The sequence below is a fragment of the uncultured Aquimarina sp. genome (assembly GCF_947492965.1).
Taxonomy (GTDB): Bacteria; Bacteroidota; Bacteroidia; order Flavobacteriales; family Flavobacteriaceae; genus Aquimarina.
Map to the genome: position 1 here is coordinate 230,686 of NZ_CANLOZ010000006.1, position 57,671 is coordinate 288,356.

Annotated in this window: 55 protein-coding genes (2 of these 55 only partly in view); 45 read left to right on the forward strand and 10 right to left on the reverse strand. The window is 32.0% G+C overall.

What is annotated here, in order from left to right; all coding sequences use genetic code 11:
- From Q1B37_RS16830 to purD, 13 genes are all read left to right on the forward strand, one after another.
- Nucleotides 1-979, forward strand: the 3' portion of a protein-coding gene (locus Q1B37_RS16830) for an oligosaccharide flippase family protein (protein WP_299900448.1). It extends 278 nt beyond the left edge of the window; only the last 979 of its 1,257 coding nucleotides appear in the window; its start codon lies off the left edge, out of view; the stop codon is at nucleotides 977-979.
- The gene (locus Q1B37_RS16835) at nucleotides 945-1,601 is read left to right on the forward strand and encodes a class I SAM-dependent methyltransferase (protein WP_299900451.1); all 657 of its coding nucleotides are present in this window, start codon (nucleotides 945-947) and stop codon (nucleotides 1,599-1,601) included. Before Q1B37_RS16830 ends, Q1B37_RS16835 begins: the two co-directional genes overlap by 35 nt.
- Nucleotides 1,602-1,619: 18 nt before the next feature.
- Nucleotides 1,620-2,633 (forward strand): glycosyltransferase family 2 protein, encoded by a 1,014-nt coding sequence (locus tag Q1B37_RS16840; protein WP_299900454.1) that lies wholly within the window; start codon nucleotides 1,620-1,622, stop codon nucleotides 2,631-2,633.
- Nucleotides 2,634-3,092: 459 nt separating this feature from the next.
- A complete protein-coding gene (locus Q1B37_RS16845; RefSeq protein ID WP_299900457.1) occupies nucleotides 3,093-3,896 on the forward strand; it encodes an O-antigen ligase family protein in 804 nt (267 codons plus the stop codon).
- Complete coding sequence (locus Q1B37_RS16850; RefSeq protein ID WP_299900460.1) at nucleotides 3,862-4,944, forward strand: glycosyltransferase family 1 protein; 1,083 nt, start codon at nucleotides 3,862-3,864, stop codon at nucleotides 4,942-4,944. The genes Q1B37_RS16845 and Q1B37_RS16850 overlap by 35 nt, the downstream gene beginning before the upstream one ends.
- Entirely contained in the window at nucleotides 4,944-6,182 is a 1,239-nt protein-coding gene (locus tag Q1B37_RS16855; RefSeq protein WP_299900463.1) for an O-antigen ligase, read from the forward strand. Before Q1B37_RS16850 ends, Q1B37_RS16855 begins: the two co-directional genes overlap by 1 nt.
- A gap of 148 nt (nucleotides 6,183-6,330) precedes the next feature.
- Entirely contained in the window at nucleotides 6,331-7,479 is a 1,149-nt protein-coding gene (locus tag Q1B37_RS16860) for a glycosyltransferase (RefSeq protein WP_299900466.1), read from the forward strand.
- A gap of 44 nt (nucleotides 7,480-7,523) precedes the next feature.
- A complete protein-coding gene (locus tag Q1B37_RS16865; RefSeq protein ID WP_299900469.1) occupies nucleotides 7,524-8,867 on the forward strand; it encodes an undecaprenyl-phosphate glucose phosphotransferase in 1,344 nt (447 codons plus the stop codon).
- A 79-nt stretch (nucleotides 8,868-8,946) separates the two neighbouring features.
- Nucleotides 8,947-10,266: a UDP-glucose/GDP-mannose dehydrogenase family protein gene (locus Q1B37_RS16870; RefSeq protein ID WP_299900472.1), complete on the forward strand. Its 1,320-nt coding sequence runs from the start codon at nucleotides 8,947-8,949 to the stop codon at nucleotides 10,264-10,266.
- A complete protein-coding gene (locus tag Q1B37_RS16875) occupies nucleotides 10,263-11,243 on the forward strand; it encodes a UDP-glucuronic acid decarboxylase family protein (protein WP_299900474.1) in 981 nt (326 codons plus the stop codon). Before Q1B37_RS16870 ends, Q1B37_RS16875 begins: the two co-directional genes overlap by 4 nt.
- A gap of 6 nt (nucleotides 11,244-11,249) precedes the next feature.
- Nucleotides 11,250-12,602 carry an exopolysaccharide biosynthesis polyprenyl glycosylphosphotransferase gene (locus tag Q1B37_RS16880; protein WP_299900477.1) on the forward strand — a complete coding sequence of 451 codons (1,353 nt, stop codon included), beginning with the start codon at nucleotides 11,250-11,252 and terminating at the stop codon, nucleotides 12,600-12,602.
- A 44-nt stretch (nucleotides 12,603-12,646) separates the two neighbouring features.
- Nucleotides 12,647-13,954: an O-antigen ligase gene (locus Q1B37_RS16885; protein WP_299900480.1), complete on the forward strand. Its 1,308-nt coding sequence runs from the start codon at nucleotides 12,647-12,649 to the stop codon at nucleotides 13,952-13,954.
- A 95-nt stretch (nucleotides 13,955-14,049) separates the two neighbouring features.
- The gene (purD, locus tag Q1B37_RS16890) at nucleotides 14,050-15,321 is read left to right on the forward strand and encodes a phosphoribosylamine--glycine ligase (RefSeq protein ID WP_299900482.1); all 1,272 of its coding nucleotides are present in this window, start codon (nucleotides 14,050-14,052) and stop codon (nucleotides 15,319-15,321) included.
- A gap of 77 nt (nucleotides 15,322-15,398) precedes the next feature.
- On the opposite strand, the gene Q1B37_RS16895 is transcribed toward purD, so the two are convergent.
- On the reverse strand, nucleotides 15,399-15,629 hold the full coding sequence (locus Q1B37_RS16895; protein ID WP_299609030.1) for a uracil phosphoribosyltransferase: 231 nt from the start codon (nucleotides 15,627-15,629) through the stop codon (nucleotides 15,399-15,401).
- A gap of 113 nt (nucleotides 15,630-15,742) precedes the next feature.
- Between Q1B37_RS16895 and Q1B37_RS16900 the strand changes: the two genes are divergently transcribed.
- The 3 genes from Q1B37_RS16900 to Q1B37_RS16910 all read left to right on the forward strand — a co-directional run bounded on the left by Q1B37_RS16900 (nucleotide 15,743) and on the right by Q1B37_RS16910 (nucleotide 18,876).
- A complete protein-coding gene (locus Q1B37_RS16900; RefSeq protein WP_299900485.1) occupies nucleotides 15,743-16,663 on the forward strand; it encodes a DUF6427 family protein in 921 nt (306 codons plus the stop codon).
- A 514-nt stretch (nucleotides 16,664-17,177) separates the two neighbouring features.
- Nucleotides 17,178-17,786, forward strand: a complete 609-nt coding sequence (locus Q1B37_RS16905; RefSeq protein WP_299900488.1) for a DUF4254 domain-containing protein — start codon at nucleotides 17,178-17,180, stop codon at nucleotides 17,784-17,786.
- 10 nt (nucleotides 17,787-17,796) lie between these two features.
- Nucleotides 17,797-18,876, forward strand: coding sequence for a glycosyltransferase family 9 protein (locus Q1B37_RS16910; protein ID WP_366944330.1), 1,080 nt, complete (start codon nucleotides 17,797-17,799; stop codon nucleotides 18,874-18,876).
- On the opposite strand, the gene Q1B37_RS16915 is transcribed toward Q1B37_RS16910, so the two are convergent.
- Genes Q1B37_RS16915 through Q1B37_RS16930 form a run of 4 tightly spaced genes read right to left on the reverse strand, consistent with a single transcriptional unit; the run spans nucleotide 18,863 to nucleotide 22,626 of the window.
- Nucleotides 18,863-19,462: a biliverdin-producing heme oxygenase gene (locus Q1B37_RS16915; protein WP_299900491.1), complete on the reverse strand. Its 600-nt coding sequence runs from the start codon at nucleotides 19,460-19,462 to the stop codon at nucleotides 18,863-18,865. The two genes, Q1B37_RS16910 and Q1B37_RS16915, sit on opposite strands and share 14 nt — an antisense overlap.
- Entirely contained in the window at nucleotides 19,462-20,001 is a 540-nt protein-coding gene (locus Q1B37_RS16920; protein WP_299609022.1) for a response regulator, read from the reverse strand. Before Q1B37_RS16920 ends, Q1B37_RS16915 begins: the two co-directional genes overlap by 1 nt.
- Nucleotides 20,002-20,012: 11 nt before the next feature.
- Nucleotides 20,013-20,417: a response regulator gene (locus Q1B37_RS16925; RefSeq protein ID WP_299609019.1), complete on the reverse strand. Its 405-nt coding sequence runs from the start codon at nucleotides 20,415-20,417 to the stop codon at nucleotides 20,013-20,015.
- Nucleotides 20,407-22,626 (reverse strand): ATP-binding protein, encoded by a 2,220-nt coding sequence (locus Q1B37_RS16930; RefSeq protein ID WP_299609016.1) that lies wholly within the window; start codon nucleotides 22,624-22,626, stop codon nucleotides 20,407-20,409. Before Q1B37_RS16930 ends, Q1B37_RS16925 begins: the two co-directional genes overlap by 11 nt.
- Nucleotides 22,627-22,906: 280 nt before the next feature.
- Here Q1B37_RS16930 and Q1B37_RS16935 point away from each other — a divergent pair, with 280 nt between their 5' ends.
- Both Q1B37_RS16935 and Q1B37_RS16940 read left to right on the forward strand, forming a co-directional pair.
- Nucleotides 22,907-26,962, forward strand: coding sequence for a CheR family methyltransferase (locus Q1B37_RS16935; protein ID WP_299609013.1), 4,056 nt, complete (start codon nucleotides 22,907-22,909; stop codon nucleotides 26,960-26,962).
- Nucleotides 26,934-27,374: a response regulator gene (locus Q1B37_RS16940; RefSeq protein ID WP_299609011.1), complete on the forward strand. Its 441-nt coding sequence runs from the start codon at nucleotides 26,934-26,936 to the stop codon at nucleotides 27,372-27,374. The genes Q1B37_RS16935 and Q1B37_RS16940 overlap by 29 nt, the downstream gene beginning before the upstream one ends.
- 4 nt (nucleotides 27,375-27,378) lie before the next feature.
- On the opposite strand, the gene Q1B37_RS16945 is transcribed toward Q1B37_RS16940, so the two are convergent.
- The 3 genes from Q1B37_RS16945 to Q1B37_RS16955 form a co-directional block, all read right to left on the reverse strand.
- Complete coding sequence (locus Q1B37_RS16945; protein ID WP_299609009.1) at nucleotides 27,379-27,786, reverse strand: hypothetical protein; 408 nt, start codon at nucleotides 27,784-27,786, stop codon at nucleotides 27,379-27,381.
- A 120-nt stretch (nucleotides 27,787-27,906) separates the two neighbouring features.
- Nucleotides 27,907-28,356 (reverse strand): BLUF domain-containing protein, encoded by a 450-nt coding sequence (locus Q1B37_RS16950; RefSeq protein WP_299609007.1) that lies wholly within the window; start codon nucleotides 28,354-28,356, stop codon nucleotides 27,907-27,909.
- Nucleotides 28,357-28,426: 70 nt separating this feature from the next.
- Nucleotides 28,427-29,479 carry a ferredoxin--NADP reductase gene (locus Q1B37_RS16955; protein ID WP_299609005.1) on the reverse strand — a complete coding sequence of 351 codons (1,053 nt, stop codon included), beginning with the start codon at nucleotides 29,477-29,479 and terminating at the stop codon, nucleotides 28,427-28,429.
- Between the two features lie 201 nt (nucleotides 29,480-29,680).
- Here Q1B37_RS16955 and Q1B37_RS16960 point away from each other — a divergent pair, with 201 nt between their 5' ends.
- The 6 genes from Q1B37_RS16960 (at nucleotide 29,681) to Q1B37_RS16985 (ending at nucleotide 34,374) form a co-directional block, all read left to right on the forward strand.
- Entirely contained in the window at nucleotides 29,681-30,019 is a 339-nt protein-coding gene (locus tag Q1B37_RS16960) for a PadR family transcriptional regulator (protein WP_299609002.1), read from the forward strand.
- 2 nt (nucleotides 30,020-30,021) lie between these two features.
- Nucleotides 30,022-30,753: a hypothetical protein gene (locus Q1B37_RS16965; RefSeq protein ID WP_299900493.1), complete on the forward strand. Its 732-nt coding sequence runs from the start codon at nucleotides 30,022-30,024 to the stop codon at nucleotides 30,751-30,753.
- Between the two features lie 38 nt (nucleotides 30,754-30,791).
- Complete coding sequence (locus Q1B37_RS16970) at nucleotides 30,792-31,412, forward strand: hypothetical protein (protein ID WP_299608996.1); 621 nt, start codon at nucleotides 30,792-30,794, stop codon at nucleotides 31,410-31,412.
- A gap of 27 nt (nucleotides 31,413-31,439) precedes the next feature.
- Nucleotides 31,440-32,105 carry a hypothetical protein gene (locus Q1B37_RS16975; RefSeq protein WP_299900496.1) on the forward strand — a complete coding sequence of 222 codons (666 nt, stop codon included), beginning with the start codon at nucleotides 31,440-31,442 and terminating at the stop codon, nucleotides 32,103-32,105.
- A gap of 92 nt (nucleotides 32,106-32,197) precedes the next feature.
- Nucleotides 32,198-33,673 carry a DUF5687 family protein gene (locus tag Q1B37_RS16980; RefSeq protein ID WP_299900499.1) on the forward strand — a complete coding sequence of 492 codons (1,476 nt, stop codon included), beginning with the start codon at nucleotides 32,198-32,200 and terminating at the stop codon, nucleotides 33,671-33,673.
- 5 nt (nucleotides 33,674-33,678) lie between these two features.
- Nucleotides 33,679-34,374, forward strand: coding sequence for an ABC transporter ATP-binding protein (locus tag Q1B37_RS16985; protein ID WP_299900502.1), 696 nt, complete (start codon nucleotides 33,679-33,681; stop codon nucleotides 34,372-34,374).
- A 69-nt stretch (nucleotides 34,375-34,443) separates the two neighbouring features.
- On the opposite strand, the gene Q1B37_RS16990 is transcribed toward Q1B37_RS16985, so the two are convergent.
- Nucleotides 34,444-37,083, reverse strand: coding sequence for a carbohydrate-binding protein (locus Q1B37_RS16990; protein ID WP_299900505.1), 2,640 nt, complete (start codon nucleotides 37,081-37,083; stop codon nucleotides 34,444-34,446).
- A gap of 164 nt (nucleotides 37,084-37,247) precedes the next feature.
- The gene (locus Q1B37_RS16995; protein WP_299900508.1) at nucleotides 37,248-38,738 is read right to left on the reverse strand and encodes a T9SS type A sorting domain-containing protein; all 1,491 of its coding nucleotides are present in this window, start codon (nucleotides 38,736-38,738) and stop codon (nucleotides 37,248-37,250) included.
- Between the two features lie 261 nt (nucleotides 38,739-38,999).
- Between Q1B37_RS16995 and Q1B37_RS17000 the strand changes: the two genes are divergently transcribed.
- From Q1B37_RS17000 to Q1B37_RS17095, 21 genes are all read left to right on the forward strand, one after another.
- Nucleotides 39,000-41,639 (forward strand): hypothetical protein, encoded by a 2,640-nt coding sequence (locus Q1B37_RS17000; protein ID WP_299900511.1) that lies wholly within the window; start codon nucleotides 39,000-39,002, stop codon nucleotides 41,637-41,639.
- A 25-nt stretch (nucleotides 41,640-41,664) separates the two neighbouring features.
- Nucleotides 41,665-42,081 (forward strand): polymer-forming cytoskeletal protein, encoded by a 417-nt coding sequence (locus Q1B37_RS17005; RefSeq protein ID WP_299608981.1) that lies wholly within the window; start codon nucleotides 41,665-41,667, stop codon nucleotides 42,079-42,081.
- Complete coding sequence (locus tag Q1B37_RS17010; RefSeq protein WP_299900514.1) at nucleotides 42,053-42,280, forward strand: AtpZ/AtpI family protein; 228 nt, start codon at nucleotides 42,053-42,055, stop codon at nucleotides 42,278-42,280. Before Q1B37_RS17005 ends, Q1B37_RS17010 begins: the two co-directional genes overlap by 29 nt.
- 25 nt (nucleotides 42,281-42,305) lie before the next feature.
- Nucleotides 42,306-42,683, forward strand: coding sequence for a DUF6168 family protein (locus Q1B37_RS24250; RefSeq protein WP_366141476.1), 378 nt, complete (start codon nucleotides 42,306-42,308; stop codon nucleotides 42,681-42,683).
- A gap of 122 nt (nucleotides 42,684-42,805) precedes the next feature.
- Nucleotides 42,806-43,879, forward strand: a complete 1,074-nt coding sequence (gene atpB, locus Q1B37_RS17015; RefSeq protein WP_299608976.1) for a F0F1 ATP synthase subunit A — start codon at nucleotides 42,806-42,808, stop codon at nucleotides 43,877-43,879.
- A gap of 36 nt (nucleotides 43,880-43,915) precedes the next feature.
- On the forward strand, nucleotides 43,916-44,104 hold the full coding sequence (gene atpE, locus Q1B37_RS17020; protein ID WP_299608973.1) for an ATP synthase F0 subunit C: 189 nt from the start codon (nucleotides 43,916-43,918) through the stop codon (nucleotides 44,102-44,104).
- A 91-nt stretch (nucleotides 44,105-44,195) separates the two neighbouring features.
- Nucleotides 44,196-44,696: a F0F1 ATP synthase subunit B gene (locus tag Q1B37_RS17025; RefSeq protein ID WP_299608969.1), complete on the forward strand. Its 501-nt coding sequence runs from the start codon at nucleotides 44,196-44,198 to the stop codon at nucleotides 44,694-44,696.
- Between the two features lie 8 nt (nucleotides 44,697-44,704).
- The gene (gene atpH, locus Q1B37_RS17030) at nucleotides 44,705-45,232 is read left to right on the forward strand and encodes an ATP synthase F1 subunit delta (RefSeq protein WP_299900517.1); all 528 of its coding nucleotides are present in this window, start codon (nucleotides 44,705-44,707) and stop codon (nucleotides 45,230-45,232) included.
- A 77-nt stretch (nucleotides 45,233-45,309) separates the two neighbouring features.
- Nucleotides 45,310-46,887 (forward strand): F0F1 ATP synthase subunit alpha, encoded by a 1,578-nt coding sequence (gene atpA / locus Q1B37_RS17035; protein ID WP_299608963.1) that lies wholly within the window; start codon nucleotides 45,310-45,312, stop codon nucleotides 46,885-46,887.
- Nucleotides 46,888-46,924: 37 nt separating this feature from the next.
- Nucleotides 46,925-47,785, forward strand: a complete 861-nt coding sequence (gene atpG / locus Q1B37_RS17040) for an ATP synthase F1 subunit gamma (RefSeq protein ID WP_299900520.1) — start codon at nucleotides 46,925-46,927, stop codon at nucleotides 47,783-47,785.
- 189 nt (nucleotides 47,786-47,974) lie between these two features.
- Nucleotides 47,975-49,387 (forward strand): hypothetical protein, encoded by a 1,413-nt coding sequence (locus Q1B37_RS17045; RefSeq protein ID WP_299900523.1) that lies wholly within the window; start codon nucleotides 47,975-47,977, stop codon nucleotides 49,385-49,387.
- Between the two features lie 60 nt (nucleotides 49,388-49,447).
- Nucleotides 49,448-49,912 carry a hypothetical protein gene (locus Q1B37_RS17050; RefSeq protein ID WP_299900526.1) on the forward strand — a complete coding sequence of 155 codons (465 nt, stop codon included), beginning with the start codon at nucleotides 49,448-49,450 and terminating at the stop codon, nucleotides 49,910-49,912.
- A 105-nt stretch (nucleotides 49,913-50,017) separates the two neighbouring features.
- Nucleotides 50,018-50,671, forward strand: coding sequence for a hypothetical protein (locus Q1B37_RS17055; protein WP_299900530.1), 654 nt, complete (start codon nucleotides 50,018-50,020; stop codon nucleotides 50,669-50,671).
- A complete protein-coding gene (locus tag Q1B37_RS17060) occupies nucleotides 50,656-51,174 on the forward strand; it encodes a hypothetical protein (RefSeq protein WP_299900533.1) in 519 nt (172 codons plus the stop codon). Before Q1B37_RS17055 ends, Q1B37_RS17060 begins: the two co-directional genes overlap by 16 nt.
- 31 nt (nucleotides 51,175-51,205) lie before the next feature.
- Nucleotides 51,206-52,657: an oligosaccharide flippase family protein gene (locus Q1B37_RS17065; protein ID WP_299900536.1), complete on the forward strand. Its 1,452-nt coding sequence runs from the start codon at nucleotides 51,206-51,208 to the stop codon at nucleotides 52,655-52,657.
- Nucleotides 52,658-52,688: 31 nt separating this feature from the next.
- Nucleotides 52,689-53,123 (forward strand): dUTP diphosphatase, encoded by a 435-nt coding sequence (gene dut / locus Q1B37_RS17070; protein WP_299608948.1) that lies wholly within the window; start codon nucleotides 52,689-52,691, stop codon nucleotides 53,121-53,123.
- A gap of 26 nt (nucleotides 53,124-53,149) precedes the next feature.
- Nucleotides 53,150-54,166 carry a sugar phosphate nucleotidyltransferase gene (locus Q1B37_RS17075; RefSeq protein ID WP_299608946.1) on the forward strand — a complete coding sequence of 339 codons (1,017 nt, stop codon included), beginning with the start codon at nucleotides 53,150-53,152 and terminating at the stop codon, nucleotides 54,164-54,166.
- Between the two features lie 5 nt (nucleotides 54,167-54,171).
- Nucleotides 54,172-55,548, forward strand: a complete 1,377-nt coding sequence (locus tag Q1B37_RS17080; RefSeq protein WP_299900539.1) for a tetratricopeptide repeat protein — start codon at nucleotides 54,172-54,174, stop codon at nucleotides 55,546-55,548.
- A 6-nt stretch (nucleotides 55,549-55,554) separates the two neighbouring features.
- Entirely contained in the window at nucleotides 55,555-56,328 is a 774-nt protein-coding gene (locus Q1B37_RS17085) for a DUF4292 domain-containing protein (protein ID WP_299900542.1), read from the forward strand.
- A complete protein-coding gene (locus tag Q1B37_RS17090) occupies nucleotides 56,325-57,554 on the forward strand; it encodes a peptidoglycan DD-metalloendopeptidase family protein (protein ID WP_299900544.1) in 1,230 nt (409 codons plus the stop codon). Before Q1B37_RS17085 ends, Q1B37_RS17090 begins: the two co-directional genes overlap by 4 nt.
- Nucleotides 57,555-57,561: 7 nt before the next feature.
- On the forward strand, nucleotides 57,562-57,671 hold the beginning of the coding sequence (locus Q1B37_RS17095; protein ID WP_299900547.1) for a sulfite exporter TauE/SafE family protein. 664 nt of this gene lie beyond the right edge of the window; 110 of the gene's 774 nt are visible here — the first part of the coding sequence; the start codon lies at nucleotides 57,562-57,564; its stop codon lies off the right edge, out of view.

Below are 57,671 nucleotides of genomic sequence, written 5' to 3' on the forward strand. Positions count from 1 at the left end.
AGCCATATTATTTATAATAACTATTGCTCTATTCTCTTTATCTGTGTTTGTTGCTCCCTATCTAAGGGACAATATTAAGTTGTTCCTATTTTCTTTATTCATTCCTTTATCCTCAGTTTTTAATTTGAATTGGGCTCTACAGGGGCTTCAAATGATTAAAGAATTAAGTTTGATAACAGTACTAAATAAAACGGTATACTTAATAGGAGTTTTTTGGGTTATAAAACAACCCGAAGATTATATCTATATTAATTTTATTTTTGGTTTAGGTGTATTAATAACAGGGGTTTTATCTTTTTTTCTAATTAAAAAAAAGATAAAAATTCTATGGGTTAGTTTTAGATATTTTGAATTTTTAAAGGAACTTAGTGGCAGTACACATTATTTCGTTTCTAATATAAGCCTTTATATTTCAACAAATTTATACCCTATTTTACTCAATCTATTTGTTAGTAATGAGATTGTTGGGGTTTTTGCGGCTATAGAAAAAATTTATAACGTATTAAGAGCGCCGTTCTCTATTTACATTAATTTAATGTTACCGAGAGTATCTAGATTAATGGAAGAATCAATTCGCAAAGGAATTCAACTTGTAAAAAAAACGTACATTTTTGTTGGCTGTTTTATAGTTATACTTATTGCTTTAGTTTGGAGTTTTCAAGAACCATTAATAGAATATTTCGTTAAAGACTACGTTTTACTGTCAAGAAAATTATTACATATAGCGCTGTTCGGTTTATTTCTGGTAATTTTTAACTGTCCGGTTTATTTGTTGCTTTTAGCACTGGACGAAAAAAAACTGATAATGAAAGCATTTTTATTAATACCTTTGATAGGTATTCTTAGTTGCTTACCACTTGCAAAGTTTTACGGAGCCGAAGGAGTTTTTTACAGTATTGTTTTAGTTGAATTATTATATGTCGTCTTTTTAAACAAGATATTTTATGATAGAAGAAATGTACCAAGAGAAAGAACATAGTTATTTTTCTAATGTTCGAAGCGACATAATTCACTTTGTTAAGGACGAGAAAGATCTTAAAGTTTTAGAGGTAGGAGGAGGAAAAGGTAACACTCTCTTATATCTTAAAAAGAAAGAAATCGCCTCTGAAATTCATATGATTGATATTATAGATTTAGTAGAGGATAAAGAAAAGTTTAATTCTGTTCATATTTTGGATATCGAGGAGTCTAATTTGACAAATATTGGAAAATTTGATGTTATTATTTTAGCTGATGTTTTGGAACATTTAAAAGACCCCGATAATGTAGTGTCAAAGTTGAAAAAACTATTAAGTAAAAATGGTTTTTTTTTAGTTAGTATTCCTAATATAAGACATTATTCTGCTTTAATTAAAATTTATCTGAAAGGAAGTTTTAGATATGAAGAAGAAGGCATTTTTGATAAAACACATATTCGTTTTTTTTGTAAAAGTGATATGATAAGATTATTTAGTGGTAATGAAGATTTAAAAATTGAAAAAATTCTACCTAATAATAAGATTCTTAGATCCAAAGCAACATTAATTAATAAGTTAACCTTTGGGATGTTTACGCAATTTTTCACTGTACAATATTTGTTTAAAATTAATAGAGTGTCGTAAAACTCAAAAATTGTTGATTTGAAGAGTAGGTTTTATATAATTCTTGTAAACTTTAACGGTCTTAATGATACAATTGAGTGTTTAGAATCTTTGAATGCTCAAAAAAATCAAGATTTTCAAATTATTGTCATTGATAATAGTGATGTACAAGATGACTTTGATACTTTTCAAGCTTGGGTTTCTGGTAAAGTACCTATCCAAATTGAAACTAGTTTTCCTGAATTTTCAAAACCATTTAAAGGTGAACAAATAGATTATGCTTTCGTGATGGAGGAAGCATTGGAGGAACAAATTTTTGATGAGAAACTCTTGGTTGTTAAAGCACGAAAAAATCAAGGATTCGCAGCTGCTAATAATGTTGCATTACGTTATTTAAAAAGACTAGAGATAGAAAGCAGTTGGATTTGGTTACTTAATAACGATACAGTAGTTGCCAAGAATGTGATTAATGAAATAAAAAACTTATTATATGGATTTTCAACTAATGATATTAAGAACACCTTGTTTGGCACACCTTTGTTGGAATATGATAGATCTAACAAAATTCAGGCAATAGGAGGAAAGTACAATAAGATATCAGGAATTACATCACATATTGGAGAGGGAATAAAGTATACCCATAACCTCGAATTAAGTAATTTTAAAATAGATTACCCAATAGGTGCGTCATTAATACTATCGAGTAGTTTTTTGGAACATATTGGTTTAATGAGTGAAGAGTACTTCCTTTTTTTTGAGGAATTAGATTGGGTGCAAAGAGCAAAAAAATCTGGTGGTAAAACTGCAGTGTTACCTGTTTTTGGTGTTTATCACAAACAGGGAAAATCTACATTATTTGGTGTAAAGAATAAAAAGTCCGAGTTTATTGATTTATTATCTTTACGGAATAGAATATTGATTTCTAGAAAGTTTTATAAGAAATATCTCTTCACGGTAAAACTTTTTATTATAACAGCAACCATTTTTAAAAGAATAATTTCTGGTAGCTTTGATCGAATCCCAAAAATTATAAAATTGGTAATTACCACATAAGAATTGAAACAGAAAAATGCCATATTTAATACAATAATCCTTTTGCTGTTAATTTTTTGCGTGCAGTTTACAGATCTTAAAATTGGTCCTGTTAAAATTAGTGAAATACTCCTATTAGCGATTAGCCCCTTTGTTTTACTTGGAAAATTAAATAAACACGTTGTACGTTTTTTATTATTTTTTAGCGTATTTGCTTTCGTTTCATTATGGATTACAAGAAGTAAAACTTTCGTATACTTAGAACCATCTTTTTTTAAAAGACCTTACTGGATAACGATCGGTAGATATATAGAAATTGTAAGCTGCTTAGTGCTCTGTAATATTTCTTGGTTGTATTTTAAAAGATTACAGAAAACAGGAGAGTTTCAAATATACCTATCAAGATTTATAAACCTAAATCTTCTAATTACATTATTTCTAACTTTTGTTTATTTACTGGTTATTTTTGAAATTATTTCCATGGATCAAACACGTTTTGTGTATGGTTGGGATACTCGATTAAGAGGTTTTTTTGTAGAAGGTGGTCCTTACGGATTAATGCTTAGTTTTATTTTTATAATAGTAGGAGCTCAGTTGCATAAACGAAAAATATTTATCCAAAGATTATTTTTGTTTATAGTCATCTTCTTTATGGCCAAATCAAAAGCTGGTATACTTTGCTGTGTAATTTGGTTAATGGTAGAAAATTTTTCATTTATAAAAAATAAATTAAAACGATTACTTATTCCTATTGCGATAATTTGCAGTATCGGGTTTTTATTTTTATTCTTTAATATTAGCAGAATGTATATTAATGAAATAGAGAGGGTGAAAATTGCTGTAAAAGAAAGACCTAATGATCCCAATCTGGTTATGGGAAGAATTTCAGGTTTTTTTATTGCTCCTAACATGATAAAAAACAATAGTCTTTTCGGTATTGGAATAGGTAATTATCCATTATTAAGAAATAATAAAGAATATAGAGGTTTTTTTCCTTTACCACCTAAGAAGATTAGGAATTTAGATGCACATGGATATGGGGGAATAATGGATATAGTTGTGGATACAGGAATACTTGGTTTTTCCGTATTTATTTTCATTTTGGGAAGAATATTTTTTGAAATAAAGCAGGATAGTAAAAAAATAGCATTATTGTGTGGTTTTGTTTTGCTTTTTATTTTTGGAGTCCAAATTCACTTTATGTATCCTTGGGTTTTGTTGAGTTTAGTATTAACTAAAAACGCTAATTATGAAACTAGTGGTAGATTTAAGATTAATACATAACTCTGGGATAGGAACTTATATTAAGAATGTTTTGCCTTCTTTAATTGATCATTTTGATAAAGTATACGCAATTGGGGTTCCAGAAGTTATTGATTCTTTCGATTGGAGTAAGAAGCTTCATATTATACGCTTTGATGCTAAGGTATATTCTTTAAAAGAACAGATATTGTACCCATTTAAAATACCTAAGTGTGATGTACTTTGGATACCACATTTTAATGCTCCAATATACAATGTTAAGTCAAAGAAAATGGTAGTTACAATTCATGATGTCAACCATCTTTCTAACCCCACTAATTTTTCCTTTTTAAAACGTCTATGGGCCAAAATACTTTACAGGAATTCTGCTAAGAATAGTGAAATGATATTTACGGTTTCAGAGTTTTCAAAATCTGAAATCCTTACTTTTTTTAATATCAATAAAGAAAAAATAAAGGTTGTTTACGGAGGAATAAATTTGAACTTTGTCAAGAACAGTGCTTGTTCGGTAAAATTAAATTTACCAGACAATTATTTTTTATTTGTGGGCAATGTAAAAAAACATAAAAATTTAATTACACTTTTAAAAGCATATAATCAATTAAACTCTGAAATTAAATCAAAGTATAAAATTGTTATTCTTGGGAGAAAAGAGGGGTTTATTACTCAGGATAATGAAATATTTAAATATATTAAGAAAACAAAATTAGAGGAGTCTATCCATTTTACTGGGTATTTGGAAGATGATTTAATACCGAAGGTTTATGTGAACGCTAGTATTTTTATTTTTCCTTCATTATATGAGGGATTCGGTTTACCATTGCTAGAAGCTATGGTATGTAAAATTCCTGTTTTGAGTTCTGATAGAGCAAGTCTAAAAGAGGTTGGAGGAGATGCTGTTATGTATTTTGATCCTACAAATGCAATTGATTTAAAAAATAAACTGGAACAATTGCTTTTGGATTCTGATGTAATTATGAACCTAGTAAGTAAGGGATTAGAACAAATTAAATTGTTTGATTGGAAATACTCTATTGAGAGACATGTCAATTATTTTAAAGAATTATAATGGGCGAAATAGTAAAAAAATATTATGAGCGTATACACTTTATTTTAATTGGCCTATTAGTTCTATTCCCTATTACACCAAGAGGAATACAAAGTAGCTTAATTATTACACTATTTGTAGTTAGTTTAGTTCATTTTTTTTTAGAAGGAATTACACACTGGACGAGAAACAAAACAATTCTATTGATTTCTTTAGGATCAATAAGTATAATATATATTATTAGCTTATTTCATAGTACCAGTGTCAATGAGGGCGTAAAATTTGTTATACGTTTATCTCCTACTTTGCTAATTGCTTTTACGTTTTTAACCCAGAAATCATTTCGTTGGGAATATCATAAACTACAAGTTGTATTGTATTTATACACTGCTTCTTTATTACTTTTTCTTATTTATCTACATATATCCACTTTCGAAATCATTGCTAATAAAAATTTAAGCTCTTGGCACCTTAGAGATCGAATAGATCAGTTAACTGAGGTACATGGAACTTATCTTTCAATATGGATTGGCTTTGCCATAGTATGTGGATTTTGGTTCGTTATTAAAAACATTAATAAAAAAATATTCTTAATAGCAAATGTTGTTATAATATGCTATTTTTTCTATTGGATTTACTTAATAGGTGCTCGAATGCCAATATTGGCAACAATAGTTTCTTTAGGCTGGTTACTTTTGGACCTTTGGAAAGTATCTAATAAAACAAAAATTTTTGCGGTTGGATCATTAATATGTATTTGTGTAACCGTTTTTTGGAATCCTATTCTCAATAAGGTTAATGAAATGAGAAATTATGAAAACGCTATTCCAGAAGGAAAATATGAGAATACGAACCCGTTAATATCAAATGAAAATATAAGAAGCGTTATATATCATTGTGCATTAAAAAAGATAGAAGAAAGGCCTATTTTAGGATATGGGATTGGAAGGGTAAATTCTGAACTTCAAGAATGTTATGATGAAGAATTTAACCATACAGATTTATTTACTAGATTCAAATTCAATGCTCATAGTCAATATCTTCAATTAGTTTTGACTTTAGGTATTTTTGGAATAACATTATTTGTTACTTCCATAATTTGTTGGTTTAGATCCTCCTCTTTGAAATTATATCATTACTTTTTAGCTCTTATATTACTCTCATTTGCCTTTGAAAATGTACTAAACCGACATGATGGTATTATATTCTTTAGTGTATTTAACGCAATACTATTGATGTCTAAAAAAAATCAAGTGTAAGAGCTACAAAATATTTTGAATAAATTCTTAAAAACGCTGTATTTTTGACATTACCATTAGTTTTGTTTCTATTTATGTTGAAAATAAAAAAGAACATGAAGACGAAGGAAAAAAGAAATTTAAATAAATACACAAGAATCATAGAAGTTTGAAAAAAGCCTTAATACATGATTGGTATACTCATTATAGAGGAGGAGAGAGATGTGTTGCTAGTATGTCAAACATATGGAAGGACTTTGACTTCTTTACCTTGGTAAACACTTTATCTCCGGAAGAAGAACAAGTAGTATTTAAAAACGCGAAACCTAAAACCTCATTTATTGAAAAACTCCCTTTTGGAAAGAAGAAATACCGATCTTATTTACCATTATTTCCTTTGGCAATAGAACAGTTCGACCTTAGTGACTATGAGTTGATTATTTCTTCATCATCTTGTGTATCAAAAGGAGTATTAACTACGCATGAACAACTGCATATTACATATATGCATTCACCTGTTCGTTATGCTTGGGATTTGTATCATCAATATTTGCGAGAAAGTGGCTTACATAGGGGACTCAAAGGATTTATTGCAAAGTTTTTTTTGCATAAATTACGAATATGGGATGTTACCACGGCTAATAGACCTGATTTTTATATTGCTAATTCGAAATATGTAGCTCGAAGAATAAAAAAAACATACAATAAAGAAGCAAAAGTAATTTATCCCCCAGTTGATGTAAATAGTTTTGAAATTTCTCACGAGACAAAAGAGTATTATGTTACTTGTTCTTCGTTGGTTCCTTATAAAAAAATTGACTTGATTGTCAATGCTTTTTCCAAAACAGATAAAGAGTTAATCATTATTGGTGATGGACCAGATTATAATAAAATAAAAAAGATTAGTGGGCCTAATATCAGGTTACTTGGGTTTCTAGATTCTGATAGAAAAAAAGAAATTCTACAAAAGGCCAAGGCATTTGTTTTTGCAGCTGTTGAAGACTTTGGTATTGCTCCTTTAGAGGCTCAGGCATGTGGAGTTCCTGTAATTGCTTTTGCAGAAGGAGGAGCGTTGGAAACTATTAAAGGAGTATCTTTAACTAGTGAAATAAGCCAAAACTTTCATACGGGAGTTTATTTTGAAGAACAGTCTACAAGTTCTTTATTAGAAGCAGTAGATTTTTTTGAAAAAAACCAAAGTTGTTTTGATAAAACTACAATACGTAAGCATGCTGTTTTTTTTAGTAAAGAAAGATTTGAAAAAGAATTCAAAGAAACAATAGAAATGCTCTATGAGCGTTGGAAAAACAAAGAATAAGTATATTCGTATAAAGTCCCTATTTGCCAAAGAAAGAATTATTTATGAATAAAGGCGGTTATTCTAAATTTATTAAACCATTTGTATATGGAATAGACTTGTTGATAGTCTCTTCAACTTCTTATTTTTTACTTTCTCAATCTATTGTAGATATTGTAGTCATTATTTTGTTTTGGATTGTTTTATCATTCCTTATTTCTATTTATGCTATTTATAGATTTACCAAGCTCATAAAAATAATCTCTCTTTTTTTTCGACAAACAATACTTTTGACTTTATTGATTTGCACTTATTATTATTTCAAGGAAACTATAATTCCAAAAGAAAGTATAATCAACTTTTTTTTAATATTGCTTGTTTCAATTATTGGATGGAGAGTTTTTTTATTTATTTTTTTTAAGAAATATAGAATAATTACAGGTAGCAATAATATTTATACAGTTATTATAGGTGATAACGTATCAACTAAAAAATTAGCTTATTTTTTTGATAATTCGCCAGAGTATGGATATCGATTTAAAGGTTTTTTTAGTAACTCTAATAGCTCTGATAAAAAGGGTACCATAGAAGAAAGTTTCGATTATATTTTAGATAAAAACATAAACGAAGTGTATTGTTCCATTAAGGAATTAAGTGATGATCAAATTAAAGATTATATTAGATTTTGTGAAGCAAACATGAAGGTTTTAAAATTTATCCCAGATGATAAAGAACTTTTCTCTAAAGACCTTCAATTAGACTATTATGATGTTTCCCCTATTATTTCTTTAAGAAAAATTCCGTTAGAAGATCCTATTAAGTATTTGTTCAAAAGAACTTTTGATATCATTTTTTCAAGTTTGGTAATAGTGTTTTTATTGTCTTGGTTAATACCAATAATAGCTTTATTGATAAAACTAGAAAGCAAAGGAGCTGTCTTTTTTAAACAATATAGGTATGGAGCAGATTTTGATTTGTTCTTATGTTATAAATTTAGATCCATGACACCTAATAAAGAATCAGATAGCACTCAAGCTTCTAAAAATGATGCAAGAGTAACTAGAATTGGAAAATTTATCAGGAGAACTAGTTTGGATGAATTACCTCAGTTTTTTAATGTACTATTTGGTGAGATGTCGGTTGTAGGCCCCAGACCACTATTAATGAGTCATACAGAAGATTATAAAGACAAGATTAGCAAGTTTATGGTTAGACATAATGTAAAGCCAGGAATAACAGGATTAGCACAAGTAAGTGGTTACAGAGGGAATATAGCTTCTGACTCTGATATGCAAAATAGAGTAAGGTATGATATTTTTTATATTGAGAATTGGTCACTTTTATTGGACATAAATATAATTATTCAAACAATTATGAATGTTTTTAAAGGAGAGGAAAAAGCATATTAGAATTATCAAATAATATTTTATTTAAAAGGCTTGAAAAATCATTGGAAAACACGATTTTTGATCCTAATTTTATTCATACATGAAAATATCAGTAATAGGCACGGGTTATGTTGGTTTAGTAACGGGCACGTGTTTAGCAGAGACGGGTAACGAGGTAGTTTGTGTAGACATAGACGAAAGCAAAGTAGAAAGGATGCGTAATGGCGAGGTTCCAATTTATGAGCCTCACCTAGATGTACTTTTTGAGCGCAATATAAAGGCGAATAGATTGCAGTTTAGCACCTCACTTAAAGAAGGTATTGATCACGGAGATATTATCTTTTTAGCGTTACCTACACCAGAGGATGAAGATGGTTCTGCAGATTTATCTTATGTACTTGGGGTATCTAATGAGATAGGTAAGCTCATTTCAGAGTATAAGGTCATAGTTGATAAGAGTACAGTTCCAGTAGGTACAGCAGAGAAAGTTAGAGCAGCTATATTAGAAAACTCCAAGTGTGATTTTGATGTAGTATCCAATCCTGAGTTTTTAAGAGAGGGATTTGCAGTTGATGATTTTCTAAAGCCAGAGCGCATAGTAGTAGGATCCTCTTCGGAGAGAGCTACGGATCTTATGAAGAAATTATATAAACCGTATGTTCGGTCAGGGAATCCTATCATAGTTATGGATGAGAAGTCTGCAGAGCTTACAAAGTATGCGGCGAATTCATTTTTGGCAACTAAGATTACCTTCATGAACGAGATTGCTAATTATTGTGAAAAGGTAGGAGCAGATGTAGATAAAGTTCGTATAGGTATGGGTACTGATTCTAGGATCGGAAAGCGATTTTTATTTCCTGGTATTGGTTATGGAGGTTCTTGTTTTCCAAAAGATGTAAAGGCCTTGCATAAATCGGGGAAAGAGGATGGATATGATTTTAAGATTTTGGAATCGGTGATTGATGTTAATCAACATCAAAAGTTGGCTTTAATTCCTAAGATCGAATCGTATTTTGATAATAACTTAGAGGGAAAAACCTTTGCTATTTGGGGTCTTGCTTTTAAGCCAGAAACGGATGATATTCGAGAAGCACCTTCATTAGATATTATATCAAGTTTATTGGATAGTGGTGCAAATGTAAGAGCCTTCGATCCAGAAGCTATGGATAATGTCGCTCGTAAATATGGGGATAGGATTACTTTTTCAACATCTATGTATGATGCATTGGAAGGAGCGGATGTTTTAGTGATATGTACAGAGTGGAGTATATTTAGAACTCCAGATTTTGATAAGATAAAGAAGAGCTTACAATATCCTGTTATTTTTGATGGAAGAAATCTATATGATCTTATGGATATGGAAAAAGAAGAAATCACATACTTCTCGATTGGAAGAAGGGATGTAAAAGTTATATCATGAAAAAAATTTTAATAACAGGAGCAGCGGGTTTTTTAGGATCGCACCTTTGTGATCGATTTATAAAAGAAGGTTATCATGTGATTGCTATGGATAACCTAATAACTGGAGATCTAAAAAACATCGAGCATTTATTCAAACTTAAAAATTTCGAGTTTTATAACCATGACGTTTCAAAATTTGTTCATGTTCCTGGTGATTTAGATTATATCTTGCATTTTGCATCTCCTGCGAGTCCTATAGATTATCTTAAAATCCCTATACAAACACTAAAGGTTGGTTCATTAGGAACACATAACCTTTTAGGATTAGCTAAAGAAAAAAATGCTAGAATATTGATTGCTTCTACAAGCGAAGTGTATGGAGATCCACTGGTTCACCCTCAAACCGAAGATTATTATGGTAATGTAAATACTATAGGACCTCGTGGTGTGTATGATGAGGCTAAACGATTTCAGGAATCAATAACAATGGCATATCATACCTATCATAAAGTAGAAACAAGAATCGTACGAATTTTTAATACGTATGGTCCTAGAATGAGATTGAATGACGGAAGAGTTGTTCCGGCTTTTATTGGGCAAGCATTACGCGGAGAAGACTTAACAGTTTTCGGAGATGGCTCCCAAACTCGTTCTTTTTGTTATGTAGATGATTTAATAGAAGGGATTTATAGATTATTATTTAGCGATTATGTATTTCCTGTCAACATTGGTAATCCTAATGAAATTACCATAAAGGATTTTGCCGAAGAGATAATCAGACTAACGGGAACAGACCAAAAAGTAATATACAAACCGCTTCCAGTTAATGACCCTTTGCAAAGACAACCAGATATTTCAAGGGCAAAAGAGATTTTAGGTTGGGAACCTAAAATCGATAGATCAGAAGGAATGAAACGCACACTGGAATATTTCAAAAGCCTTTCAGAAGAAGAGCTATATCGAAGTGAGCATAAGGATTTTTCATCTTATTCCTGATAATACATGCACCACAAAAGAGGAGGATACTCATATTTAATAAGACCAATACTTCTTGTAATTGATCTAATCATCGTATTAACTTCTTCCTTCTTCTTTCTAAATGAGATTGCGAACAATCAATTATACCTATTTTTATCGTTTACATGGTATATATCTGCATATTTATTGAATTTTTATGAAGTATATAGGTTTACCAAAGTACTAACTATTATTTCCCTTTTAATAAGGCAAGGTTTACTCGTTCTTGTGCTTCTTTTCGCCTATTTTGGGATACTTAAAATAAACGTGTTTTCTATAAAAGATACCTTTTACTTCGTATCAATTGCTATCTTTTCTATTGGTATTATTAAGGTTATTACGTATTATGCTTTAAAAAGATATCGCTCATATCTTGGGGGTAACAATAGAAGAGTTGTAATTATTGGAAATAACAAAAGTGCGCAACAACTAAGTGTATTTTTTGAAAAAAGAAAAGATTTAGGGTATCAGGTCTTACAAGTGTTTTCAGATGAATTAACAAATAAGATAGAAGATAGTTTCGAGTTCTTAAAGAATGAAGATGTTGATGAAATCTATTGTTCTATAGATGAGATCTCTGATGAAGATGTCAATGAATATGTGAAATATGCAGATCAGAATTATTGTGTGCTTAAGTTCATACCAAATTCGCAAAGAATTTTTTCTAAGAGATTAAAAACAGATTATTATGAGTATTTGCCTGTTCTCTCCATCCCAGAAGTATCATTAAATAACGCTACAAACAGAGCAATAAAAAGAGGATTTGATATAGTTTTTTCTTTATTCATTATTGTTTTTATACTCTCATGGTTGATTCCTTTGTTGTATGTTTTAATTAAGTTAGAATCGAAAGGTCCATTAATTTATAGACATAGACGAAATGGAATAAATTATAAAGAGTTTGTATGCTATAAATTTAGGTCTATGAGAGATGAGAATTTCTCTGATTTAATTCAAGTAAAAAAAGACGATCCAAGAGTTACTAAAATAGGACGATTTATTAGAAGAACGAGTATAGATGAACTCCCACAATTTTTCAATGTGTTTTTTGGGGATATGTCAGTTGTAGGCCCTAGACCTCATATGATTTCTTATACCAAAGATTACGGTAAAAGAATTGATAAATACAATTTTGTTTTTAGACATTCTGTAAAACCCGGAATCACAGGAATGGCTCAGGTAAAAGGATATAGAGGTGAGGTCGAGAATGATGAAGATATTGTGAATCGTATTAAGTACGACATATTTTATATAGAAAATTGGTCCTTATTACTGGATTCTAAAATAATTTTAGACACGATCGCTAATCTAATTAAAGGTCAGGAAAAGGCTTATTAAATAAGTATTAAAAATAGTTGTTGTCATTTGATGAGATTAGAATAATGAGGTTTAGCAAAAAGATAATAGAGCTTTCAGAAATGTTTTATAAACATGATGATGATATTGTACTTACAATTTTCTGGAACAGTCTTTATATAGCATTTTTGTTACTACCTTTAGGAATTAACCTTCCAACTCCTTTTTTTATAGTTTCAATCATACTTGGTGTTGTAAATATATTTAGGTCGAGAAGAAAGTTTGACTTAGATAATAAAATTGTATTATTATTTCCATTGTACTTTATAGTCATGGTGCTAAGTTTGATTTATACAGATAATCTTTCATATGGATTAGACGTATTGCAAAGATCTGTATCATTACTCTTATTTCCCTTGATTTTTCTTTTTGTAAAAGAGGATGCTTCCTCAGTCAGAAAATTATTTGATTTTTTACTTTTAGGGTTGATTATTTCATTTTTCCTCAATTTATCGATTGCTTTAAACAACTCTGCATCCATTATCAAAGAAGGCTTAATTGCTAAGGTATCTATAAAGGATCTTACGTCGTTTTTAGATGCAATATTGAACGGATGGAACTATTTGATAAAGAACGAGTTTTCTAAATTAATAAACCCCAGTTATCTCTCGCTATATATATTACTGGTATTGAGTTTTTATTTAAAAAAGAGTTTAGAAACGAGACTTAGAACGACCATCGTAGTAATATTATTTTTATATCTTTTTCTACTAGCTTCCATAGCAGCTTATTTGATATTATTTATGATGTGTTTACTACTTATTTTTAATATTCCTGATAGAAGTAGAAAACATACTATGATCATAATGTTTTTCCTGGGAATAATGGTTTTTCTTAATAACCCAAGAGTATTTGATTTTTATGCAAAGGTTAAAAGTTTTGGTATTTCTATCGTGCATTCCAATTCTACTTCAGAGAAAGCAAGGTTATTATCATGGGATGCAAGTTTTAAACTGATAAAAGAAGCACCTTTATTGGGGTATGGCATAGGAGATGCTAATGATGTTTTGATCAAAAAGTATAATGAGCTTAATTATACTTATAATTTAGAAAATAAGTACAACGCCCACAACCAATTTCTTCAAACATTTTTACAAACTGGAATCATTGGAGTCATGGTACTCTGTGGTATTTTTGTTGTCCTTGCAATTCGTATGAGAAGAAGTCGAAATGAGTTTTCCGTTTTTCTAATTCTTCTTATTTCACTAGTCTTTGAATCTATGCTGGTTCGGTTTAATGGAGTTGTGTTTTTTTCGATTGTTATGCCATTATTACTTAAGAAGAGAAGTATTCTTAGTAGTAGGATCATCCGTAATAATTTGGTAGCGTCATAAATATTAAAATAGCTTTTAAAATAATTAGTAAGACAGTAGTTAATAAACTATTTTTGAGGCCTGTAAAAATTAGCCAAAACAATAACCCATAAACAATGAATATTTTAGTATTAGGATCTGGAGGTAGAGAACACACTTTTGCATATAAAATTGCTCAGAGTAATTTATGTGAGAAGTTATTTGTAGCACCAGGTAATGCAGGAACTGCAGTTATCGCAACAAATGTATCAATTGCTGTAACCGATTTTAAAGCAATTAAAGACCTTGTATTGAAAGAGAATATAGAAATGGTTGTTGTAGGTCCGGAAGATCCATTAGTACAAGGGATAGCAGATTTTTTTGCAGAAGATGATGATCTTAAAAACATTGCTCTTATTGGTCCTTCTAAAGAAGGAGCAAGATTAGAAGGGAGTAAGGAATATGCCAAGGAATTTTTATTTAGACATAATATTCCAACGGCCGCGTATCAAAGCTTTACAGCAGATACCGTTAATGAAGGAAAGCAATTCTTGGAAACACTACAACCTCCTTATGTTTTAAAAGCTGATGGGCTTGCGGCTGGAAAAGGAGTACTTATTCTTCAGGATATCGAGACGGCTAAAGCAGAGCTGGAAAACATGCTCACAAACAAGAAGTTTGGAGCAGCAAGCGAAAAAGTAGTCATAGAAGAGTTTCTTGATGGAATTGAGTTAAGCGTCTTTGTATTAACGGATGGAAAAAATTATATCACACTACCAACTGCAAAGGATTATAAGCGTATTGGAGAAGGAGATACTGGATTAAATACTGGTGGTATGGGAGCTATTTCTCCAGTTCCATTTGCAAATAGTTCTTTTATGAAAAAAATAGAGGAACAAATAGTTAAACCTACTGTAGATGGTCTTGCTAAAGAAGAAATAGATTATAAGGGATTCATATTTATAGGATTGATAAAAGTTGGAGATGATCCAAAGGTAATCGAGTACAATGTAAGAATGGGAGATCCAGAGACAGAAGTGGTTTTACCAAGAGTAAAAACTGATTTAGTTTCTCTTTTTAATCATGTGTCCAACCAGACATTAGACAAAATAGATGTTGAGATTGATCCAAGAAGCGCTACTACGGTGATGACAGTTTCCGGAGGATATCCAGAAGCATATGAAAAAGGAAAAGAAATTACAGGTATTGAGCAAATAAAAGATTCTATTGTTTTTCATGCAGGTACTACCATAGCGGATGATAAAGTAGTAACAAATGGAGGACGAGTAATAGCAATAACTTCTTTTGATGATGATTTTAGAAAAGCTTTGGAAAAATCATATCAAAGTGTTGAAAAACTTAATTTCGAAAAAATGTACTATAGAAAAGATCTAGGATTCGATCTATAAAACAGGTATAGAAAAAATGAATAAAAAAAGCTCAATGTAGATAAACATTGAGCTTTTTTAGTTCGTATGTAAATAATTTAATCCAAAAATGAATGAGCTTTTGGGTCTCTATCTTCTTCATTGTTGTCATTAAATTTTTTCAATTCCTTCATCCAGTAAAGAAAAGCTACAAAACCGATTAGCATAAATAACCAGTTTATAATATTAGCTGCAGTCCAACTTTCTAATTCTAAAGCTCTAAGGGCGTCAAGAGGTGCAAAAAGTACATCTACAAATAAAGATTGTATAGCTTCAAAAAAATCTTTCATAATATGATCTTCATTTTCATTATAAAAAGCTAACAAAAAACTTTTTATAAATTAGTAATATTATAGTTAAAAACAATAATGTATTGTCTGACGCAAAAATATAAAAAATAGTAGTGTTATCAAGCTTTTTTAGTAAATCAAAACCGATAAATTTTATAATAGTAGGCTTATATATGTTTTTGCTATACGTAGCAGCGTATTATAAAACAGATTTTAGTCTAGATTATATCAGTATTCTAATGTTCTTGGGCGGTTGTGTTGTCTATATTTTGGCAATGCTTGTATTAAACTTAGTTACTCAGAAAAACGATTTAACCCAAAAAAGTACAAATACCATATTACTTTTTGCTTTTCTAACAGCTTTATTACCTAATTCGCTGATCGATCCTTATATCTTATTAGCTAATTTATTGGTAATTCTGGGTATTAGAAGTACGCTTAATCTTAGAAATGGGAAACACATAAAATCTAAAATTTTAGATGCTTCTCTCTTTATAAGTTTAGCATCTGTGGCTTATTTTTGGAGTATTGGTTTTATGATTTTTGTGTTTTTAGGTATTCTGTTTTTTGAACCCAAAAATTACCGGAATTGGCTTATTCCTGGAATTTCTTTAATAGCTACTTATGTACTTTCTAATTGCTTTACTTTATTAGTTTATGACAATGTTTTTACGATTTTTGACTATGTAGATCCAATATCATTTTCCTTTAACAATTATGTAAATCAACAAAGCATTTTTTCTGTAGGAGTTATTACTATATGCGCCTTGTTTTTCTTTACCATATACTTTTTAAGGTTTAACCGAAAGTCGACAAAACTGAAACCCATTTTAAGATTAATTATATCACAATGGATAATCGCTTTGGCAATCATAGCAATCGCTCCAAATAAAAACACTTCAGAAATAGTATTCGTGACAGCTCCATTGGCAATTATTGGTACTACTTATCTGGAGATGGATCAAGGTAAACTTGTAAAAGAAATTAATATTTGGATATTTCTTCTGTTGCCATTTGTTATCCTATTGTTTTGAGTGATGCTTATTAAATGTTCGCTCAATATATTCTGCACCTATCATAAAGTTTACAAAAGTATAATGTTTTAAATCTTTACTATTCAAGAGTTTATCTTGGAGAATGTTGCTAAATTTCAAGACAGTAATGTGCTGATTTAAAAGATCGGAGTAGATATTTTAAATCGATATCCAACATTTAATTTAGGCAATATGGATCAAATTATCATATTTTAAATACTATTGCAAAATATGATACCTTTGTGCCCGTTGGAAAAACGGGTTTACTATCATATCAAAGATCCAACTATTGCAAAAAGGGAAAGTATTAGCAGTTTATGAATAGCTAATTAAAAATGCTAAATTCGACTATATTTTCCTTAGTTATAATAATCAAGGGTTATTGATGATGGCACCGAAAAATAAGACAAATAATGAAGCGTTATGGGGAATGTGATTTAATAATAACGAAAACAAAAATCATAAGGCCTTAGCGACTAAAGAATATTTACACATCTTAGAAAAATAGAACAGCATGTTTACAGATAAAGCAAATAAGATTTTTAAAGAAGTTATAGAAAAGTATCATGTGGAGGATCGTGTGGATCAAGAATTCTCTAATCCTTACGATAGCAAATCTGAGCAAATAGAACATTTGTTATATCGCAAATGTTGGATCGATACTGTGCAATGGCATTACGAAGATATTATCAGAGATCCAGAAATTGATCCAGTAGCAGCTTTAAAGCTAAAAAGACAGATTGATGCTTCTAATCAGGATAGAACTGATATGGTGGAGTATATCGATAGTTATTTTTTAGAAAAGTATAAAGAAGTGGTTGCTAAAGAAGATGCTACTATTAATACAGAAAGTCCAGCTTGGGGAATAGATCGTTTATCAATTCTGGCGCTAAAGGTATATCATATGCATGAGGAAACAGTAAGAGAAGGAGCATCTGATTCGCATAAAGAAGCGTGTCAGAAAAAGTATGATGTATTATTAGAACAGCAAGTAGATCTTTCTACAGCAATCGATACTTTACTAAGTGATATTGAAAATGGTGATAAGTATATGAAAGTATACAAGCAGATGAAAATGTATAACGACGATGAGCTAAATCCTGTATTACGAGGAGAAAAATAACATCCTTTTTTTGAGCAAAAAAAAGAACATACAAGAAAATAACAAAGCCCTTTCTAAGAAGGGCTTTGATGCACATATCCTTGTGATTCGATTATCTGCTATGGGAGATGTAGCCATGACAGTTCCTGTATTACGAGCTTTCCGTGTGGCATATCCTAATGTTAAAATTACGGTACTTACAAGAAAATTTTTCGAACCTATTTTTTCAGATATAGAAAATGTATACGTATATCATGCAGATGTTACTGGAAAACACAAAGGAATTTTTGGGTTATCAAAGCTTTCTAAAGAACTTAGAAGGACAGGAATTACAGCAGTAGCGGATTTACATAATGTATTACGATCTAATGTGTTGAAAAATTTCTTTGCGTTAAGAGGAATCAAAGTAGTACAGATAGATAAAGGAAGAGCTGAGAAAAAAGCGTTGACCAGATCTGAAAACAAAGAGTTCAAGCAACTAAAAACAACCCATCAACGATATGCAGACGTTTTTGAAAAGTTGGGATATCCTATTGATTTAGATCATCATTCCTTTCCAGAAAAAGCTGCGTTAACCTCAGAAATAGTTGAGCTCACAAAGAATTCTGCTAAAAAATGGCTTGGGATAGCACCGTTTGCCCAATACCAAAGTAAGGTATATCCATTAGAACTACTAATTGAAGTAATAGAAAAACTGGATAGTGAAAATACCTATGAGATTCTAATGTTTGGAGGTGGTAAAAAGGAAATCGCGATTTTAAATAATATCGAAAGTAAGTACCAAAATGTGATCAATGTGGCGGGTAAGTTGTCTTTTGAAGATGAATTAAAACTTATCGGTAATCTGGATGGAATGCTATCTATGGATAGTGGTAATGCACATCTAGCAGCTATGTTTGGAATTCCTACCATCACACTTTGGGGAGTAACACATCCTTTTGCTGGTTTTATGCCTTTTGGGCAACCTTTGGAAAATGCAATACTGCCTAATCTTGCCAAATACGATAAAATTCCTACTTCTATCTATGGCAATAAGTTCCCTCCAGGATACGAAAAGGTAATGTATTCTATTAAACCAGAAACGGTGGTTGAAGCGATCAAAAACTTGTAATTGTTGTTGACGGTGCATAATCCACATTCTGATATTTTTTAAAACACATAAATGCATTTTTAGCAGCTAATGCACCTTGTTGTTGCTGTTCTTCAGAGAATGATAATTCTTCTACTACTTTTGTAAAGGTTTTCCAACGGGTTAACGATTGTTCTGGGTTTTTTCCAAAAAAATGAAACTCTTTTACCTCTTCTAAATGCTTACAATTTTTCAAGCGTTTAGAAATTAATAAACCTCCTAGCATAGAACCTTCAATCACATATAGCGCTCCAATAAGCGCCGCAGTCGAGGACACAGAAAATGAAAATTCTTCATCATTCAATAGATCATGATCCGATAAATAGGCTATATCTTTGTGCAAAGCATCGCTTTTTTCATTAGAAATAAAAGATAACAATGTATCAGGAGCTAATTGTTTATTTGCTATTAGCTGTTGTTCTACTTCCAGATAACTGTAATAATTCTGTAGTAAAAAATGAGTATACTTTTCTACAGTAATGGATTGATCTAATATAAATCGGGCCAAACTATTTTTTTCTACTTCTTTATGAAGCTGATCGGTTTCTTTTTTTAAAAATGACAGCATTAATTTTTTAGATATTTATATTTCTCTAATGTTTTTTTCATTTCTAGATATCCTTGCATAATGGCTTCGTTATCTCGTTTAGCACTTTCGATAAACATTTGCATGGCTTCTAGTGTTTTTTCATGACCAGGAGGTAAGGTTTCTGTTTTTTTACTATTGGCAATCTTTTGAAAATAAGGTAAAAGCTTTGTAGAGAGGGATTTTATATGTTTTTTTAGGATATAACCCGTAGCACCGCTAAGAATTGTTTCTGCGGCTAACTCCTCGTCATAAATAGTTCCAGTTACAAATATAAAGTGACGTATAGTTGTTTCTTTATTTACATAATCCAATACTTCCATACCTGTAAAACCATTTAGTTTGTAGTCACAAATAATGACATCTGGATCAAAAAAATGTACCGCTTGTGTAAATTTTTCGAATGTATCAACTTTGCGAATATCAGGTTTTTCTAAAATCTTATTTAAATGATACTCTATGAGAGAAGCATCATTGATATTATCTTCTACAACTAATATTTTAAACTTTTCTTGGATCATCGTTTATAGTTTTAACTCCATTTATCTACTATTTTTGGCAACTCTTCTTTTAGTTTTAGGTATGTTCGTGGTTTTTCTACATAATCATCGCATCCATATGCTTTTGCCTTTTGCTTATCATCTTCTCTATCCGAAGAACTTAACATTACGACAGGTATGTGCTGGTATCTACTATCTTTTTTTAAATCGTGTAATAAATCCAATCCATTCCCTCTAATAAGTTTTATATCCAATAAGATTAAGTTTGGAAGATTTTCCTCTTGGTATTTAGACGCTAGATAGTCTAAGGCTTCATCAGAACTAGGAGTAAAATGTACTTTATGGTCAGGAGTATTTTTTTCAAAAACTCTCTTCATAAGCATGACATCGTTTGGATTATCTTCTACCGAAAGTATGTGATGTTGTTTATTCATCATGAGATTCTAAATTAAAGTAAAACGTAGTTCCTTCATTGAGTTTGCTTTCTACCCAAATTCTACCTTTATGTTTATCCACTACTCGTTTAACGATGGCTAAGCCAATACCCGAACCACTATATTCATCATTTACTAATCTATTAAATACACCAAAAATGGTTTTTTGATGTTTCATGTCGAAACCTATTCCATTATCTTTTATGTAATAAATTGTATCTTTTAAGTGGCCAATATTTACCAAAGGCTTTTCCTTCTTAGAGGAATATTTCATGGCATTTTCTAATAAATTTTTGATTAAGAGGGTAGTAATTGTTTTATCACCTTTTAAATCGGGCATCGTATCCTGTATTTCCACCTGAACATTTGGATATATATTTTTGAGATCTACTAACAGTTCTTTGGTAAGTTTTATAAGTGAAAAATATCTATATTCTACAGGCTTTTTCCCAAGACCAGAGTACTCTAGAATATCATCGATTAAAGTATTCATCTTTTCTACAGAATCGATAATCGTTTTTACAGAGTTTTTTCCAAAATCATCCAAACTATCAAAATATTCTTCTTTGATGATGTGTGCAAAACCATCTATACCTCTTAGTGGAGCACGCAAATCATGAGATACACTATAACTAAAGGATTCTAATTCATCATACGCCATTTTTAGGCGAGCATTCAACTCCTTAACCTCATTATATTTTTCAATAATAATATCAGAGATACTTTTGTTAAGACTTTTCACTGCCGCTATTTCGTTATCGGTCCAAGGTTCTGAGATTCCTTCTTGTTCTATAGACCATTTTTCAAAAGATTTTCTAGGCGACAAGCGAACGTCTTCATCAATAGAAACAGCTTTATCTGGATTACCAGCCCAATCTACATTCTGAATAACTTCTGGCTTAAACCAAATGAGCGCATCTTTTTTAGCTTTAGATATAAATTGACATAGTACTCCAGAGGCTATATTTTTATACGCTTTAGCTGTTTCGAACGCTCTACTAATTGAATTAGTTTGATAAAAATTTTCAGTTGTTTGTTCACTAATAAAGTTGATAAGATCTCTTATTTGCTCAATTTCAGGACAAGTACCAATTAACGTAATATCATTATCGATACAAATAGCAGCTCCAGTAGAGTGCGTAAGATCATTAAGAGTAATATCAAATCTGGATAATCCTAATACGATGTCTTTTTCTCTGGTAATTTGATCTATTAAGACACTTCGCGTAATAGAACTCTTTTGTATTTGGTCTAAAACGTTGTTTTTAGCGTCTAATTGAAGACTCGTGGAGAAAATTTGTGCTAAGAATTTACAACTAAGACGCTGGTAAAAATTGATAAACTTCGGGCTGTAATGATGACAAGCAATAAGTCCCCAAAGAGTGTCATTAAATACAATGGCAGCTGTTAGAGTAGCACCAACTTTCATGTTTTGGAGATACTCAATATGTATGGGAGATACTGCTCTTAGTTCTGATTTGGATAAATCTAAAGGAGGCAGCTCAGTATTTTTCTCATTTGTGATAATTGGAGTAGGAACTGAATTTACGTCATCAACAATCCGTACCCCTTGCTTTAGAAATAATTTACGTGCCTGTTGCGGTATATCTGTTGATGGATAATGCAATCCTAACCAACTTTCCAAATGTTCTTCTTTGCTTTCGGCAATAATGCTTCCATTCCAATCCGCATCAAACTGATAGATCATAATACGATCATATCCAAGGTATTGTTTGATCAATCTAGCAGCTGAGTTACATTTTTCGGAGACATTATTTTCTGTGTTAATTTTTGTCGCTATTTCCGATAACTGAAGTTGATATTCAAAAGGATTTAATTCAATTGAATTTGGCTCTAATTCGATAATGTACTCAGTAGTATTTTTATGAGTAATTAGAGTTATCGGTGCATTATTAATATGGACTTCTTGGTGTACAACATCTTTTGTTTCTAATTTGTTTAGTATAACATGGATATCGATATTGTGAGTTTCGAATAAAGATTCAATGGGTTCATTAAAAAGAACGTCTACACCAATGGAAAATAAATCGACTATATTCTTACTATAACGTAACAATTTCCTTTCTTCGAAACTACAAGTCAGGAGAAACCCTCTTTTTTGTATGTTTCCTATAATATGAATAGGTTCCTTATCACAATTGGTAAGGTCAATTTTTTTAGGATAAAGTTGTGAAGGAGAAAAAGTTGACATTTTTGATAAATTATTTTTAAAAGTATGAATAATCTTGAAATAAAAAAACAAATTATGTTGACGGAAAATTCCCTTATGATTCTGTTTTCCTGCTTTAGAAAATAAATGATTTAATTCTCTATAAACGCTTATCCATCAATAATAGTAAGGTTTATCCGTAAATCTTAAAATGTTAATAAAATTTTAGGATAAAAGTTAGTATCTTAGGGTAAGATCTCTGATCTAAATTACTATACTTACCCCGATTTTTTGAACATTAATTTTTGTCGATTTATTTTCTATGGTAAAATCTGAGAATGAAGGAAATGAGATGAGTACTAATCAATCATTTCCTATTATAGGTATTGGAAGTTCTGCAGGTGGTTTAAAAGCATTGGAAGAATTTTTTGATCATTGTCCGTCCGACACTGGTTTTGCCTTTGTGATTGTACAACATCTATCTCCAGATTACAAGAGTTTGATGCCCGAACTCCTTTCGCGACATACTAAAATGAAGGTGGCGGAAGCTCAGAGAAATGAGAAAGTGAAACCAGATCACGTATATCTTATTCCAGGAAATAAAAATATTATCATTAGAGATGGTTATTTGGTGCTTACAAAAAGACCACCAAACAATCAGATGAATTTTTCGGTAGATATTTTCTTTAAATCATTAGCTGTAGAAAAAAGGGATAAGGCAATTTGTTTTATTTTATCGGGTACAGGCTCGGATGGCACCAAAGGTGCAAAGTCTATTAAAGAGGTAGGAGGAACCTTGTTTGTACAAAGTCCGGAAAGTGCCAGGTTTGATGGAATGCCAAGAAGTGCCATTTCTCAAGGGTTAGCAGATTTTGTGTTATCTCCTGGAGAAATGCCAGCAGAATTGGTGGATTTTGTAGCTCATGATAATTTTAATTTAAATTCAGTCGATGATCATATAGAAGGTGCTCAATCTTTAGAACGAATTCTGAAAATGATCAAAAGTTATGTAGGGTACGACTTTCTCTCGTATAAAAAGCCAACCTTGTTTAGAAGGACAGCAAAACGAATGAGTATTACTAAAAATAAGACAGTTGCAGACTATATTAATTACCTCTACGAATATCCTGAAGAGAAATTTATATTAGCAAAAGAATTTTTAATTGGAGTGACGAAGTTTTTTAGGGATCAAGAGGCATTTGATGAGCTGAAACAAAAGGTGATCCCTAATATTGTTAGAGCAAAACAAAGTAGTGATGAACCAATTAAGGTTTGGGTGGTTGCCTGTTCTACTGGAGAAGAAGCCTATTCTATAGCCATACTATTGGAAGAGTATTTTTATCTAACAAAACAAAAAGGCTCGTATAAAATTTTTGCAACTGATATTAATGAAAAAGCTGTAGATATTGCTTCTAAAGGAGTGTATAAAGAAAGTATCGCTTCGGAGATTCCTCAAGCATTATTAAATAAATATTTCACGGTAACAGAGAACTCCTATCAAATCAACCCTGCAATACGAAGCAATATCATATTCTCTAAGCATGATATATTACAAAATCCTCCTTTTAATAAAATGGATTTGGTGTCTTGTCGTAATATGTTGATTTACATGAATAGCGAAATTCAGCTAAAAGTGTTAACCAGTATTCATTTTGCTTTAAATGAAAAGGGATATCTGTTCATAGGAAATTCTGAAAATATTGGATTACTAGATAAAAACTTTGATGAGGTTAGTTCGAAATGGAAAATATATAGAAACCTAAAACCAGGCAGACTCGTAAGTCAGTACAATAATGATATTTGGAAAATAGGTGTCAATGCTATCGACTCACGTAATGCTGGTAAAAAGGAAAAGGTGTTTGATAAAATGATCAAGTCCATTAATTCTATGTTAATGGAAGATTTAGGTGTGGTTTGTGCCTGCGTTGATGAAGGTTTTGAAATTATACAAGCTTCTGGGAAATTGAAAAAATATATCGAATTTCCAGAGGAAGGATTTACCAATAATTTGATGAAAATGTTGCCGGACGAATTGGCAATCCCTCTAACCACTATGATCAGAAAAATAGGGAAGAGTGATAATAATTCCAACTCTATAGAACGAATCGTAAAAATTTTGCAAGAGGATATCCTAAAAGAAATTAAACTTGTTGTTAAGGAGTTAAGCTTAGGTTCGGTATATAAAAAAAGCTATCTGATCTTATTTTTTGAACAGAAAGGAATAGAATTAAACGATTTAGGAGAAAATGTAGTACCATCGGTTTTTGCTAAAACAGCAGAGGTAGAAGAGTTAAAAGAGGCATTGACAGAAACCAGAGAGAATCTTCAGTCCACCATAGAAGAACTCGAAACTACGAATGAAGAGATGCAGGCAACCAATGAGGAGTTGATGGCGTCGAATGAAGAGTTACAAAGCACCAATGAAGAATTACAATCTTTAAATGAAGAATTACATACTGTAAATGCTGAACTACAAGAAAAGAATACGCAGTTATTGGAATCTAATTCTGATATCGAAAACCTGATTAAAAATGTAAATATCGGAACAGTGTTTCTGGATCGTAATTTTAATATCAGGAAGTTTACGCCAGCGATTCATCAACATTTTCAACTAAGGGTAGAAGATATTGGTAGACCTATCCATCATTTTTCTGGTACATTAGGAGGACAAGATTTAATGGAATTGTCTAAGACAGTTATAAACACGCTGCAATCTTATAAAAGAGAAGTACAAAGTGCCGATGGCACCTGGTTTTCTATGCAGATTTTCCCGTATAGAAATCAAGAACATGTGATTAGAGGAGTGGTGATTAATTTTATAAATATCCATGAAACCAAAACTGCATTAAAGGAAACAGCAAGAGCCAATGAGTTTTTAACACACCTGATAGATACCAATCCAGGGATTATCTATATCTATGACCTAGTAAAAAAGCAAAATATATTCTCAAGCGATAGTATTGCTAAGATTGCCGGATATACTGAAGATGAAATTAGAAAATTGGGTGCGAATCTAGCGGAAAAATTATTTCATCCAGATGATTTAAAAGCGATTGAAAAGCACCATAAAAGGCTAAAGTCACTAAATGATGGTGAGATTTTGGAAGTTGAGTATAGGATAAAACATAAGATTTCTAAGGAACCTATATGGATTTATGCTACTGATAAGGTCAACGAACGTGATGAAAATGGCGATGTAATATCTGTATTAGGATTAGCTCAGAATATTAATAAGGTAAAAAGTTTGCAATCGAAGCTGATGGTCAGTGAATCTAGATTACAGTTAGCGATAAAAGGGAATCGCGCAGCCTTATGGGAATGGAGCGATTTTATAAAAAATAAGGCTTGGTGGTCCAAAGAATTCTACCAGCTATTAGGATATGATGCTAAATCATTAAAACCATCTTTTTCTTCTTTTATTAATATCATTCACCCAGAAGATATTACTAAGTTTAGAAAGAGTCTGGAGGAACAGGTAGAGGAGCAAGAAGGATTAGACGAGGATGTTCGAATTAAAACGAAAAATGATGGATATCGATGGTATAGAGTAAATGCGCGAGCGCAAAAAGAAATTAACGGAGATATACAAAAGATTGTAGGAACTCTTATCGATATACATAGCAAGAAACAGTCCGAAAACAAAATGAAACAGCTTAATGTAGAGCTGGAACGTTTTGCGTATTTAGCAAGTCATGATCTTAAAGAACCGCTTAGAACGGTGACTAGTTTTACAAAATTATTTAAGCAAGAGTATAGTGAGGTTCTGGATGAAAATGGTCACACCTATTTAGATTTTATAGAAAATGCTTCTGGTAGGATGATCACACTTACCAATGATCTGTTACAGTACTCCCAGTTAGATGACAAATCCCTAAGTTTTGAAACAGTAGATTTGAATCAAATCGTAAAAGAAATTGTGCAGGATTTACAAAAAACAATTGATGATAATAAAGCAAAAATTTTGGTAGAAAAACTCCCCGAAATTACGTGTGATGCTATTCAGATTCGGCAATTGTTTCAGAACTTAATTTCGAACAGTCTAAAATATAGAAAACCTGATGTAGCCCCGATCATTCAGATAGGTTCTGAGCTCAAAAGAAGAGATTATCAGTTTTTTGTAAAGGATAACGGAATTGGAATTAAAAAAGAATATCACGAAAAGATATTCGAAGTTTTTAAACGTTTACACAGCCAGGAAGAGTATGAAGGTACTGGCATCGGATTAGCAAATTGCAAAAGGATAGTAGATAATCATAATGGACGAATATGGGTGAAGTCATCTACAGATAAAGGTTCTTCCTTTTATTTTTCCATTGCTAAGTTAACTTTAGATAATAAATATGAAAAAGATGAATTGCATACTGCTGGTAGACGATAGTAAATCCACTAATTTTTATAATAAAAAACTGATAGAAATTAGTGGAGTTGCTAATCAGGTTTTTGAAGCTTATAATGGTTTGGAAGCTCTGGATTATTTAAATAGAACTGGAAAATTCAAGGGTAGTGAAGATGAGTTTCCTCGACCCAACGTTATTTTTTTGGATATCAATATGCCTAAGATGGATGGCTTTGAGTTTTTAGAAGAATATGCTAAATTACCTAAAGAAAATAGAGGAGATATACTATTGGCATTTCTTACAACTTCTAATTGGGAAAAAGATCGAGTAAAAGCTTTCGAGAAAGAAGAATTGGTGCATGATTTTATTGAGAAACCGTTGGAGGAAAGTACATTAAAAAGAGTTTATGATTTTTATATTAATAACCCAGATTTCCATACTGTAGATGCGTAGAAAATTACACTGTTTTTAATAAAAATGATTTATGCATTTTGCTAACAAAATCATCTATAAATAGATTGTCGATTTCAGAAATGTTCCTTGCTATAACGTTAGGATAGTTATTTATTTTTATCTCTTCTTCAATGTCAAGTTCATTCTTTGTCATTAAAACAATATGAATATTGTAGTTGTTATTTTCTACGAAAGCATATCTTTCTAGAAACTCCCAACCATTAATATGGGGCATATCCTTATTAATGAATATATAGATAGGCTTTGAAATAATAGTGTGTAGAGGAGTTAGATAATCACAAGCATCCTCGGTGTTTTCAAAAAACAACCCTTTTGATATATTTTGGGATTTTTCTATATGTTGAGCTAGAAAAAAGTTGGATATTTTATTGTTGTTAATTACGATAAACATCTGTACTACTTTTATTATCAGAAAGATAGTTTTTGTATCCTTTTTTCAAGAAAGGGAAAATATAAGAAACACAAAATACCGATAAAAAACAAATATTACCGATAAAATGCAATTATACCATTATTGCAGATCCGAATTTTGAAAGAAAGCTAAATTATCAATCAGCTTCCAAAGATTATGGTTTTCAATCGCAATTGGAGAATTGTTACGGACCTTTCTGTACAGTAAGTTTTCGATGATTAGATCTTCAAACTTGATTTGCATTAACTGATTGGTTTTTAGATCGCCCATATTCCAATTCGGAAACCTTCTTGCATGAAGTTGATCATCATAAATACACTCTAAAATTTTATGTCGTGTATCTTTTTTTAGACTGTTTAATAAATTATTAACATCCAATTGATTCCCTTCTACATACTGAAAAAAGTGATTTTGTTTGTAGTAGAGAAATCCCGTGACACCGTGATTTTTATTCTCTTCTTGCGCTTTGTAAACTAATTGATGTAAAGAGGTCTCATTAAAAGATTCGTTTTCAATACTTAAATACAGGACACAAGCCAATGGAGCCATAAAAAGATGATGTAATTTGTGGTTTAATGTTATAAAAAGACCGAGTAAAGATCTTTATATAAAGATACTCTTAAACATCATCAAAATCAACTTTTATCGTAGATGATGTTGGATATGCCTGGCATGCCAATACTAATCCTTCTTCTAGTTCAGCATCGGTAAGTATACTGTTTTTACCCATTACCGCTTTACCTTCGGTTATTTTGCATATGCAAGAACTACAAACTCCTCCCTGACACGAATACGGAGCATCGATATCTTCTTCTAAGGCAGCATCTAATATGGTTTTTTTCTGATCCATCACGAAAGAAGATTCTTCATCATCAACCAATATTGTAATTTTAGTTTGACCATCTAAATCAGCTTCGATTTCTGTTGTTTCTGTGCTGCTGGTAAATAATTCGAAATGTATATCTTCTTTGGCAATATTATTCTCAGTTAAAACCTCAGTAACTGTGTTGATCATAGCTTCTGGACCGCAGAGGTAAAAACTTTTAAACGTAGTGTCCTTAAACTTATTTTTAGTGATAAAATTGATCGTAGACTTTTCTATTCTTCCAAAACGAGCACCATCTTCCTGGCTTCTGCTATAAAAGAACTCTACAAACAACCGATCAGGATAGTTGACTTGTAAGGCTAAAAGTTCTTTATGAAAAATAGTTTCCGTTGGATTTTGGTTACCATATACTAATACAAAGCTGCTATTCGGTTCTTCTTCTAGAACACATTTGATCATACTCATGATTGGAGTGATTCCACTTCCTGCTGCAAAAGCTGCATAATGATTTTGAGCAGTTGGATTAGATTCCAATAGAAAAGAACCTTCTGGAGTATGTACATCTAAAGTATCACCAATTTTTAGTTTGTTATTAGCGATCGAAGAAAAAGTACCTCCTTCAATTTCTTTTACTGCTACACGAAGAGATCCACTTTTGGGTGCCGAACATATAGAATAAGCTCTTCTTATCTCATTCCCATCTACAACAGTCTTAATAGTAATATACTGTCCTGCGATAAAATTATAGGCATCGGACAGTGTGCTGGGAATATCAAATTCAATAGAAACAGCTTTAGGAGTTTCGCGAGTAATATCTTTAATAGTTAGTGTGTGAAAATCTGACATAGCAATAAAGTAAATAGTAAGTCGAAAACTTTTTAAGGTTTTTCAGATGAGCATATTAGAATTCTAATTTCTCAATATTAATTTTTGCGCAAAAATACTAAATGCAAAACACCATAGAGTGGTTTTGGGATAAATTTATATACCTAAAAAACTTATGCATAAGAAAATTATGTATATATTTGATGCCTAATAAATAGTGTTATGGGCAATTCTAAATTATATAAAGGTAGTTTAAACACCATTATTTTAAAGCTTTTAGAAGAAAGTGATAAGATGTATGGCTATGAGATTACACAAAAAGTAAAAGAAATTACTAAGGGAGAATTAAACATCACCGAAGGTGCATTATATCCAGCATTACATAAGTTAGAAGCAGAAGGTTTACTAGATGTAGAAATGCAGAAAGTAGATAATCGATTGCGCAAATATTACAAATTAACCGAAAAAGGAACCAAAGAAACGGCGAATCGGTTAACAGAATTAGAAGAGTACATTCGTACGATGCAAACAATTATTAACCCAAAGTGGAGTATAAGCTAAGTATGGGAGGATTAACAAAAAATCAAATTCAGTTTATAGAGAATTATCTTGTACATCATAAAATTAAATATTGGGATGTACAGATAGAGTTATTGGATCATATTGTTTGCGAAGTAGAAAAGAAAATGAAAGAAGGTATTTCTTTTGAATCTGCAATGGAACAAGTACATAAGAGTTTTGGGAATAAAGTGTCTTTTTATGCTTGGGATATAGGAGCGAACAAATCAGGGAAATCTATCTATGAAGATAGTCGAGGTTATAAAAAGTTGCTAATTGAAAAAAGAAAGCATATCACAAAAAAAATAAGAAGAACAACTTTAGAAACGGTAAAAGATGTGCTAAGAAACTATAAGATTGTATTGCCATTCTTACTTTGTACGGGAATACTTTTTTCTTTCTCAGAATACTTTGAAATAAAGTGGATCATGTTGGGTGGAGTGATATTAACTTTAATCCCTTGTATTTATGTTTGGATACAACAATATAAAAGAAGAAAGAATACATCACTTGCCTTGGTTGTTTATTCTTCTTGGGTAGGATTGATGTTATATTTTCCTAATATTTTAACCATAGTAGAACAACTTGATGAAGATTTTGTCAAAACATTACTATATCAACGTATATATCTTGGTTTAACACTTATGGCTGTGTTTTACACTTGGATCAGTCTTGTAGGGTATCGAAAATTCATAAAACAATATGACAAACAATATCAAATGTTAACAGCAGCGTAAGAAAACTGATCGTATTTAGAGAATAAAAACTGACAAACATGGGAAAACTAACATTAGAAGACATACAATTTATAGATACATATTTGTGGAATTCGGATATACATTATGAAGATGTAAGAATTGAAATGGTTGATCACGTCGCTTCAGAAATTGAGCATAGAATGAATGAGGGAGATACCAGAGATTTCTATCACATTTTTAAAGAATATATGGTAGCACATAAGGCATCGTTGGTGAAAGAAGGAAGCAAACCATTTAATTGGAAGATATTTAAAAGTGTCTCTATAAAACTCCTGAAGAATTTAGTGACATGGCAGGTACTTTTAGGTAGTATAGGTTGTTTTTGGATTTTTAATGAGATTTACTCGTATTTTTATATAGATAGTGTTTGGGGTTCTTTATTTCCGACATTTTTATTAGTATTAGTAGCATTTATACCGCTGATAGTATTTGGGAAAAAGAAGTTTTCATTTATTGGAAATTTTGGAGTTTTAATAACGGTATTCTTCTCTTTTAATTATCAATTTATTCCTCATTTAAAAGAACCTTCAACATTCTACTACATTTATCTTGGAGTGCTAACACTATTTTTTGTTGGAAGTTTAAAAACAATGATTTCACTAGTAATTTTTTATAAAAAACGTATGCAATTGGCATAGATAGTAGAAAGGACTAAAAGTAAGTATATGAAATTGGAAGAGTATCATATAAAAGAATTGTATCGTATTATAAAAAAGAATGGAGTCAAATATTACGATGTTCAGACAGAGTTAGTGGATCATTTTGCCATAGCTATGGAAGGAGAAAACACTGTTTCTTTTGAGGAAAAAACAAAAGAAATTCTTGAAGGTTTTGATGGTAAAAAGGGATTAAAACAGATTACCTCTCAAAAGAAGAAAGTGTTGTTAAGAAAGTTTTTTCGGATCTATACGGATGGATTAAAAAACTATTTTTCATTTCCGAAAGTACTTCTTACCATTTGTATTTTTATTGGATTTGTGGTTACGTTTCAAACTTTTGAGGTGGAACAGAGCACCTATAGCCTGATTGCACAACTACTAAATATCTCTTTAATATTTCAAGGTTCATACAATACTAATAGATATTTAAAAAAGATGTATAATAAAGGTTATAGTTTTTTAACTATCAAAATATTAGAATATCTTCAAATGATCATGGTGATTCCGATTGCATCTCTTTTTGCTATAACCACATTTTTTAAAGAATATGATAATGTTCTAGTGTTGAGCAGTATCATTACGTTTTCTGTAGTAACAATTTTGGCATACGCCAAGCTTAAGAAACACCTTGTTAATGAGGTGATTTCTTCCTATCCAATGGTAAAAGCTTAAGGATTTTTCTTTCAAAATTGTAACAAAATTTACTTTTTGTTTACTAAATAATGTAAGAAGTATTTCTTACTTCTTCTAAAACTAATACAACTATGTTTAAACACTTTATATCCTTACAGTGGAAATCCTTCTGGAGATCTGCCTCTGCTTCATCTGGAGTTTGGATGAAAATCTTTATGGGATTTTGGGCAGTATACTTTATCCTTATGATGATGGGTGGAAGTTTTTTGGTATACAAATATGCCGAAAAGGAATTATGCCAAAATCCTCTTACGGTAGTAAATAAATTTTTGATCTATTGGTGGGCATTTGATCTTATTTTTAGGTATGCATTACAAAAAATGCCAGTAATAAATATTAAACCGCTACTTATTTTGCCGTTTAATAAAAGTAAAATTGTGTCTTTTGGAATGGGCAAGACGATGCTATCTTTTTTTAATATCATTCATGCATTCTTTTTTGTTCCATTTTCCATACTACTAATCTCTAAAGGAGATGCTCCTGTACTTAACGTACTACTCTGGAATCTAGGGTTAATAGGACTTGTTTACGCTAATAACTTTCTAAATATCTTATTAAACAATAAAGATAATTTGATTTATGGGATAGGAGGCGTTATGGCAATATTAGGAGGATTGCATTATTTTGGATATTTTGATATCACTGTATATACAGCACCATTTTTCCAAGGATTATCTGATACTTTGTACTTGTTCATATTACCGATAGTTGCAGCAGTCATTCTTTATATAACAGCATTCAAATCTTTTGTAAGTGGTTTATATTTAGATGAAGGTTTGGCTACAAAATCTAAAGATGTAAAGACAGAAAATCTGGATTGGTTAGATCGTTTTGGGAAAACAGCTATATTTCTTAAAAATGACATTAAATTGATCAAAAGGAATAAAAGAGCGCGATCTACAGTAATTGTTAGTGTGCTATTTCTTTTTTACGGGCTATTATTTTTTACAGGAGCCGTAGAAGCATACGATGGTCCAGTATGGAGAATATTTGCAGGAATATTTGTATCTGGTGGATTTTTATTGAGTTTTGGTCAATTTGTTCCAAGTTGGGATAGTTCTTATTATCCATTGATGATGAGCCAGAATATTAAATATAGAGAATATTTATCCTCCAAGTGGTGGCTGATGGTAATGGCAACATTTGTTTCTGTTATTTTGGCTTCGGGTTACCTGTATTTTGGATGGGAAGCCTATTTGGCGGTTATTGTTGGTGGAATTTATAATATGGGATTGAATGCTCATGTAGTATTGTTGGCTGGAGCTTATGTAAAAACACCTATAGATCTTACCAGTAACAAGAAGGCGTTTGGAGATAAGCAATCTTTTAATATGAAAACATTAATGCTTTCATTACCAAAGTTGGCATTACCAGTAGTACTGTATGCAATAGGTCACTATGCCTATAGTCCATATGCGGGTTATGCATTAGTAGCCGTGGCAGGGATAGCAGGTTTTGCTTTTAGAAATATGGTTTTTGACAAAATCGAAAAAATTTACAAAACAGAAAAATACGCAACCATTTGGGCGTATAAACAAAAAAAATAAGGAAGATGATAGGAGTACATAATATAACAAAAACATACGGAGCTAATACCGTATTGAATATCGAAAATTTAGAAATACCTAAAGGTGACAGTTTTGGATTAGTAGGAAATAATGGAGCCGGAAAAACTACCTTGTTTAGTGCTTTATTGGATCTTATCAGACCCACAACGGGATATATAGAAAATAGCGGAATTAAAGTAAGTGAGAGCGAAGAATGGAAATCTAATACTGCTGCTTTTATCGACGAAACTTTTTTAATAGGATATCTTACTGCCGAAGAATATTTTTATTTCATAGGAGAATTGAGAGGCCAAAATAAAGCAGATGTAGATGCTTTACTGGCTAATTTTGAAGACTTTTTTCATGGAGAAATTCTAGGTCAAAAGAAATATTTAAGAGACCTATCCAAAGGTAATCAAAAGAAGGCAGGAATTGTTGCTGCGCTTATTGGGAATCCAGAAGTAGTTATTTTGGATGAACCATTTGCGAATCTGGATCCGACAACACAGATTCGTTTAAAGAAAATAATTAAAGACTTGGCAGCAGATCCTAATGTAACGGTGTTAGTTTCTAGTCACGATTTAATGCATGTTACAGAGGTATGTGAACGTATTGTTGTGTTAGATAAAGGAGAAGTAGTAAAGGACTTGGTGACGTCAGAAGAAACTTTGAAAGAATTGGAAGAGCATTTTAATAAATAAAAAGCCTCATATATAAGATCCGTTTGGTTTAATATCTATATAAACCAAACGGATCTTTTGTTTAAAAGTTTAGTTTTTTATGATAGTTGATTTGGCAAGTAATGTGCCTTTATTTATGTCAACAACATGTATGTGGTAATAACCAGAAGGTAATCCATATAAGTCTATTATTCTTCGATCTTCTCTAAGTACAACTTCTTTAGCAATCTTACCAGACATACTATATATTTTAATAAGCTTGTTTGTTTTACCACCCGAAATTGTAAGCATATCTCGTGTGGGGTTAGGAAATACCTCGATTTCTGTATTCCCTTTTTGGTCTTCTTCTGAAATAGTATTGGAATGATTTGTGGATGTTTTGATATACGTGATTAACAGTTCTGGCTTGCCTTTGGTTTGATTTTCTTTAGAAGCAAAGGCAAAATCGTTCCCTGAATCTAATAGTAAAATCAATGAAATAGGACCTTTGTCAAAAGCTCCAGGATCTAACGAAATGGTATGAGAGGTATTGATATCAAAAGTTCCATTAATGCTACCAAGTGGGTCTGACAGCTTTGGTTTATTAGTGTTAGAAATTGTTTCTTCGCTCCACTGATTAGAGGTTCCTTTGTATATTCTTAGATTTCCTTTACCGCTATCTTCTGCTACATTAAATTTTAATTTTACATTTTTAATGTTTCCACCAATACTAGAAAGATTAAATTTAAGATAACCAATTCTTTTTCCTTTTTCGATTCTGATAATATTGTTATTAAAGCGCGAAGTGTATTGTAAATAGGCGTCATCAACAGGAGATAAGGCAATTGTTGTTTCTAAAGGTTCTAAGAATGTAGTATTTATTTTATCAACATTAAATAGATATCCATTAGTTCCTTTAAATAATAATTTCAGTTTTTTAGTGCCTTTTTGAAGGTTTATTTGTGTCGATTGTTTTTTATAAGAGTGCCAATCACCACTAAAAGGAACAGTTATACTTCCAACTAATTTATTTGCTTCATATATCTGTATTTCTCCACCTCTACCATTACTCGAAGTATAGGTATCGATATTGTACTCTCCAGATGCTGTAACATTTACGTTGTATTCGACATAATCATTGTTTCTTATGAATCCAATATTTTGACCATCTGATGCAGGTGTGTTTTCTATTTTAACACTTCCAGATTTAGTATCATAGTTTTCTGCTTCAAATGCTCCAGGAATTGTTATTTCAGGACTTTCTGTTACAGTAATTTTAATAGCACCAGAAGTTGTAGATAAACCATTATTATCTGTAGCTTTTGCAGTCAATGTATATGTTCCGGAAACGGATAAGATATGTTCTATTTGAAATGGTGCTTTATTTTTGCTTCCGATTATATTTCCATTCATATAAAACGCTACCTCTTCTATCTTTTTATCATCAGAAGCCGTTGCTGTTATATTAATTTTCTCATTTTTCTTAAACACGGTATTATTAGATGGTGATATAATTTCAACATCAGGAGCTTTATTTTCATCTCCTAAAATAATTGGATATAACGTTTTTCCTTTTGGATTAAGTGAAGGATTCACTGATGGAAAATTATTAATCCTTTCGTTAATGGATAACCCTAGTTTTTTAGGACCTTTATAAAGAACTCCTCTCTCTGACCAAGGAGTGGAAGGTCCATAATTATGGTTTCGTTGTTCGCAGGAATTATTGATAATATAATTAGGCTTCTTAGAATTATCATGTTGAGTAGACCAAGGTCCCATAATAGCAAAATAAACGGGTTTATTGGTCGCAATTTCCCTAGGATCATTAGGTTGCAGTTCATCTCGGCTTACTGGGGACATGTCACTAGGAAGTATAATTCTATTGTTTTCGATAAGGTTATTTCCAGCATCACCACTATGAAAGCTTACTTCTTGTCTAAAGTCATTATCATAAACCACATTGTATTCTACATTACTTCCTTGAAGCGATATATGTCTCAGGTGCGTTACTTTACAACCTGTAATTAAATTGTAAGCTCCTTGAATAAAGAAATATCCTTGTGCACCTCCAGCTTTTTTATGAGAACCTTTAACATCTAAATCTCTTAAGGTTATATGGTTCGAAGGAACTCTAATAGGATCTCTACCAGAATTGTAGATGTTTACTCCATCTACCCAGCAGTCTTCTGATCGTACAATTTTAATTGAAATATTGTCTACATTTCTGAGTTCATCATTTTTAGAAATACCATAGTTCCATTTATATTTTGGTATTCCCCAACCTCCTTCAATAGTTAGACGATAGATCCCTGAATTTTTAACGCGATCGAATCTAAATCCGTTTTTGTTATTGATTTTGATAACGCATTTCACTCCGTTTCTACTTTCTCCAATGAGTGCTACATTAGATTTCATCCTGATCTCTTCGTTAATGGTATAAGTACCATTTTTAAGAAGAATACCTACAAGTTTATTCTGTTTTGAAGCATCACTAATAGCCCGATTTATTTGATTACTCGATGCTCCCGCATTAAGTGTTTTAACAATGGTAATATCTTCTAAAAATGGAATTCCTCCTCGTACACCAGCTTTCTGCCATTCTTTTATTTGTGGGTATCTACTGTCGTATTTAGTATTATCAAATTTGATTCCCGGATCACCAACTTTAAGTTGTCCGTAAATAGGTAAGTAAATAATTAAAATAAGTAGCCGTAAGCAACGTATGCCGCTTTTTAAATTAAAATTGTTCATGTTGAGTTTGTTTGTTATGAATAGTTAATCACAAGACTAAGAATTTATAACAGACTGAAGACCCACTAAATAGTATACGTACCTTCTGGTTGAGTATATGTATTTTTTTATAAAGAAATATAAGGCATATCGAAAATAAGGATTGAGATTATCAAGTGATATTATTAGTTGATAATTAGTTTTTTAGTAGATGTTCGATTGTTCTTGTAATCAGTAAACTGCACTAGGTATATTCCCGATGATAAGTCATCTACTTGTATAGGATTTAATTGACCTGTAAATATGCCTTTTTTTGATTTTACGAGCTTTCCAAAAATGTCTCTAATTTCAACGTTAAGTTTAGTTTCTGAAGTATTATTAAGATTGATAAAAAACGTTTTTTTTGTTGGATTAGGATATAAAGTAACATCTAAATCACTTATAAATTGATCATCTGTAGATAATACCATTGCATTATCTATGGGATATAAAGTTTCTCCACTAGGATTCAAGTTAGAAGATACTTCTGGAAAGTTTTGTATCCTTTCGTTTATGGTTAATCCTAATTTAAGAGGTCCTTTATATAAGATGCCAGGTTGAGACCAAGGTGTTTCAGATCCATAACTATGATTTAATTGGAGACAGCTGTTATTGATTATGAAATTAGGTTTTTCAGAATTATCGTGTTGTGTAGACCAAGGTCCCATAATAGCAAAATATACTGGTTTGTTAGTAGCGATCTCCCTTGGATCATCAGGTAAAAGTTCATCCTCACTCACTGGAGACATGTCTGCTGGCAGTGTAATTTTGTTGTTTTCTATAAGGTTGTTTCCAGCATCGCCACTATGAAAGCTTACTTCTTGTCTAAAGTCATTATCATAAACCACATTGTATTCTACATTCCCTCCTTGAAGTGAAATATGTCGTAGGTGAGTTACCTTACATCCTGTGATTAAATTATAAGCGCCTTGTATAAAAAAATATCCTTGTGCGCCACCAGCTTTTTTATGAGCGCCTTTGACATCCAAATCACGCAGTGTAATGTGATTAGAAGGAACTCTGATAGGATCTCTTGCCGAATTATAAATGTTTACCTTGTCTAACCAGCAATCTTCAGATCGTACGATTTTTACGGATATATTATCTATATTTCTAAGTTCGTCATTTTGTGATAGACTATAATTCCATTTATATTTCGGAGTCCCCCAACTACCTTCAATAGTTAATCTATAAATTCCAGCATTTTTTACATTATCAAATCTAAATCCGTTACCACTATCCATATTAATGATACATCGAACACCATTTCGACTTTCTCCAATAAGTGCTACGTTGGACTTCAGTTTTACAGCATTATCGATAGTGTATGTACCGTTTTTTAACAAAACTCCGACTAATTCATTTTCTTTAGCGGCATCGTTAATTGCTTGATTTATCTGAGAACTATTACTATCGCTATTGAGGGTTGTAAAAATTCTTATGTCGTCTAAATATGGTATTCCACCTCTTACTCCAGCTTTTTGCCATTCAAGTATTTGAGGATATCTATTGTCGTATTTACTATCATCGAAGGTTACACCTGGATCACCAACCCTTTTTTGGGCATTGGTTTGAGTGCAAATAAGAAAAAGGAATAACAATTTGAGTAATTTGTGAGTAAGTAGTAAGTTTTTCATGAGATGACTGTAAAAGGGTAATATCTATATCTTTCTTGTCTCGAAAATCTTTAAAATAGAATTTGACAAGGTCAAATTAGTATTCGTTTTTTTATGATATCATATAAAAGGTAGTATAGTGCCCCAAATAGATAAAAAAATAGAAGGTTAAAGTGTTTTTTACAGAAAGAAATGTATTTTTACATTTCACACCGTATTTTGTGCCGCTCTGATGTACTAAAACGTAAGTTTTTTAGTTATCAGCGTATAAATTATTCAGATTTGAGCAAAAATTTATCACAGATCATCGTTATACTTTTCCTGATTGTTGTTGGGTTTAGTTGTTCGCGTAAAAAGGACAAATGGACCAACAGAGCTTGGCATGATGTAACCACCAAGAATAATACGCTGTATAATGGAAGAGTAGCTTTTGACAAAGGAAAGCAAGATATTGTTCAGACATATAAAGATAATTTTTGGGAACTTCTGCCCGTAGAAAGACTGATAGTTAGTGAAGATGTAAGACTACCTAATGAAGTTTTAAATCAGAATTTTGATAAAGCTGAGGAAAAAGCTGCTAAAGCAATTCAGAAACATAGTATGCTTATCGATGATAGAGAAAGAAATCCTAAAATCGATGAAGCATTTTTGCTTTTAGGAAAAGCCAGATATAATGAACAAAGATTTATTCCTGCCCTAGAAGCCTTTAATTACATTTTATATAAATATCCTACCAGTAATAATATCAACCATGCTAAAGTGTGGAGAGCAAAGGCAAATCTTCGATTAGATAATAACGAAAAAGCAATTGAAGATTTAATGAAAATGGTGGAAGAGGAATATATGGAAGCTCAGGATTATTCTGATGCAGTAGCTATGATAGCGCAAGCATATATAAATCTGGAGCAGAAAGATTCTGCGGTTACCTATATTAGCAAGGCTGCTATACATTCTAAAAATAATGAAGAAAAAGGGAGATATTTATACATCAAAGGACAATTATTAAATCAATTAGGTTATAAAGACAGTGCAAACTATGCTTTTGATCAAGTGATTGAGCTTAATAGGAAAACTCCTAGAAGATATATGCTTAATGCCTACATGGCAAAGGCGCGAAACTTCAACTACGAAACAGGAAATAAGCAAGAGTTTTTAGAACTTCTAACTGATTTGGAGGAGAACCGAGAAAATCGACCTTTTTTAGATAAAATCTACAATCAGAAAGCGGTATACTTTAATACATTAGACTCTATAGATCTGGCGGTAGCTTTCTACAATAAGTCATTACGAACAAATACTGACGACAGGCATTTACAATCTTTAAATTATAAGGCACTAGGCGACATTAATTTCGATGACAAAGAATATGCCGTTGCTGGAGCTTATTATGATAGTACGTTAGAACGTATGGTTGTGGATTCTAAAAAGTATCGTGTACTGAAGAAGAAGCGTGTTAATCTAGACGATGTTATATTATACGAATCAATAGCACAGACTAACGATAGTATTCTAAAAGCGGTAGCGATGTCTCCAGAAGAGCGTTTAGCATATTACTCTGAGTATACCGAGAAATTAAAAGCTGCTGCTATTGCAGCGCAAGAAGCAGCTGAAATAGAAAGGATAAAAGGAGAATTGCCAAATGAGCAAAGGTTTAATCAGCCAAGAACCGCAATAGGCCAACCAGGAGGTCCGAATCCTGAAGCAGGAGGAACGTTTTATTTTTACAACCCTACTACTGTTGCTTACGGTAAAACAGCTTTCAAAAGAATTTTTGGAAATAGAGAACTACAAGATAATTGGAGAATATCGAGTATTACAAACCCAAGTGCAGTTTCTAGTGAAGAACAATCTCAACAGGAAGAATATTCAATAGATACAGATCCGACATTTGATCCACAAACATATATTACACAATTACCAACGGATCAAAAAATAATTGATAGTCTGCAAACGGATAGGAATTTTGCCTACTATCAGTTAGGAGTTATTTATAAAGAAAAGTTCCAAGAGTATGGCTTATCAACGGATAAGTTCGAAAATTTATTGGAAAGTAATCCGGAAGAAAGACTTATAATTCCTTCTAAATATAATCTATACAAGATTTATCTCGTACAAGAGGATGTTGCAAAATCCAACGCGATTAAGCAAGATATAATCAATAATCACGGAGATTCTCGATACGCTAAAATACTTCAAAATCCAGATGAAGCATTGCAAGATGACAAAGATAGTCCAGAATCCATGTATAATAGATTGTACAAAGATTTTAGAGATCAGAAATATGCGCAAGTGATCAAGGAAAGTGATGAATTAATAACAAAGTTTGGAGGAGAGGATTTTGTTCCAAAATTTGAGTTGTTAAAAGCTCAGGCTGTTGGTCGTTATCGTGGGTTTGAAGCCTACAAAGAAGCACTTAATTACGTATCACTAAATTACCCTCAGAGTCCAGAAGGGAAGAAAGCGCAACTGATTTATCAAACTACAATTCCTCAAATACAAAACAGTTCTTTCGTAACAGAAGGAGTAGATCAGGAAAATAATCATAAATTAGTGTACGCTTTTTCGCGATTTGGTGATAATCAAGCACAAGAACTGAAGGAAACATTAGAAGCTATCATTAAAGATCTTCGTTATGATAAAATGACGGTCTCTTTAGATGTCTATACAGAAGATGAACAATTTGTTGTAGTACATACCAAAAGAGATAAATTGGGAGCAGAAGGTTTAGCAGAACTTTTAATTCTTGGTAAAATAGAAGATACGAGAGGTGTAGATTTGACTAAATGGAATAGAAGGAAAAAGTATTATCCGAAAGTGGATAAGGAGTTCTTTATCATCGCTTCGCCTAATTATAGAATTTTACAAATTCATAAGAATTTAGACAGTTATAGCTATGTACAGGCTAAAATAGAATCAGAATAATAATTTATTTAATCCCCCGATTAGTATGTTTTCAGACAATAAAAAAGGAAAAGACCAAGGTCCAACAGATTTTTCCAGAAACCAGAATAAAATTTCAGAAGGAACTAAAATCGTAGGAGATGTTATTTCCGAAGGTGGTTTTAGAGTAGAAGGGACTATTGAAGGAACTTTCAAAACAACCGGAAAAGTAGTGGTAGGAAAATCAGGCTACATTCAGGGGACTTTAGAGTGTTCTGATGCAGATTTTGAAGGAAAGTTCTCAGGTAATCTTCAAATTTCAGGAACTTTATCACTAAAACCAACGGCGCATATAGAAGGAGAAGTTTCTGTTGGTAAGCTTGCTGTAGAACCAGGAGCAACCTTTAACGCTTCTTGTGTGATGAAAGGTGGCGTAAAATCATTAGGTAAAACTGATGGACAAAAACAAGGGAAATCAGCTTAGAAGATATTTAGCACTTACTGGAATAGCTTTTCAAATGGGAGCTATCATATTTTTATGTGCTTATGTCGGTAAAAGGCTCGATGCATATTATCTGTTAGAAAAAAAATGGTTTACAATGGGTTTTATTCTCTTTGGAGTAGCTTCATCACTTTATTTGGTAATTAAGCAATTGAATAAAATTAATAATTCAGAGAAGTAGTATTACCTTATAATCTCAATCATAAATGCCCAAAAGTTTACCAAAGTTTTCGCTTCTGTTTTTACTTGTTCTTACAATTACTTATTTTGTTCATAGTACATTAATAAGCACTGCTACTTTAGAAAATCAGACGAACATTCTAAACTTTTCATATATATTTAACGGGATATATACACTTTGTCTTGTAATCGCTATCATATTGCTGCTGAAAAAGTTAAAGGATCAAATTGGATTTATATTTTTAGCAGGCAGTTTTTTGAAGATTGGTCTTTTTTTAGCGTTTACAAAATTTAATAGTCTCGAAATTGACAAAAGTGTTTTTCTAGACTTTTTTATTCCATATCTGGTCAGTTTGGTTTTGGAGGTGCTTTTTGTTTCCAAAATTTTGAATAATATTAAATAACTGTAAATCAGCAATTTATTTTTTTATTTTTCTTATTTTACTTATTTGTATAAAATAGTTTAAGAATCTAACTTAATTGTGTACATTTGCACCGAAATTTAGGAACCGAAATCTGACTTAGAATGCAAAAAATAAGTGTAGTTAGAATTTTTATGACTTTAGCCTTGATTCTTAGCTCTTTGAATCTGGCAGCAAAAGATACTGAAATAGCAGAAAAAGAAGGAAAAGATGGTTTAAAAGCTGAGATAAAAGAGTTTATCGATCATCACCTTCAAGATTCACACGATTTTACTTTATTTTCTGATAAAGAGTCAGGAAAACATTATGGGTTTCCACTACCAGTTATTCTTTGGGATAATGGATTAAAAGTGTTTTCTTCTTCAAAATTCCACCACGGAGAAACAGTAGCAGAGGTTGATGGTAACTATTACAAGTTATATCACAGCAAAATTTATAAAACAGACGCAGAAGGGACCATCAATTATGATGAAGATCACCATGCTACTAACGAAAAGCCACTAGATTTTTCTATCACAAAAAATGTAGTGAGTATGCTTCTTATAGGATTGCTAATGTTCTTTATGTTTAGAAGTTTAGCTAAGTCTTACAAGAAAAACAACGGAATGCCTTCTGGAGTTGGACGATTCCTAGAACCTTTAGTGCTGTTTGTGAGAGATGAGATTGCAAAGCCAAATATTGGGCATAACTATAAAAAGTACATGAGTTTCTTGTTAACTATCTTCTTTTTTATATGGTTATTAAACCTTTTAGGGATGACACCACTAGGAGTAAATGTTACAGGAAACATTGCAGTTACATTTGGATTAGCATTATTAACATTTTTAATAACCAATTTTACAGCAAATAAAAACTATTGGGGACATATCTTTTGGATGCCTGGAGTGCCAACATTTATGAAAGTTGTCTTAGCGCCAATTGAACTATTGGGGGTTTTTATCAAACCTTTCTCACTAATGATTCGTTTATATGCGAACATGACGGCAGGACACGTAGTAATCATGAGTATTGTTGGAATGATGTTCTTGTTTAAAAGTTGGATTGGTAGTCCATTATCATTTGGTTTAGCATTTGTGTTGTCGATATTAGAATTATTGGTGGCAGCATTACAAGCATATATTTTTACGATGTTATCAGCGCTATATTTCGGTATGGCTAATGAAGAAGCACATCACTAAAATTTAATTTGAAGTTTAATTTTTAATTATATAGTTATGACAATTCCAGAAATTGTAGGATCAGGTCTAATAGTAATCGGTGTAGGATTAGGTATCGGAAGAATTGGTGGTCAGGCGATGGACGCTATCGCTCGTCAGCCAGAAGCTTCAGGAAAAATCCAAACAGCTATGCTTATTGCAGCTGCACTTATTGAAGGTATTGGATTTGCTGCGTTATTCGCATAATATCCAAATGATGCAAACTAAGATTATAACGGTTGGTTATAATCTTAGTTTACTGATTAAAAATTAACTATAATAGAGTAAAACATTACATATGGAAAAGTTATTAAACGATTTTTCATTCGGTCTTTTTTTCTGGCAGATTTTAATTTTTGTAGGTCTAATCTTCTTATTAAGAAAGTTTGCTTGGAAACCTATATTAGATTCTGTTAATAATCGTGAAGAAGGAATTAAAAATGCATTAGAATCTGCAGAAGCTGCAAGAAAGGAAATGCAAAATCTTCAGGCAGATAATGAGCGTATTTTAAATGAAGCACGTGCTGAGCGTGATGCGATGTTAAAAGAAGCAAGACAGCTTAAAGAAAATATGATTACTGATGCTAAGTCAGAGGCTCAGGCAGAAGCTGATAAAATTGTTGCTCAGGCGCAAGCCACTATAGAAAGTGAAAAGAAAGCTGCACTAGCTGAATTAAAAAATCAGGTAGCTGGTCTTTCTGTGGAGATAGCGGAAAAAGTAGTAAGAAACGAATTATCAAACAAAGACAAGCAATTAGAATTGGTTGATTCTATGCTTGGTGATGTTACTTTAAATTAATAAGCAACATGAGTAGAGCAGCAATACGTTATGCTAAAGCAGTGTTGAGTTTAGCTCAGGACAAAAAGGCTACCGAAGACGTTCAAAAAGATATGCTAACTATCATCGATACTGTGGATAACAGTAAAGATTTGAAAATGCTTTTGAATAGTCCTTTAATAAAGAGTGAGGTGAAATTAGCTTCTTTACGTGAAGTATTTAAGAATGTGGGGGATCTTACTCAAAAGCTTTTTGATGTGTTAATAGAAAATAAAAGAGTTGATTTGTTAGATAACGTAGCTAAGCAATATTCGATTTTATTTGATCAGTTAAATAACACTCAGATCGCAAAAGTAACAACTGCAGTTCCTTTAAGTAAAGATTTGGAAGCAAAAGTACTTACAAAAGTAAAGGAGTTAACAGGTAACGAAGCGACTATAGAAAATATCATCGATGAGACTATTATTGGTGGTTTTATTTTAAGAGTAGGAGACTTGCAGTATAATGCAAGTATTTTACATAAACTAACAAGTTTAAAAAGAGAATTGAGTAATTAATATTTAATTATTTCAATAATTTATATTTAATAATAAGGAAATGAGAATGTAGTCTCATTTTTACAAACTATTATAAAATGGCAGAAGTGAATCCTGCTGAAGTATCAGCAATATTAAAACAACAATTATCTGGTTTTGAAGCTACAGCTTCTTTAGAAGAAGTAGGTACAGTATTACAGGTTGGTGATGGTATCGCCAGAGTATATGGATTGTCTAACGCTCAGTACGGGGAGTTAGTAGAATTCGATTCTGGATTAGAAGGAATTGTACTGAATCTTGAAGAAGATAATGTTGGGGTAGTACTTTTAGGAGCTTCAACAGAGGTAAAAGAAGGTGCAACTGTAAAACGTACACAAAGAATTGCTTCTATAAATGTAGGAGAAGGAATTGTTGGACGTGTAGTTGACACTTTAGGAAATCCAATTGATGGAAAAGGAGCTATTGATGGTGAAACTTTTGAGATGCCATTAGAGCGTAAAGCACCTGGTGTAGTTTTCCGTCAGCCAGTAAATGAGCCATTACAAACAGGTATCAAATCAATTGATGCGATGGTGCCAATCGGAAGAGGACAGCGTGAGTTGGTAATTGGTGACCGTCAAACAGGTAAAACAACAGTATGTATTGATACAATTCTTAATCAGAAAGAATTTTATGATGCAGGTGAGCCTGTTTACTGTATTTATGTTGCAATAGGACAAAAAGCATCTACTGTAGCTAATATTGCAAAAGTATTAGAAGATAAAGGAGCATTAGCATATACAACAATTGTTGCTGCAAATGCTTCAGATCCTGCTCCAATGCAGGTATATGCTCCATTTGCTGGAGCAGCAATTGGTGAGTATTTCCGTGATACTGGTCGTCCTGCTTTGATTATCTATGATGATTTATCAAAACAAGCGGTTGCATATCGTGAGGTGTCATTATTATTACGTCGTCCACCAGGTCGTGAGGCATATCCAGGGGATGTATTCTATCTGCACTCTAGATTATTAGAGCGTGCTGCAAAAGTTATTGCGGATGATGGTATCGCTAAAGATATGAATGATCTTCCAGATTCATTAAAGGATAAAGTTAAAGGTGGTGGTTCACTAACAGCGTTACCAATTATTGAAACGCAAGCAGGTGACGTTTCGGCTTATATTCCAACAAACGTTATCTCTATTACAGACGGTCAGATATTTTTAACTTCTGATTTATTTAACTCTGGTGTTCGTCCAGCAATTAACGTAGGTATTTCTGTATCTCGTGTAGGAGGATCGGCTCAGATTAAGTCAATGAAGAAAGTAGCGGGTACATTAAAATTAGATCAAGCACAGTTCCGTGAATTAGAAGCATTCGCGAAGTTTGGTTCTGATTTAGATGCTGCTACCTTGAATGTAATTGAAAAAGGTAAGCGTAATGTTGAGATTCTAAAGCAAGGGCAAAATGATCCTTACACAGTGGAAGATCAAATTGCTATTATTTACGCTGGATCTAAGAACTTATTAAAGGATGTTCCTGTAAATAAAGTTAAAGAATTCGAAAGCGATTATATCGAGTATTTAAATGCTAAGCACAGAGATGCTTTGGATACTTTAAAAGCTGGAAAACTTACTGATGAAGTAACTGATGTATTACTTTCTGCTTGTAAAGAAATTTCAGCAAAATATAAATAATTCATAATTCTGAATTCAGAATTCATAATTATACAAGATGGCAAATTTAAAAGAATTACGTAGTAGAATTACCTCTGTATCTTCAACGATGCAAATTACCAGTGCTATGAAAATGGTATCTGCAGCAAAGTTGAATAAGGCACAGATGGCAATCACCGCTATGCGTCCTTATGCAGATAAACTTACTGAGTTATTACAAAGTTTAAGTGCTTCTTTAGAAGGAGATAGTAGCAGTGCATATTCTGAACAACGTGAAGTAAATAAAGTCTTAGTTGTAGCGATAGCTTCTAACCGTGGTTTGGCAGGAGCTTTTAACTCTAATATCATTAAAGCTTCTAAAGATTTGTACGAAAATGTATATGCGGGTAAGCAGGTAGATTTCGTAGCAATTGGAAAAAAGGTAAATGATATTGTATCTAAAACGCATACCGTTGTTTCCAATAAAAGTGAAGTTTTTGATGATCTTACTTTTGCCAACGTAGCAGATATTGCACAGGAGTTAATGGAAATTTTTACCAACGGTTCTTATGACAAGGTAGTTTTAGTATATAACAAGTTTAAAAACGCTGCTACTCAAATTGTAACAACAGAACAGTTTTTGCCAATCAAACCAATTGAAGGAGAGAGCAATAACAATGTGGATTACATTTTTGAGCCGTCAAAAGAAGAAATTGTAGAGCAATTAATTCCTAAGTCTCTTAAGACGCAATTGTATAAAGCAATACGTGACTCTTTTGCTTCAGAACATGGTGCGCGTATGACAGCGATGCATAAAGCAACAGACAATGCTACAGAATTAAGAGATAGCCTTAAATTACAATATAACAAGGCAAGACAGGCAGCAATTACTAATGAGATCCTTGAAATCGTTGGTGGAGCTGAAGCATTGAATAATTAAAAATAAATTTCTCAATAAGAAATTTAAAAATATAGAATTTTGGAAAGAACCTGACATGATTTTTGTCAGGTTTTTTTATTTCCTGTGATTTCAAAAAAATATTCATAAAAGTGTGTTTTTTGGGGTAACATTTTCCCCGATTATGATACTTACCATAAAGTACTAAACATTAATTTTAAAACCGCTTTTATGAGAAAAATTGTAAATCTTTTTTACCTATGCCTTAGTGTTCTAATAGTATCATGTGGGGATGATGACGACGCTATTGGGAACCTTCCGCCGATGGAAGTGACGAATATTGAAGCTCAAGTCACCGAAGGAACTTTGGTGAGAATAAGCTGGAATGAATCTGAGGATATTAATAACGATGAGCTATCCTACGATGTAGTTGTTAACGGTAGAGTTGCAGCCGACAGAACTACAGAATTATCACTAATATATGATGTGTCAGACCTTATAGATGATAACTCAAAAAATTCACAAAAAGGATTAAGCTTAGAATTAACAATAAACATCAAAGCATATGATACCAATGGAGGTGTTTCTGAAGAATCCGAAGTGAAAAGAAATGTCTTTGTGAATAGAAATCCGGGAGAATTTGAATTTTCTACTATTAATTTTGATTTTTCAAACTACAATTGGTTAGAAGTAAGTTGGTATCCTGCTATTGACGAAGATGATGATATCTTGTCGTATGATGTCTATCTAAACGATTTAATTATCAAAGAGGATTATATTATTGGCTCTGATGATTATGATGGTTTGGGTTCTGTATACTATAATAATAACTACGCTCAGTATATTGATGAAGAAATTATTATTAAAGTTGTAGCAAATGATAGAGATGGTGGAATAACTGAGATTTCCAAAAGTTTTGATTTTAGAGGAACAGATGTTGAGCTAGGAACGCTTGCATTACCTTATAGTAATGCTTTAGATTATACTATTAATGAAGATGAAGTGGATAGAAAAATCGGATATGTTTTCGAAATAGATGAAAATATTGGATATGTAATTAGATCTGATGAGTATGCACAGCTTAGATTATCTGATGATCAAGGAAATTATATCGCTGGAAGCTCACAGAGAATTTCAGGAGAATCATTAAGTCCTGGAACATATTACCTCGAAGTAGTAGATTATTATAGCAATACTACCTTATCTGGTACGGTAACATTCATTCTAAAGGATCCTAAAGAATCAGACATAAATCTTAATACACTATCGGTTCCTTATGAAGAAGTAATAAACTTTGATATACAAAATAATGAACCAGATAATAGAATTGGATATACTTTTGAGATCACTGAAGATACTGGTTTTTCAGTTTTCTCTGATATCGATGTTAGTTTTGAGCTTAAGGATGCGAATGGCTATTTTATAACCTCAGGATATAGAAGAGCTTCATTAGAAACTATTCAAGCAGGTACTTATTATTTAGAAGTATATCATTACTATTATAACAATGTAGAACCTGGCTCTTTTACTTTGGTTTTAAACGACCCAAATGAAACGGACATTGATTTAGGAGTATTAAACACACCATACAGTAATTCTACAGATTTTACAGTGGCTAGAAACGAGCCAGATGGTAAGATTTGACTCTTATTCGAGATTAATGAATCTGTTGGTTATTACTTCGTTACGCAAATAGGAACATACATGAATTTGTACGATAGCAATAATAATTATATCAATAGTGGCTATCGTGATATCTATGGTGAGAATCTGAATCCAGGAGCATACTATCTAGAAATTGAGAATCAGAATTATAATGATATTTCAGGAACAATCAGTATGATTCTTAGTAACTCTAACGAATCGGATGTGGATCTTGGTATTTTATCTACTCCTTATGATCAATCATTTGATTTTAACACAACAAACGAAGTGGATAGAAAAATCAGATATCAATTTACCGTAGAAGCTCAAGTGGCTTATGCTTTCCAAATTGTAAATGAAAGCTATGATGATTATATCTATTTATATGATAGTAACGGAAACTATTTGAATGGTAGCGATTATTATGAAATTAATGGATCTTTGGCTCCTGGTAGCTATTATGTAGAAGTAGCTGGCTATAGTAATCAAACAGGATCTGGAAGATTATTGTTTAACCTTCAATAGTTTTTTTATTAGAATACTAGCCCCTTACTTGAACAGTAAGGGGTTTTTTATTTTTTTTATGATAAAGACGATATGCATTGTTTATCTTTAGAGGAAAAAAGAAAAATGAAAAGATTTAAACTTTGTACGTTATTACTTATTTTACTAGGTATTGGCACTATAAATGCTCAGGAGTCAGAAACCTTATTTGAAGCTGGTGATATAAAAATGGGAATTGCGGCTGTTCCACTTATGGATTTGAGTAATGGATTTAGTGGTGTTGCAGCTAGACCAAGTCTTTCTTATTATTTATCAGAACGTTTTGCTATAAATACTTCAGCTTTTGTATTACTACCACAGGATATTGAACAAGAAAATGGAAGAGATGCAGAGGTTCAGGCATATGGTTTTATACCTTCTTTTAGAAAGCATGCAATTAATAGTGGGAAATTTAGTTTTTATTTAGAGTCTGGTATTGGTCTTGGAGCGATTAGATATGAAGCAAACGATCCTGCAGATGTTGCGATAGAAGATAATAGCGGAGGTTTGTTATTATTTACTGCTGGTGCCGGAATAAATTATAAATTTGCAAAATGTCTAGAGTTAGAATTTGGGCTTCCTTATATGTATGGACTTAATATTACAAATGGAGAAGATACCAAGTTGTTTTCTGGAGTGGCATTTAATCTTGGAATGAATTTTGTTTTCAATACCAGGGATATTAAAAGAATGAAAGAAAAACATCGAGAACGATTAAAAGAAAAATGGAACAAAGAATAAATTTGAAAAAACTGCTTACAAAGATTAGCCTTTTAGGAATTTTACTGACTTTTACACAGTGTGCAACAAGTCAAAAAATTGATAAAACAGTTCCTGTTGAATTAAGTTCTCCTTACTTTCAGAAATGGGTTTCTGGAGTTAGAGGTGGCGGATATGGCTTTATACTTTACTTTCCTGTTAAGAGTAAAACAGATATGGTTTTGAATACAGCTTATTTCAAGGGAAAAAAGGTAGAACTTCGTTTCGATGAAAACAAGTCTTTGTATAGTGGTAAATATAAGGATCCTCAAAGTGAAGAAAGAGATTTGATTATGAATGGGGATTCTAAAAAAGAATATGGTAATAAAGCTCCCCAAACAGAAGAAAAAATACCGTTTGCTCTTAAAGAAGGGGAATGTATTGTAGCCTATACTAAGGCCGGTAAAGAAGGGTACTTTAGATTAGATGAATTACCAGAAAAGGAATTGAAAGCATATCCAATGCAAGCAAGACCAAGGCAATAAAATCGTATTTTAGAGCCTTAATAATTTGCAATTGGGAATTTTTCAGAAACTTTTTAAACAAACTTTTATATATGGAATGGCAACAGTGCTTCCGCGCATGTTGTCATTTCTTTTAGTACCCTTATATACAAATCAACTCCCAACAGAAGAATACGGAAAGGTTTCTATTATTTTCTCATATTTTGTGCTATTTAATGTGATTCTTGCTTACGGAATGGAAACCGCTTTTTTTAGGTTTTTTAATAAGGAAAAGAACAAGGAAAACGTAATTAGCACATCGGCAATATCTATTGCCATTTCATCCATAGTATTTTTAATAATAGCGCTATTGCTAAAACATCAAATTGCTGCTTGGACTGATATCGATCTTAAGTATATCAACCTAGTTATTTGGATACTTCTATTAGATGCCTTAGTAATTATTCCTTTTTCTTGGTTACGGGCCAAAGAGCGTCCGATTAGATACGCTGTTGTTAAAATTACCAACGTGGCGATTAATTTTGGACTTAACATATTTTTCTTACTCTATCTTAAAGAACTTTCTTTTCATTTTTCAATATTTAATTGGATATGTAAAGATGATTATGAAATCAGCTATATTTTTATTTCAAATCTCATAGCCAGTGGTTTTGCATTAGTGGTACTGTTGCCATTTTATACTAAAATATCGTATCGTTTTGATATGGCATTGTGGAAAAAAATGATGAAATATGCCATGCCTATTCTTTTAGCGGGTATTGCATATTCTATAAATGAAACATTTGATAGAATTCTTTTGGATTTTTTATTACCAGAAGATGTAGCTGAACATATGGTTGGGGTATATTCTGCCTGCTATAAGCTGGCCTTGTTTATGACCTTGTTTGCTACGGCTTTTAGATTAGGAATAGAACCATTCTTTTTTAATTATGCGGCTAATAAAAATGCTCCCGAAACCTATGCCAAAATAACTAAGTACTTTGTAATCTTAGGGTCTTTTATATTTCTGTTTGTCATAGTTTTTGTTCATATTTTAAAAATCATGTTTCTTAGAGATAGTTCTTATTGGGAAGCAGTAAAGATTGTACCATTCATTTTATTAGCTAATTTTTGTTTAGGTATTTATCATAATCTTTCGGTTTGGTATAAAGTTACGGATAGAACCAAATTTGGAGCGTATATTTCTGTTTTCGGAGCGTTCATTACATTAGTCCTTAACTTTTTATTAATTCCGGAATACACGTACGTTGGTTCAGCTATTGCTACCTTAGCAGCTTATGGTACCATGATGATGATATCTTGGTATTTAGGAAGGAAATATTATCCGATCCCATATGATCTAAAAAAGATAGGAGGGTATATGATATTATCAATTAGTTTTTCGATAATTTCATTTTACGTATTTGATAGTAATTATATAATTTCTGTCCCGCTCTTACTCGTGTTTTTAGTAATTTTGTATGCTTCGGAAAAAAATGAAATAAAGCAATTATTAAAAAGATAACAACGCTTAGTAGAAGTGTAAAAAAATAGATATGCAAATAAATATCATCAACAAATCATCTCATAAATTACCTCATTACGAAACCATAGCTTCTGCTGGAATGGATTTGAGAGCTAATATAAGTGAGCCTATCACTCTTAAACCTTTAGAAAGGACAATTGTTAAGACAGGATTATTTATAGAGCTTCCTGTTGGTTTTGAAGCTCAAGTGCGCCCAAGAAGTGGGTTAGCAGCTAAAAAAGGAATCACAGTATTAAACGCACCTGGAACTATAGACGCAGATTATAGAGGTGAAATAGGAGTGATTTTGGTAAACCTATCCAATGAAGATTTTGTAATAGAAAATGGAGAGCGAGTGGCGCAGTTAGTAATTGCAAAACATGAGAGAGCCGAGTGGAATGAAGTAAATGAATTATCCGAAACGACAAGGGGCGAAGGTGGTTTTGGAAGCACAGGAGTTAAATAATCAACCAATCAAAAAATACGTAAATAATGAAAATTATTGTGCCAATGGCAGGAAGAGGTTCTAGATTAAGACCTCATACATTAACTGTTCCTAAACCTTTAATCCCTGTAGCGGGAAAACCAATAGTACATCGATTAGTTTCGGATATAGCAAAAGTGTTGGGAGAACCCGTAGACGAAATAGCTTTCGTATTAGGAGATCCTGCTTTTTTTGGAGATGATGTTGTAAAAAGTTTGACAGCACTGGCAGAAGAATTAGGGGCAAAGGCTTCGATATATAGGCAAGATCAACCGTTAGGTACAGGTCATGCTATTATGTGTGCAAAAGATTCTTTAACAGGTCCAGCAGTAGTTGCTTATGCAGACACATTAATACGAGCAGATTTTAACCTGGATAAAGATGCAGATGCGGTAATTTGGGTAAAACAAGTAGATCAACCAGAAGCATATGGAGTTGTAAAACTAAATGAGAAGAAAGAAATTGTAGAATTAGTAGAAAAGCCAAAAGAGTTTGTTTCAGATTTGGCGGTGATAGGAATCTATTATTTTAAGGATATTGGAGTGCTAAAAAATGAATTACAACACGTATTAGATAATAATATTATTAATGGTGGAGAATATCAGATCAATGATGGAATTAAACGAATGATGGCTGATGGTAAGGTTTTTGTTACAGGTCAGGTAGATGAATGGATGGATTGTGGAAACAAAAATGTTACTGTAGAAACCAATACTAGAATGCTAGGTTTTTTGGAAAAAGATGGCGAAAATTTGGTAAGTAGTGATGTTATTTTAGAAAATGCTTCTATCATACCTCCTTGTTGTATTGGTAAAGGTGTTACCATTGCAAATGGATCGGTAGGACCTAACGTTTCTATTGGTGATGGTTGTACCATTGAAAATAGTGAAATTAAAAATAGCCTAATACAGAACCAAACTGTCATAAAAAATGCTAACTTAGACAATGCTATGATTGGTAATCACGTTTATTATGATGGGAAATATACTACGATTAGCATTGGTGACTATTCTACATTAGAATAATTTGAATGATTAAACTATATCAACATATCGGATTGAGCATTGTATTCGCTATTGCCATGGCGAACAATGCTGTTTCCCAAGAAATAGAATCACTTAAAAAGATAGAGATTTTAGATGACTTGGGAGACGTCTCAGATGTGTTCAGAGAAAGTTTTTTTGAAGCCTTAAAACAAAGGGCAATTACAAATTATGAAAAAGCAATTGATGCATTGGACAGGTGTATAGAAGCAAATCCAAAACCAGTTGTTTTATATTATGAGTTAGGAAGTAATTATTTAGGGTTAAAGCAATACGATAAAGCAGCAGATAATTTTAAAAAAGTATTAGAAGAAAGACCAAACGACAGGTATGTGTTAGAGTTGCTTTTCGAGGTGTATTTTACACAGAGAAAATACACAGAATCAGTGGAAGTAGTCGAAAAATTAGTTGCTTTTGATACTATGTATAAAGAACAACTAGCAAATCTTTACTTTTTAGAATCTAGATATGATGATGCATTACGGGTAGTGGATGAGTTGATAGAGGAACTTGGATTAGATGCTTATCGAGACAAATTGCGAAAGAAAATATCTTTAAAAATTAGTAATCCTAATTCACAGATAACAAGATTACAAGAAAAGATTGCAACGAATCCAAAAGAAGAACAAAATTACTTGAATCTAATTTATCTCTATAGTCAGGATAATCAAGTGGAAAAAGCATTTGGTACGGCTCAATTACTTTTAGAACAACGGCCAAAATCAGAACTGGCCCATCTAGCACTTTATAAGTTCTATTTGGATGATCAAATGCCTGATGAAGCTATTAAATCAATGAAGATCGTTTTATCAAGCGATAAAGTTGATGAAGAATCAAAGTATAAGGTGATCAATGATTTTCTGATTTATGTGGATAAAAATCCGGTATATGAGGCCAAATTGGTTGAAGTAACCAAGGTTTTTTCTGAGGATACAGGGAATAGTAAAGTGTTTACAGAGATTGGAAACTATTTCTTCGATAAGGATCGAAAGGAGTTGGCATTAAACTATTACGAAAGAGGGATTAAAGATAACGCCAGTAACTTTGGAATTTTAAGAAAAATGTTGTTGTTGCAATTAGATCTTAAGAGATATGAAAAAGCAAAAGCAGGAAGTGAATTAGCTATAGAATTATATCCATCACAACCTATTCTTTATTTAGTAAGTGGTGTTTCTCTAATAAATTTAAATGATTACGAAGAAGCAATCGATATTTTAAGTATTGGAATGGATTATATTATAGATGATTTTAAAATGGAATCGGATTTTTATGATCAAATTGGAGAGGCCTATCTGAAGATGGGTAATGAAACCAAAGCCAAAGAGTATAAAGACCGATCAATTCAACTTAAAAAAAAATCTTAGAGAATAATGAATAGACTATTTTATCTATTATGCTTTTCTATGGTTATATTAACTTCTTGTAAAGGAACAAAAGCGGTTTCTGGAACTTCTATTAAGAAATTAAAAGCAGATAAGATTATTTCCAATCATTATTCTAATGATTTTAATTTTTCCACACTTAATGCTAGGGTTAAAGTTAGATATAATGATGGGAAACAGTCATTTAGCCCTAATGTCACTATACGCCTAGAGAAAGACAAGAAGATATGGGTAAGCGCTAAGCTTTTAGGGATTACTCTAGCCAAAGCATTAATTACTCCAGAGAAAGTGAGCTATTACGAAAAGGTGAATAACACTTTTTTTGAAGGTGATTTTAAACTCTTAAGCGATTGGCTAGGGACGGATCTGGACTATGAAAAAGTACAGCAATTATTATTGGGTCAAGCGTTATTCGATTTAAAAGATGAAAAATATACTTCTTCTATAGAAAATCAAAAATATAGATTACAACCTAAAAAGGAACTAGAACTGTTTGAACGGTTATTCATTCTAAATCCTGATAATTTTAAAATGTCTTCGCAGCAGCTCAGGCAACCGTTGGAGAACCGGAATTTACTGATTAATTATAAAAGTTATCAAAAAGCAGGAAACCAAGACTTTCCAAAAGAAATTCATATCATGGCTACCGAAGGAATTGCGAAAACCATCATTGAAATTGAATATCGAAGCGTAGATTACAATGCGAAAGTAAGTTTTCCGTTTAAAATACCATCAGGATACGAGGAAGTAACTATAGAATGAGGTTAAAACAGTTGATATATATTATTGGAGCACTATTGATAAGTGTTTCATCTTTTTCCCAAAGCACAAAACAGCAGCAGTTAGAGGAGCAACGACGTCGTCTTAAAGCGCAAATCGAAGAAATGAAAGCGCTACTTGCGGATACTAAGCTCAAAGAAAGATCCGTGTTAGATGAAGTAGAGACCCTAAATTCTCAAATAAGTACAAGGCAAAATCTTATAAAAATCACGAATCAACAGGCTAACCTTCTTACCAGAGAGATTAATGCGAATCTCAAGAAAATGGGGTCTTATCGGGATGAATTGAAAGTCCTAAAAGAGGATTATGCGAAGATGATTATAAAATCTTATAAAAGTAAGTCTCAGAACAGTAAGATCATGTTTTTATTGTCTTCTACGGACTTTATGCAGGCTTATAAGCGATTGCAATATATGAAACAGTATAATGAACATCGTAAGGAACAAGCCGAACAAATACAAACAAGAACAGAAGAGCTTCAGACCTTAAATAAAACCTTACTAGAACGAAAGAAGAACAAGGAACAGCTAATTACAGAAAATAGAGATGCTCAAGAACAGCTTAAAGAAGAAAAAAAGCAGCAGCAGAGCTTAATGGCAACTATTCGTAAAAAGGAAGGGACCTACAAAAAAGAAATAAAGAAAAAGCAAGAACAAGCTAGTGCTATCGATAGAGCGATTGAAAAATTAATACGCGAAGCAATAGCAAAGGCGAATAAAAAAGCGGGTAAGAAGGCTTCCAAAAAGGGTTCGGCAACAACATTCGCGCTAACTCCTGAAGATAAAAAGCTTGCAGATAATTTTACTGCGAATAAAGGAAAGTTTCCTTGGCCAGTTGGTACTGGAAAACTTACCAAGAAATATGGGCGCCAACCACATCCCACACTTCCAAATATTCAAATAAATAGTAGTGGAGTTGAGTTAGAAACCAGACCAGGAGAAAAAGCAAGAGCAATTTTTCAAGGTGAGGTAATGGCGATTCAACAACTTAAAAACGCAGGGAAGCTGGTACATGTAAGACATGGTAATTATATTACTGTTTATTACAACTTAGAGAATATTTCTGTAAAGGAAGGTCAAAAAATTTCTACAAAACAAAGTATTGGTGAGGTACGTGTGAATCCCAGAACAGGTCGTGCAATTATGAAATTTTTGATTTTTAAGGACACAAAAAAATTAAATCCTCAATCCTGGATTTATAAAATGTAATAACACCATGGAAATAATCATTGTTTCGATTGTGGCTTTTTTAGTTTCAATCCTAACCTTCTTTTCTGGTTTTGGATTAGGAACGATACTCACACCAGTTTTGATGATTTTCTTTCC

What these genes read in the sequence shown, in the direction of transcription:
- Q1B37_RS16835 (WP_299900451.1), top strand. Translation starts at nt 945, where the DNA reads ATGATAGAAGAAATGTACCAAGAGAAAGAACATAGTTATTTTTCTAAT.
- Q1B37_RS16845 (WP_299900457.1), top strand. Translation starts at nt 3,093, where the DNA reads ATGGATCAAACACGTTTTGTGTATGGTTGGGATACTCGATTAAGAGGT.
- Q1B37_RS16850 (WP_299900460.1), top strand. Translation starts at nt 3,862, where the DNA reads ATGAAACTAGTGGTAGATTTAAGATTAATACATAACTCTGGGATAGGA.
- Q1B37_RS16855 (WP_299900463.1), top strand. Translation starts at nt 4,944, where the DNA reads ATGGGCGAAATAGTAAAAAAATATTATGAGCGTATACACTTTATTTTA.
- Q1B37_RS16865 (WP_299900469.1), top strand. Translation starts at nt 7,524, where the DNA reads ATGAATAAAGGCGGTTATTCTAAATTTATTAAACCATTTGTATATGGA.
- Q1B37_RS16870 (WP_299900472.1), top strand. Translation starts at nt 8,947, where the DNA reads ATGAAAATATCAGTAATAGGCACGGGTTATGTTGGTTTAGTAACGGGC.
- Q1B37_RS16875 (WP_299900474.1), top strand. Translation starts at nt 10,263, where the DNA reads ATGAAAAAAATTTTAATAACAGGAGCAGCGGGTTTTTTAGGATCGCAC.
- Q1B37_RS16880 (WP_299900477.1), top strand. Translation starts at nt 11,250, where the DNA reads ATGCACCACAAAAGAGGAGGATACTCATATTTAATAAGACCAATACTT.
- Q1B37_RS16885 (WP_299900480.1), top strand. Translation starts at nt 12,647, where the DNA reads ATGAGGTTTAGCAAAAAGATAATAGAGCTTTCAGAAATGTTTTATAAA.
- purD (WP_299900482.1), top strand. Translation starts at nt 14,050, where the DNA reads ATGAATATTTTAGTATTAGGATCTGGAGGTAGAGAACACACTTTTGCA.
- Q1B37_RS16895 (WP_299609030.1), bottom strand. Translation starts at nt 15,629, where the DNA reads ATGAAAGATTTTTTTGAAGCTATACAATCTTTATTTGTAGATGTACTT.
- Q1B37_RS16905 (WP_299900488.1), top strand. Translation starts at nt 17,178, where the DNA reads ATGTTTACAGATAAAGCAAATAAGATTTTTAAAGAAGTTATAGAAAAG.
- Q1B37_RS16915 (WP_299900491.1), bottom strand. Translation starts at nt 19,462, where the DNA reads ATGCTGTCATTTTTAAAAAAAGAAACCGATCAGCTTCATAAAGAAGTA.
- Q1B37_RS16920 (WP_299609022.1), bottom strand. Translation starts at nt 20,001, where the DNA reads ATGATCCAAGAAAAGTTTAAAATATTAGTTGTAGAAGATAATATCAAT.
- Q1B37_RS16925 (WP_299609019.1), bottom strand. Translation starts at nt 20,417, where the DNA reads ATGATGAATAAACAACATCACATACTTTCGGTAGAAGATAATCCAAAC.
- Q1B37_RS16930 (WP_299609016.1), bottom strand. Translation starts at nt 22,626, where the DNA reads ATGTCAACTTTTTCTCCTTCACAACTTTATCCTAAAAAAATTGACCTT.
- Q1B37_RS16935 (WP_299609013.1), top strand. Translation starts at nt 22,907, where the DNA reads ATGGTAAAATCTGAGAATGAAGGAAATGAGATGAGTACTAATCAATCA.
- Q1B37_RS16940 (WP_299609011.1), top strand. Translation starts at nt 26,934, where the DNA reads ATGAATTGCATACTGCTGGTAGACGATAGTAAATCCACTAATTTTTAT.
- Q1B37_RS16945 (WP_299609009.1), bottom strand. Translation starts at nt 27,786, where the DNA reads ATGTTTATCGTAATTAACAACAATAAAATATCCAACTTTTTTCTAGCT.
- Q1B37_RS16950 (WP_299609007.1), bottom strand. Translation starts at nt 28,356, where the DNA reads ATGGCTCCATTGGCTTGTGTCCTGTATTTAAGTATTGAAAACGAATCT.
- Q1B37_RS16955 (WP_299609005.1), bottom strand. Translation starts at nt 29,479, where the DNA reads ATGTCAGATTTTCACACACTAACTATTAAAGATATTACTCGCGAAACT.
- Q1B37_RS16960 (WP_299609002.1), top strand. Translation starts at nt 29,681, where the DNA reads ATGGGCAATTCTAAATTATATAAAGGTAGTTTAAACACCATTATTTTA.
- Q1B37_RS16965 (WP_299900493.1), top strand. Translation starts at nt 30,022, where the DNA reads ATGGGAGGATTAACAAAAAATCAAATTCAGTTTATAGAGAATTATCTT.
- Q1B37_RS16970 (WP_299608996.1), top strand. Translation starts at nt 30,792, where the DNA reads ATGGGAAAACTAACATTAGAAGACATACAATTTATAGATACATATTTG.
- Q1B37_RS16975 (WP_299900496.1), top strand. Translation starts at nt 31,440, where the DNA reads ATGAAATTGGAAGAGTATCATATAAAAGAATTGTATCGTATTATAAAA.
- Q1B37_RS16980 (WP_299900499.1), top strand. Translation starts at nt 32,198, where the DNA reads ATGTTTAAACACTTTATATCCTTACAGTGGAAATCCTTCTGGAGATCT.
- Q1B37_RS16985 (WP_299900502.1), top strand. Translation starts at nt 33,679, where the DNA reads ATGATAGGAGTACATAATATAACAAAAACATACGGAGCTAATACCGTA.
- Q1B37_RS16990 (WP_299900505.1), bottom strand. Translation starts at nt 37,083, where the DNA reads ATGAACAATTTTAATTTAAAAAGCGGCATACGTTGCTTACGGCTACTT.
- Q1B37_RS16995 (WP_299900508.1), bottom strand. Translation starts at nt 38,738, where the DNA reads ATGAAAAACTTACTACTTACTCACAAATTACTCAAATTGTTATTCCTT.
- Q1B37_RS17005 (WP_299608981.1), top strand. Translation starts at nt 41,665, where the DNA reads ATGTTTTCAGACAATAAAAAAGGAAAAGACCAAGGTCCAACAGATTTT.
- Q1B37_RS17010 (WP_299900514.1), top strand. Translation starts at nt 42,053, where the DNA reads ATGGACAAAAACAAGGGAAATCAGCTTAGAAGATATTTAGCACTTACT.
- Q1B37_RS24250 (WP_366141476.1), top strand. Translation starts at nt 42,306, where the DNA reads ATGCCCAAAAGTTTACCAAAGTTTTCGCTTCTGTTTTTACTTGTTCTT.
- atpB (WP_299608976.1), top strand. Translation starts at nt 42,806, where the DNA reads ATGCAAAAAATAAGTGTAGTTAGAATTTTTATGACTTTAGCCTTGATT.
- atpE (WP_299608973.1), top strand. Translation starts at nt 43,916, where the DNA reads ATGACAATTCCAGAAATTGTAGGATCAGGTCTAATAGTAATCGGTGTA.
- Q1B37_RS17025 (WP_299608969.1), top strand. Translation starts at nt 44,196, where the DNA reads ATGGAAAAGTTATTAAACGATTTTTCATTCGGTCTTTTTTTCTGGCAG.
- atpH (WP_299900517.1), top strand. Translation starts at nt 44,705, where the DNA reads ATGAGTAGAGCAGCAATACGTTATGCTAAAGCAGTGTTGAGTTTAGCT.
- atpA (WP_299608963.1), top strand. Translation starts at nt 45,310, where the DNA reads ATGGCAGAAGTGAATCCTGCTGAAGTATCAGCAATATTAAAACAACAA.
- atpG (WP_299900520.1), top strand. Translation starts at nt 46,925, where the DNA reads ATGGCAAATTTAAAAGAATTACGTAGTAGAATTACCTCTGTATCTTCA.
- Q1B37_RS17045 (WP_299900523.1), top strand. Translation starts at nt 47,975, where the DNA reads ATGAGAAAAATTGTAAATCTTTTTTACCTATGCCTTAGTGTTCTAATA.
- Q1B37_RS17050 (WP_299900526.1), top strand. Translation starts at nt 49,448, where the DNA reads ATGAATTTGTACGATAGCAATAATAATTATATCAATAGTGGCTATCGT.
- Q1B37_RS17055 (WP_299900530.1), top strand. Translation starts at nt 50,018, where the DNA reads ATGAAAAGATTTAAACTTTGTACGTTATTACTTATTTTACTAGGTATT.
- Q1B37_RS17060 (WP_299900533.1), top strand. Translation starts at nt 50,656, where the DNA reads ATGGAACAAAGAATAAATTTGAAAAAACTGCTTACAAAGATTAGCCTT.
- dut (WP_299608948.1), top strand. Translation starts at nt 52,689, where the DNA reads ATGCAAATAAATATCATCAACAAATCATCTCATAAATTACCTCATTAC.
- Q1B37_RS17075 (WP_299608946.1), top strand. Translation starts at nt 53,150, where the DNA reads ATGAAAATTATTGTGCCAATGGCAGGAAGAGGTTCTAGATTAAGACCT.
- Q1B37_RS17080 (WP_299900539.1), top strand. Translation starts at nt 54,172, where the DNA reads ATGATTAAACTATATCAACATATCGGATTGAGCATTGTATTCGCTATT.
- Q1B37_RS17085 (WP_299900542.1), top strand. Translation starts at nt 55,555, where the DNA reads ATGAATAGACTATTTTATCTATTATGCTTTTCTATGGTTATATTAACT.
- Q1B37_RS17090 (WP_299900544.1), top strand. Translation starts at nt 56,325, where the DNA reads ATGAGGTTAAAACAGTTGATATATATTATTGGAGCACTATTGATAAGT.